At 73.2% G+C, this 56571-nt stretch carries 50 protein-coding genes and 1 riboswitch (2 of these 51 cut by a window edge); of the genes, 14 read left to right on the plus strand and 36 right to left on the minus strand.

The window, feature by feature from the left end:
- From ACLQ26_RS21825 to ACLQ26_RS21840, 4 genes are all read right to left on the minus strand, one after another.
- Positions 1 to 702, minus strand: the 5' end (the start) of a protein-coding gene (locus tag ACLQ26_RS21825) for an FAD-dependent oxidoreductase (protein ID WP_425746175.1). Its footprint begins 903 nt before the window's first position; 702 of the gene's 1605 nt are visible here — the first part of the coding sequence; the start codon lies at positions 700 to 702; its stop codon lies beyond the left edge, outside the window.
- A gap of 135 nt (positions 703 to 837) precedes the next feature.
- On the minus strand, positions 838 to 1542 hold the full coding sequence (locus tag ACLQ26_RS21830) for a UdgX family uracil-DNA binding protein (protein ID WP_425746176.1): 705 nt from the start codon (positions 1540 to 1542) through the stop codon (positions 838 to 840).
- Between the two features lie 384 nt (positions 1543 to 1926).
- A complete protein-coding gene (locus ACLQ26_RS21835; protein WP_007456791.1) occupies positions 1927 to 2049 on the minus strand; it encodes a hypothetical protein in 123 nt (40 codons plus the stop codon).
- Positions 2050 to 2156: 107 nt separating this feature from the next.
- On the minus strand, positions 2157 to 3497 hold the full coding sequence (locus tag ACLQ26_RS21840; RefSeq protein WP_425746177.1) for an aminotransferase class I/II-fold pyridoxal phosphate-dependent enzyme: 1341 nt from the start codon (positions 3495 to 3497) through the stop codon (positions 2157 to 2159).
- Between the two features lie 34 nt (positions 3498 to 3531).
- Between ACLQ26_RS21840 and ACLQ26_RS21845 the strand changes: the two genes are divergently transcribed.
- Positions 3532 to 4773, plus strand: coding sequence for a bifunctional pyridoxamine 5'-phosphate oxidase family protein/GNAT family N-acetyltransferase (locus tag ACLQ26_RS21845; RefSeq protein ID WP_425746178.1), 1242 nt, complete (start codon positions 3532 to 3534; stop codon positions 4771 to 4773).
- Positions 4773 to 5444: a leucine efflux protein LeuE gene (gene leuE, locus ACLQ26_RS21850; protein ID WP_425746179.1), complete on the plus strand. Its 672-nt coding sequence runs from the start codon at positions 4773 to 4775 to the stop codon at positions 5442 to 5444. Before ACLQ26_RS21845 ends, leuE begins: the two co-directional genes overlap by 1 nt.
- Positions 5445 to 5450: 6 nt before the next feature.
- Here the strand turns inward: leuE and ACLQ26_RS21855 are convergent, their stop codons facing one another.
- From ACLQ26_RS21855 to ACLQ26_RS21900, 10 genes are all read right to left on the minus strand, one after another.
- Positions 5451 to 6383 (minus strand): sporulation protein, encoded by a 933-nt coding sequence (locus ACLQ26_RS21855; RefSeq protein WP_425746180.1) that lies wholly within the window; start codon positions 6381 to 6383, stop codon positions 5451 to 5453.
- A gap of 113 nt (positions 6384 to 6496) precedes the next feature.
- The gene (locus ACLQ26_RS21860) at positions 6497 to 7561 is read right to left on the minus strand and encodes a hemolysin family protein (protein ID WP_425746181.1); all 1065 of its coding nucleotides are present in this window, start codon (positions 7559 to 7561) and stop codon (positions 6497 to 6499) included.
- On the minus strand, positions 7558 to 8913 hold the full coding sequence (locus ACLQ26_RS21865; protein ID WP_425746182.1) for a hemolysin family protein: 1356 nt from the start codon (positions 8911 to 8913) through the stop codon (positions 7558 to 7560). The genes ACLQ26_RS21860 and ACLQ26_RS21865 overlap by 4 nt, the downstream gene beginning before the upstream one ends.
- 161 nt (positions 8914 to 9074) lie before the next feature.
- Positions 9075 to 9446, minus strand: a complete 372-nt coding sequence (gene mnhG / locus ACLQ26_RS21870; protein ID WP_425746259.1) for a monovalent cation/H(+) antiporter subunit G — start codon at positions 9444 to 9446, stop codon at positions 9075 to 9077.
- A complete protein-coding gene (locus ACLQ26_RS21875; protein ID WP_425746183.1) occupies positions 9446 to 9709 on the minus strand; it encodes a monovalent cation/H+ antiporter complex subunit F in 264 nt (87 codons plus the stop codon). Before ACLQ26_RS21875 ends, mnhG begins: the two co-directional genes overlap by 1 nt.
- Positions 9706 to 10308 (minus strand): Na+/H+ antiporter subunit E, encoded by a 603-nt coding sequence (locus ACLQ26_RS21880; protein ID WP_425746184.1) that lies wholly within the window; start codon positions 10306 to 10308, stop codon positions 9706 to 9708. The genes ACLQ26_RS21875 and ACLQ26_RS21880 overlap by 4 nt, the downstream gene beginning before the upstream one ends.
- Positions 10305 to 11810 (minus strand): Na+/H+ antiporter subunit D, encoded by a 1506-nt coding sequence (locus tag ACLQ26_RS21885; RefSeq protein ID WP_425746185.1) that lies wholly within the window; start codon positions 11808 to 11810, stop codon positions 10305 to 10307. The genes ACLQ26_RS21880 and ACLQ26_RS21885 overlap by 4 nt, the downstream gene beginning before the upstream one ends.
- A 22-nt stretch (positions 11811 to 11832) precedes the next feature.
- Positions 11833 to 12294, minus strand: coding sequence for a Na(+)/H(+) antiporter subunit C (locus ACLQ26_RS21890; protein WP_425746260.1), 462 nt, complete (start codon positions 12292 to 12294; stop codon positions 11833 to 11835).
- 52 nt (positions 12295 to 12346) lie between these two features.
- Positions 12347 to 15181, minus strand: a complete 2835-nt coding sequence (locus ACLQ26_RS21895; RefSeq protein WP_425746186.1) for a Na+/H+ antiporter subunit A — start codon at positions 15179 to 15181, stop codon at positions 12347 to 12349.
- A gap of 200 nt (positions 15182 to 15381) precedes the next feature.
- The gene (locus ACLQ26_RS21900; RefSeq protein WP_425746187.1) at positions 15382 to 15768 is read right to left on the minus strand and encodes a hypothetical protein; all 387 of its coding nucleotides are present in this window, start codon (positions 15766 to 15768) and stop codon (positions 15382 to 15384) included.
- A 178-nt stretch (positions 15769 to 15946) separates the two neighbouring features.
- Here ACLQ26_RS21900 and ACLQ26_RS21905 point away from each other — a divergent pair, with 178 nt between their 5' ends.
- Entirely contained in the window at positions 15947 to 20689 is a 4743-nt protein-coding gene (locus ACLQ26_RS21905) for an Lhr family helicase (protein ID WP_425746188.1), read from the plus strand.
- Positions 20690 to 20768: 79 nt separating this feature from the next.
- Here the strand turns inward: ACLQ26_RS21905 and ACLQ26_RS21910 are convergent, their stop codons facing one another.
- Positions 20769 to 21371, minus strand: a complete 603-nt coding sequence (locus ACLQ26_RS21910; RefSeq protein WP_425746189.1) for a hypothetical protein — start codon at positions 21369 to 21371, stop codon at positions 20769 to 20771.
- A 124-nt stretch (positions 21372 to 21495) separates the two neighbouring features.
- Between ACLQ26_RS21910 and ACLQ26_RS21915 the strand changes: the two genes are divergently transcribed.
- Positions 21496 to 22296, plus strand: a complete 801-nt coding sequence (locus ACLQ26_RS21915; protein ID WP_425746190.1) for an SAM hydrolase/SAM-dependent halogenase family protein — start codon at positions 21496 to 21498, stop codon at positions 22294 to 22296.
- 25 nt (positions 22297 to 22321) lie between these two features.
- The gene (locus tag ACLQ26_RS21920; protein ID WP_039905669.1) at positions 22322 to 22564 is read left to right on the plus strand and encodes a CPCC family cysteine-rich protein; all 243 of its coding nucleotides are present in this window, start codon (positions 22322 to 22324) and stop codon (positions 22562 to 22564) included.
- A 24-nt stretch (positions 22565 to 22588) separates the two neighbouring features.
- On the opposite strand, the gene ACLQ26_RS21925 is transcribed toward ACLQ26_RS21920, so the two are convergent.
- Complete coding sequence (locus ACLQ26_RS21925) at positions 22589 to 23857, minus strand: hypothetical protein (protein WP_425746191.1); 1269 nt, start codon at positions 23855 to 23857, stop codon at positions 22589 to 22591.
- Between the two features lie 110 nt (positions 23858 to 23967).
- Here ACLQ26_RS21925 and ACLQ26_RS21930 point away from each other — a divergent pair, with 110 nt between their 5' ends.
- Together ACLQ26_RS21930 and ACLQ26_RS21935 are read left to right on the plus strand one after the other, a co-directional pair.
- Entirely contained in the window at positions 23968 to 24777 is an 810-nt protein-coding gene (locus tag ACLQ26_RS21930) for a DNA-formamidopyrimidine glycosylase family protein (protein WP_425746192.1), read from the plus strand.
- Between the two features lie 165 nt (positions 24778 to 24942).
- The gene (locus tag ACLQ26_RS21935) at positions 24943 to 28617 is read left to right on the plus strand and encodes a hypothetical protein (protein ID WP_425746193.1); all 3675 of its coding nucleotides are present in this window, start codon (positions 24943 to 24945) and stop codon (positions 28615 to 28617) included.
- Between the two features lie 11 nt (positions 28618 to 28628).
- Here the strand turns inward: ACLQ26_RS21935 and pspM are convergent, their stop codons facing one another.
- From pspM to ACLQ26_RS21980, 9 genes are all read right to left on the minus strand, one after another.
- Entirely contained in the window at positions 28629 to 29414 is a 786-nt protein-coding gene (gene pspM / locus ACLQ26_RS21940; RefSeq protein ID WP_363688991.1) for a phage shock envelope stress response protein PspM, read from the minus strand.
- Positions 29415 to 29437: 23 nt separating this feature from the next.
- Positions 29438 to 30307 carry a PspA/IM30 family protein gene (locus tag ACLQ26_RS21945; protein ID WP_425746194.1) on the minus strand — a complete coding sequence of 290 codons (870 nt, stop codon included), beginning with the start codon at positions 30305 to 30307 and terminating at the stop codon, positions 29438 to 29440.
- Between the two features lie 201 nt (positions 30308 to 30508).
- Complete coding sequence (locus ACLQ26_RS21950; RefSeq protein ID WP_425746195.1) at positions 30509 to 30970, minus strand: helix-turn-helix domain-containing protein; 462 nt, start codon at positions 30968 to 30970, stop codon at positions 30509 to 30511.
- 152 nt (positions 30971 to 31122) lie between these two features.
- Entirely contained in the window at positions 31123 to 31674 is a 552-nt protein-coding gene (locus tag ACLQ26_RS21955; protein ID WP_425746196.1) for a CinA family protein, read from the minus strand.
- Between the two features lie 128 nt (positions 31675 to 31802).
- Positions 31803 to 32399, minus strand: a complete 597-nt coding sequence (gene pgsA / locus ACLQ26_RS21960) for a CDP-diacylglycerol--glycerol-3-phosphate 3-phosphatidyltransferase (RefSeq protein WP_425746197.1) — start codon at positions 32397 to 32399, stop codon at positions 31803 to 31805.
- Between the two features lie 77 nt (positions 32400 to 32476).
- Complete coding sequence (rimO, locus tag ACLQ26_RS21965) at positions 32477 to 33985, minus strand: 30S ribosomal protein S12 methylthiotransferase RimO (protein WP_425746198.1); 1509 nt, start codon at positions 33983 to 33985, stop codon at positions 32477 to 32479.
- A 66-nt stretch (positions 33986 to 34051) separates the two neighbouring features.
- Positions 34052 to 34258 carry a hypothetical protein gene (locus ACLQ26_RS21970; RefSeq protein WP_425746199.1) on the minus strand — a complete coding sequence of 69 codons (207 nt, stop codon included), beginning with the start codon at positions 34256 to 34258 and terminating at the stop codon, positions 34052 to 34054.
- A gap of 369 nt (positions 34259 to 34627) precedes the next feature.
- Positions 34628 to 34789 carry a hypothetical protein gene (locus tag ACLQ26_RS21975; protein ID WP_425746200.1) on the minus strand — a complete coding sequence of 54 codons (162 nt, stop codon included), beginning with the start codon at positions 34787 to 34789 and terminating at the stop codon, positions 34628 to 34630.
- Between the two features lie 164 nt (positions 34790 to 34953).
- The gene (locus ACLQ26_RS21980; protein ID WP_425746201.1) at positions 34954 to 35877 is read right to left on the minus strand and encodes an ornithine cyclodeaminase family protein; all 924 of its coding nucleotides are present in this window, start codon (positions 35875 to 35877) and stop codon (positions 34954 to 34956) included.
- Positions 35878 to 35969: 92 nt separating this feature from the next.
- Positions 35970 to 36040, plus strand: a riboswitch (guanidine-III (ykkC-III) riboswitch).
- Between the two features lie 61 nt (positions 36041 to 36101).
- On the opposite strand from ACLQ26_RS21980, the gene ACLQ26_RS21985 reads away from it, so the two are divergent.
- Together ACLQ26_RS21985 and ACLQ26_RS21990 are read left to right on the plus strand one after the other, a co-directional pair.
- Positions 36102 to 36416 carry a DMT family transporter gene (locus tag ACLQ26_RS21985; RefSeq protein ID WP_425746202.1) on the plus strand — a complete coding sequence of 105 codons (315 nt, stop codon included), beginning with the start codon at positions 36102 to 36104 and terminating at the stop codon, positions 36414 to 36416.
- A 75-nt stretch (positions 36417 to 36491) separates the two neighbouring features.
- Positions 36492 to 36737, plus strand: coding sequence for a hypothetical protein (locus ACLQ26_RS21990; protein WP_363688977.1), 246 nt, complete (start codon positions 36492 to 36494; stop codon positions 36735 to 36737).
- Positions 36738 to 36811: 74 nt separating this feature from the next.
- Here the strand turns inward: ACLQ26_RS21990 and ACLQ26_RS21995 are convergent, their stop codons facing one another.
- Entirely contained in the window at positions 36812 to 39274 is a 2463-nt protein-coding gene (locus ACLQ26_RS21995) for a DNA translocase FtsK (RefSeq protein WP_425746203.1), read from the minus strand.
- Between the two features lie 113 nt (positions 39275 to 39387).
- Here ACLQ26_RS21995 and ACLQ26_RS22000 point away from each other — a divergent pair, with 113 nt between their 5' ends.
- Positions 39388 to 39858, plus strand: a complete 471-nt coding sequence (locus tag ACLQ26_RS22000) for a YbjN domain-containing protein (protein ID WP_425746204.1) — start codon at positions 39388 to 39390, stop codon at positions 39856 to 39858.
- A gap of 86 nt (positions 39859 to 39944) precedes the next feature.
- Positions 39945 to 41534 carry a YbjN domain-containing protein gene (locus tag ACLQ26_RS22005; RefSeq protein WP_425746261.1) on the plus strand — a complete coding sequence of 530 codons (1590 nt, stop codon included), beginning with the start codon at positions 39945 to 39947 and terminating at the stop codon, positions 41532 to 41534.
- Between the two features lie 93 nt (positions 41535 to 41627).
- Here the strand turns inward: ACLQ26_RS22005 and ACLQ26_RS22010 are convergent, their stop codons facing one another.
- The 5 genes from ACLQ26_RS22010 to ACLQ26_RS22030 form a co-directional block, all read right to left on the minus strand.
- A complete protein-coding gene (locus tag ACLQ26_RS22010; protein WP_091400429.1) occupies positions 41628 to 43316 on the minus strand; it encodes a ribonuclease J in 1689 nt (562 codons plus the stop codon).
- Between the two features lie 52 nt (positions 43317 to 43368).
- Complete coding sequence (gene dapA / locus ACLQ26_RS22015; RefSeq protein WP_425746205.1) at positions 43369 to 44295, minus strand: 4-hydroxy-tetrahydrodipicolinate synthase; 927 nt, start codon at positions 44293 to 44295, stop codon at positions 43369 to 43371.
- A gap of 47 nt (positions 44296 to 44342) precedes the next feature.
- The gene (gene thyX, locus ACLQ26_RS22020) at positions 44343 to 45083 is read right to left on the minus strand and encodes an FAD-dependent thymidylate synthase (protein ID WP_425746262.1); all 741 of its coding nucleotides are present in this window, start codon (positions 45081 to 45083) and stop codon (positions 44343 to 44345) included.
- Positions 45084 to 45692: 609 nt separating this feature from the next.
- A complete protein-coding gene (locus ACLQ26_RS22025) occupies positions 45693 to 46247 on the minus strand; it encodes a DUF2752 domain-containing protein (RefSeq protein WP_425746263.1) in 555 nt (184 codons plus the stop codon).
- Positions 46248 to 46311: 64 nt separating this feature from the next.
- On the minus strand, positions 46312 to 47541 hold the full coding sequence (locus ACLQ26_RS22030) for a winged helix-turn-helix domain-containing protein (protein WP_425746206.1): 1230 nt from the start codon (positions 47539 to 47541) through the stop codon (positions 46312 to 46314).
- A gap of 80 nt (positions 47542 to 47621) precedes the next feature.
- On the opposite strand from ACLQ26_RS22030, the gene ACLQ26_RS22035 reads away from it, so the two are divergent.
- Positions 47622 to 48173: a GNAT family N-acetyltransferase gene (locus ACLQ26_RS22035; RefSeq protein ID WP_425746207.1), complete on the plus strand. Its 552-nt coding sequence runs from the start codon at positions 47622 to 47624 to the stop codon at positions 48171 to 48173.
- Here the strand turns inward: ACLQ26_RS22035 and ACLQ26_RS22040 are convergent.
- On the minus strand, positions 48072 to 49346 hold the full coding sequence (locus ACLQ26_RS22040) for a glycosyltransferase 87 family protein (protein ID WP_425746208.1): 1275 nt from the start codon (positions 49344 to 49346) through the stop codon (positions 48072 to 48074). The two genes, ACLQ26_RS22035 and ACLQ26_RS22040, sit on opposite strands and share 102 nt — an antisense overlap.
- Before the next feature lie 35 nt (positions 49347 to 49381).
- Between ACLQ26_RS22040 and ACLQ26_RS22045 the strand changes: the two genes are divergently transcribed.
- Positions 49382 to 49963, plus strand: coding sequence for a GNAT family N-acetyltransferase (locus tag ACLQ26_RS22045; RefSeq protein WP_425746209.1), 582 nt, complete (start codon positions 49382 to 49384; stop codon positions 49961 to 49963).
- Positions 49964 to 50002: 39 nt separating this feature from the next.
- Here the strand turns inward: ACLQ26_RS22045 and ACLQ26_RS22050 are convergent, their stop codons facing one another.
- From ACLQ26_RS22050 to ACLQ26_RS22065, 4 genes are all read right to left on the minus strand, one after another.
- Positions 50003 to 50890, minus strand: a complete 888-nt coding sequence (locus ACLQ26_RS22050) for a carbohydrate ABC transporter permease (protein WP_425746210.1) — start codon at positions 50888 to 50890, stop codon at positions 50003 to 50005.
- Between the two features lies 1 nt (position 50891).
- On the minus strand, positions 50892 to 52013 hold the full coding sequence (locus ACLQ26_RS22055; RefSeq protein ID WP_425746211.1) for a carbohydrate ABC transporter permease: 1122 nt from the start codon (positions 52011 to 52013) through the stop codon (positions 50892 to 50894).
- A gap of 74 nt (positions 52014 to 52087) precedes the next feature.
- Positions 52088 to 53338, minus strand: coding sequence for a sugar ABC transporter substrate-binding protein (locus tag ACLQ26_RS22060; RefSeq protein ID WP_425746212.1), 1251 nt, complete (start codon positions 53336 to 53338; stop codon positions 52088 to 52090).
- A gap of 24 nt (positions 53339 to 53362) precedes the next feature.
- Entirely contained in the window at positions 53363 to 54340 is a 978-nt protein-coding gene (locus ACLQ26_RS22065) for a LacI family DNA-binding transcriptional regulator (protein ID WP_425746213.1), read from the minus strand.
- 156 nt (positions 54341 to 54496) lie between these two features.
- On the opposite strand from ACLQ26_RS22065, the gene ACLQ26_RS22070 reads away from it, so the two are divergent.
- Positions 54497 to 56571 carry the 5' portion of a glycogen debranching N-terminal domain-containing protein gene (locus ACLQ26_RS22070; RefSeq protein ID WP_425746214.1) on the plus strand. The gene runs 31 nt beyond the window's last position, so only the first 2075 of its 2106 coding nucleotides appear in the window; its start codon is at positions 54497 to 54499; its stop codon lies beyond the right edge, outside the window.

Here is a 56571-nt window from a genome sequence, read left to right on the forward strand (position 1 = left end):
GGTGTACGCCCAGTCACTGGTACGCCCGCCGATCGCGCCGAAGCTCTGCAGGAACGACAGCAGCCGGTCCCGGTCCTCGGTGGTGAGCCGCGCGTCAAGCGCCCCCTGGTCGGTGGCCTTGGCGAGCAGCTCCGAGACGTAGCCGTACACGTCTGCCTTGGCGGTGCGGTAGCGGATCGGCTCGGTCATCCCGGCGGACTCGTTGTAGATCCAGGCGTCGGCGTTCTGGTTGGTGAAGACCTCGATGGGTACGCCGAGTTCCCGGCAGTAGTCCATGGTGACCATCCACTGTGCGATCCGGCCCGGGCCGGCGTTGAAGTAGACGCCGTCGGAGAAGCCGGCCCGCTGGGTGTGCCCGTCGAGGTCGGTCTCGACGTCGCCGCCACGGATGGTCAGGTTCCGCCCGCCGACGCGGTGCCGCGCCTCCAGGATCGTGCAGTGGTAGCCCGCCTTGCCCAGCTCGTACGCGGTGGTGAGCCCCGCGATGCCACCGCCGAGCACGACGACGCTGGCCCCCGAGCGCCCGGTCAGGGTGAAGTCGGACCGCTCGGGTGCCCGGAACGCCGGTGTCACCGACGCGGCGGCGCTGGGTGCGAGACCCATTGCTCCCATCGTGGCGAGCATCGCACCGGCACCGCCGCTGACCCCGACCGCGCGCAGGAACCCGCGCCGGCTCACCGTTGACTGCGTCTGATCGCTCATGAACGCCTCCCCTACAAGATCGACTCACGTGAGTCTGCAGAGGACCTGTTACGTGGATCACGCAACGCCGTTTCCGGCAGGTATCGCCTCCCGGCCCGCCGGTGGTGGCGGTTTCCGACGGGCACGACATTCAGGTCAGCCGGCGAGGGCGCGGGCCGCCACGGTGAGGTCGGCGACGAGACCCTCGTACGCCTTGTCCTGGTCGTCTGCGCGCAGCACGGCGGACGGGTGGATGGTCGCCAGTAGCCGGGCCGGCGGGGCGTCGGCCCGCTCTCCGGCGCTGTCCACCGGCACCTGGGTGAAGTCCTCCGGGTGCTGGGCGGACGCCGGCCAGGGCAGCAGCTCGCCGCGCTGTCTCGTCACCCGGAAGGACGGGCCGAGCAACGCCTTCGCGGCGGTCGCGCCGAGCACCACGACGATCTCCGGGTCGAGCCGGGCGAACTCGGCGACCAGCCAGGGCCGGCAGGCGGTGATGTGCACCCGGTCCGGGGTCTGGTGGATGCGCCGCTTGCCGCGCAGCTCGAAACGAAAGTGCTTCACCGCGTTGGTCAGGTAGATCTGCGCGGGGTCGAGCCCGGCGTCGTCGACGGCCTTGCGCAACAGCCGACCGGCGGGACCGACGAACGGCAGGCCCTTCTGGTCCTCCATGTCGCCGGGCTGCTCCCCGACGAGCACCACACGGGCGCTCTCGTCGCCCCGGCCGAAGACGGTCTGGGTGGCGTCCCGGTACAGCTCGCAGCCCCGACAGCCGCCCGATGCGGTGCGCAGCTCGGCGATGGTGTCGGCGTCGGGCGGGATGAACCGCTGGGCGCCGGGAGCGTTGTCGGTCTGCTCAGCCATGCCGACTGTTATATACCCGTTCGGTATCGTCTGCCGGGTACGACCGGCCCCGGCGGTGGGCGCAGCCGGCGGCCGGAGGTAACCCTCGGTCACCTCCGTGGGGGCGGATGCGGTCGTCAGCGGTATACCTCAGAGTCATATTCATACCTCTGAGGTATACCGCTCAACAGCACATCGACACGGCGGGCAGCCACAGCGGATGGCCACGCCCTTTGCCGCAGGCCCCAGCCCCGCCTTGAACTACCCCGACACCACCGGGCAGACGTAGAGCCTCGGTCTCGTCAGGGGCCGGCGCACGCCACCGAGGCCGCTCCCTGATGCTCGTGATGGAGTGTGTGTCCCAGGCTGTAGAGCTGCGACGTGTTGCCGCCCGGCCCGGCCGCGTCAGTAGCCGTTGCCGCCCCCGCCGCCGCCGCAGGACGCGAGGGCGATCAGCACGATGATGATCACGATGATGGCGACCGCGATCGCGATCCACAGTCCCCTACGGTTTCCGTTTGCAGCCATGGTCAGGCACCTCCGGCGGCCCGCATACCCATCTCGGTCGCTCCGAATCGTCGCGATTCCCCCCTTTTGACTGGGCAACCCGACTACACAACCCGCTCGGCGGCAGGTCAGGTGGCGAAGCCCGACGGAGGGGAGGGATGGATGGCGCGGGCCAGCGCGGCGGCCAGCGGGGTCAGCTCCTCGACGGCCAGCGAGCTGACGGTGACGCGCAGGGCGGGCGGGGCGGCGATCCGGTAGAGGGCGCCGGGCGCCACCGCCCAGCCCGCATCCCGCAACGCGGTGACCGCGCTGGTCTCGTCCGGCACCGGAATCCAGACGTTGATGCCGCTGCGGCCGTGCGCGGGCAGGCCGTGCTCGGCGAGCGCCTCGAGCAGCCCCTCGCGCCGAAGCTCGTAACTCTGCGCCGCCCGCCGCACCAGCTCGTCGACAGCCGGGTCCCGCCAGAGGGCGAGCACCAGCCGTTGCAGCACGGTGGACACCCAGCCGGCACCGACCCGCGTCCGGCCGGTCACCCGGGCCACCGTGGTCTCGTCGCCGGCCAGCACCGCCAGCCGCAGGTCCGGACCGAAGGGCTTGCTCACCGACCGCACGAAGGCCCAGCTTCCGGTCACGCCGGCCAGCGGGTGCAGGGGTACGCGGGCCAGCTCGGCGGCGTGGTCGTCCTCGATGAGCAGCAGGTCCCGCCGGCCGGCGAGCAGTGCGCGCAGCTCCTCGGCGCGGGCGGCGGAGACGGCGGCGCCCGTCGGGTTCTGCGCCCTGCTGGTGACCACGAGCGCCCGCGCGCCGGCGGTCAGCGCGGCCGCCACGCCGGCCACCAGTGGACCGTCGTCGTCCAGTGGCACGCCGATCGGCCGCAGCCCGAGGGCGGCGACCAGGTCGAGCAGGTTGGCCCAGCCGGGATCCTCCACCGCCACCGCGTCGCCGGGACGAAGGTGGGCGCCGAGCAGGCGCTCGATGCCGTCCAGCGCGCCGCCGGTCAGGGTGAGATCCCCGGCGGGCACGCCGTCGGCGCTCAACCGGGCACGGGCTACCTCGGTCAGCTCCGGGAGCACGCCGGCCTGCGAGTAGCCGACCGGCGGACCGGTGTCGGCGGCCATGGCGGCCAGGTGCCTGCCGATCGGGGGCAGCAGCCGGGGATCGGGCTCACCGCGGGACAGGTCGCGGGCACCGGGCAGCGGCGCGGGGCGCAGCGCGGAGCGGCGGGCGGCCACCGGTGGGCGCGGGCGGACGCGGGTGCCGTGTCGGCCGGCGGTGGCCAGCACACCACGCTGGCGCAGCTCCTGGTAGGCGCGGGCGACAGTCGCCGGGCTGACGCCCAGCTCGGCGGCGAGTGCCCGCACCGGCGGCAGGGCGGCGCCTGGCGACAGTGCGCCGGCACGGATGCCCGACTCGATGCTTGCCGAAATCGTGGCGGCCGTCGTCCCACTGAACTGATAGTGTGCTGACACAAATAAGAGATTGTACTAGAACAAAGGGGCGTCGATGTACCCACCCACCGCCCGGACCACCCCCACCCGCTCGCGCGACCGGATGAGTTACGACCGCGAGGCGACACACGCCGTGCTCGACGAGGCGTACCACTGCGCGCTCGGCTTCACAGTCGACGGCGATCCCCGGGTGCTCCCCACCCTGCACGTCCGCATCGGTGACACCCTCTACCTGCACGGGTCCACCGGCAGTCGGCCGCTGCTCGCCGCCCGGGGCGACGGGCTGGAAGTCTGCGTCACGGTGACACTGCTCGACGGGCTGGTCTACGCCCGCTCGCAGTTCCACCACAGCGCCAACTACCGCTCGGTGGTGGCGCTCGGCACCGCCCACCTGGTCACCGACGAGCGCGAGAAGAGCGCCATGCTCACCGCGCTCGTCGAGAAGGTGGGCGCGGGGCGCAGCGCGGACAGCCGCCCGCCGAACCGCCGCGAACTGGCCGAGACCGCCGTGCTGGCGCTGCCGCTGCGGGAGGTGTCCGTCCGGTCCCGCACCGGCGGGGTCCGCGAGGACGAGGCAGACCTGCACCTGCCGCACTGGGCCGGCGTACTGCCGCTGCGGCTGACCGCCGGCCTGCCGCAACCCGCCGCCGAGGTCACCGCACCAGTGCCGGCGTACCTGCGGTCGGTGCACACGCCCTGGCACGACCCGGCCCCGCTGGGCGGCGAGCACGTCCTGCTGGAGCCGCTGGACCTGGCGCACGCCGATGACCTGCACACCGCCACCGCCGACGACGACGTGTGGCGGCACCTCAGCGTTCCGCGGCCCACCGAACCGGCCGGGACTGCCGCGGTGATCGCCTCCGCGCTGGCCGCCCAGCAACGCGGCGAGCGGGTGCCCTGGGTGCAGCGCTGCGCGGTGACCGGGGCGGTCGTCGGCACCACGTCCTACTACGAGATCGACCCGGAACGGCGGTCGGTGGGGATCGGGCACACCTTCCTCGGCCGGCCGTGGTGGCGTACCGGGATCAACACCGAGGCCAAGCTGCTGCTGCTCGGCCGGGCCTTCGACGACCTGGGCGCGGTACGGGTCGTCTGGCACACCGACATCCGCAACGCTCGCTCCCAGGCCGCCATCGAACGGCTCGGCGCGACCCGGGAGGGTGTGCTGCGGATGCACCGGCAACGCCCCGACGGCTCGTGGCGGGACACCGTGCAGTACTCGATGACGGTCGACGAGTGGCCGAACGCACAGGCCAGGCTGCGAGAAAGACTTCTGCGGACGGCACCGGTGGCGTGATGATGGCGGGCGTGCTGGGGATCACCGACATCTGGACGTACGTGCTGGGCACCGTGGCCATCATCCTGCTGCCCGGGCCGAACTCACTCTTCGTGCTCTCCACTGCCGCCAAGCGCGGTGTGGGCGTCGGCTACCGGGCCGCGGGCGGGGTGTTCGTCGGCGACGGGGTCCTGATGATCCTCTCCGCCGCCGGGGTGGCATCCCTGCTCAAGGCGTACCCGCCGCTGTTCCTGGTGATCAAGTACGCCGGTGCCGCGTACCTCGGTTATGTCGGGGTGACCATGCTGCTCGGCGCCGCGCGGCGCTGGCGCGACCGCAACGAGCCGGGCACGCCGCGGCTCATCGACGCCGCGGAGCCGGCGCAGATGCGCAGCCCGTTCCGCAAGGCGCTGGTGATCAGCCTGCTGAACCCGAAGGCGATCCTGTTCTTCATCTCGTTCTTCATCCAGTTCGTCGACCCCGACTACGCCTGGCCGGCGCTGTCGTTCCTGCTGCTCGGCCTGATCGCCCAGGTCACCAGCGCGCTCTACCTGACCGCGCTGATCTTCGCGGGCACGTTCCTGGCCACCCAGTTCCGCAGGCGTCGCCGCCTCGCCGTGGGCGGCACCACAGCCGTGGCGGCCCTCTTCCTCGCCTTCAGCCTCAAGCTCGCCACCGCCAGCGCCGGCTGACCCCGGTCAGGTCCCGTCGCCTCCACCGGAGCCGCCGCCACCGACGCCGGCGCCTCCGGCGGTGCCGCCCAGGCCGTAGCCGGGCTTGATCGGCTCGTCGGGGTGGCGGCTGACATGGGCGGACCCGCTGATGTTCGCGGACCAGTCGGCGTGCGCGGCGGCCGCGGCGTGCCTGTTGATCGCCTGACGTATCCAGCCGTCCACCGTGGCGACCCAGTCCCGCTGCCCGGCGTCCGCGTGCCAGATCCGGAACCGGCTGATGCTCTGGTGGGTGATCCCGGCCAGCGACAACCGGCGGTCCAGCCAGACGATCACCTCCAGGCCCGCCGAGTTCGTCACGAAGATCAGCTCCAGCTCGGTGATCGGGCCGGCGTAGAGCGGGCCCACCCAGTAGCCCCACCGCTGGTGCAGCGGCAGGGTGTGCTCCACCCCCGGCAGCCCGCCCTCCTGCAACCCGGCCTGGCGGATCAGGAAGCCCAGCGTGGCCAGCGCCGCCAGCACATGCTGCTGGGTGGGGATCGGGTGCACGAGGACCGGCACCATGGCCCCCTGGTCCAGATCCGGGTCGACGGACACCTCGGTCCGCAGGCCCATCCGCAGACTCAGCAACGGCACCCCGCCGAACGTGGTCAACGGCGTCTCCCACGGCAGCGGCAGCGCGAAGTCGACAGCGCGCCGACGCCCCGCCGGCACGACGAACCGCCCGGCGATGGGCACCTGGTGAAACTGCACGAGCCGCCGGGGTGCGGCCGGGTCGTCCGGCTCGACGGTGGTGACCAGGCCGAGCCGGATGTGGCGTACGAGCACGTCGTCCGGCCCGGCGGCGAGGATCACCCGCCCCGGCAGACGCAGACCCGGACGGGTGCTCGGGTTCGGCAGCGTGGTCCGCACGGACAGCCCGGTCCCACCGGACTCCCGAGACACCCCCGTCAACCGCACCGCGCGCCCCCTCGCGGACGAGGCCCCGCCGGCCCCGGACCAGCCGCGCCTACCCCGTCGAGGTCACCTCACGCCCGCCGCCCCGACCGAAAGCCGACCCGCCGACGTACGCCTCACCGCAACCGCCGCCCGCGCGGCACCGTGTCGGTCTCGTCGTCGAACTCGCCGATGACCTCCTCCAGCAGGTCCTCCAGTGCGACGAAGCCGATCGGGCGGGCCGGACCACCGCCGTTGCGGACCAGCGCGAGCTGGGACTGCCGGGCGCGCATCGCGGCCACCGCCTCGGTGACCGAGGACGTCGCCGGCAGGGTGAACGCCTGCGTCATCAGCTCCCCGGCGGTGGCGGCGCGGCCGGTGGTGACCACCCGCACCGCCTCCCGGACGTGCACCAGGCCGCAGACGTCACCAGCGGTGTCCAGGACCGCCATCCGCGACCGGCCGCTGTCCCGGCTGACCTGCTCGATCCGCTCGGCCGGGTCGTCGCGCCGGACGGTGACCATGGTGGCGAACGGTTCCATCACCTGCGCCACCGACGTGCCCTGCAACTCCAGCATGCTGGTGAGCAGTTGGTGCTGCTCGGCGCCGAGCAGGCCGTGCTCACGGGACTGCTCCAGCAGCATCCGCAGCTCGTCCGGGCCGTGCACCTGGGCCAGCTGATCCTGCTGGTTGACCCCGACGAGGCGCAGGACCGCGTTGGCAAGCGCGTTCAACGCCGACAGCACCGGCCGGGACACCCGGGCGAAGGCCCGGAACGGCAGCGCGAGCAGCGTCGCCGAGCGTTCGGCGTCGGTGATCGCCCACGACTTCGGCGCCATCTCCCCCACCACCAGGTGCAGGAAGGTCACCAGACCGAGGGCGAACACCAGGGCGACCACGTGGCTGGCCGCGTCGGGCAGCCCCACCCCGTGCAGCAACGGGCTGATCAGGTGCTCGATCGCCGGCTCGGCCAACGCGCCGAGCCCCAGGGTGCACAGTGTGATGCCCAACTGCGCCCCGGCCAGCATCAGCGACAGCTCGCGGACACCGTCCAGCGCCGCGCGGGCCGCCCGGCCGCCGCTGGCCGCAGCCTGCTCCAGCCGGTACCGCTTGCTGGCCACCAGGGCGAACTCGGCGGCCACGAAGAACCCGTTCAGCGCCAGCAGGATCCCCGAGCTGAACAGCGCGATGCCGGGGCTCACGCGGACACCCCCGGCGTGCTCAGTTGCAGCCGTACCGAGTCGGCGACGTGGCGGTCCACGGCGAGCACCTCGACCAGGGCCCGCGGTTCCTCCTCGCCGTCGTCGACCCCGACACCCTCGGGCAGCAGGCTGATCTCCAGGCGGTCGCCGACCTCCGGCACACGGCCCAGCTCACGCATGACCAACCCGGACAGCGTGTCGTACTCCGGGGCCTCGGGCAGCGCGATGCCTGTGCTGTCGGCGACCTCGTCGATCCGCCAGCGGGCCGGCACCACCCAGGAACCGTCCTCCTGCCGGGCGGGCGCGCGCTCCGGCGGGTCGTCCTCGTCCCGGATCGGGCCTACCAACTCCTCCGCGATGTCCTCAAGCGTGATGACGCCCGCGAAGCCGCCGTACTCGTCCACCACGCAGGCCATCTGCCGGTGCCCGGACCGCAGGCGGTCCAGCACCGTGGGCAGGGGCAGAGTCTCCGGTACGAGCAGCGGCGGCCCCGCCACCGCGCTCACCGGGGTGGTGGCCCGCTCCCCCGGGGGTACGCCGAGCACGTCGGCGATCCCGACGATGCCGATCAGGTCGTCGACGCCCTCCGCGCCGCGCACCGGAAAGCGGGAGTGGCCGGTGTCCAGCAGCTCGACCACGCGGCTGACCGGCTCGTGCGCCCGGACGGTGTGCACGTCGACGCGCGGCACCATGGCCTCGCCTGCGATCAGCTCACGGAAGTCGAGCCCCCGGTCGAGCAGCGTGGACATCTCGGCGTCCAGGCTGCCCTCCTCGCGGGACTCGGCGATGATCTGTTCCAGGTCGGCCGGAGTGGCGCCGCTGGGCAGCTCCTCGATCGGCTCGATGCCGACCCGGCGCAGCAGGCGTACCGACGCGCGGTCGAAGAGCCGGATCACCGGCCCGGCCACGGCCAGGTAGAGGAGGGTGGACCGGCTCAGCGCCCGGGCGAGCGGCACGGCGCGGGCGATGGCGAGGTTCTTCGGGGCCAGCTCGCCGAGGACCATCTGGACGACTGTGGCGATGACCAGGGCCAGCGCCACCGACAGCGGCAGGCTTACCGACTCGCGGAGGCCGGCCACGCCGAACAGGTCGGCGAGGCCGCCACCGAGGTACGGCTCGGCGACGTAGCCGACCAGCAGGGCGGTGACGGTGATGCCGAGTTGCGCGCCGGAGAGCACGAAGGAGAGCCGGCTGGTGACGGTGAGGGCCCGGGCGGCGGCCTGGTCGCCGTCGTCGGCGAGCTGGCGCAGCTTGCCCCGGTCCACGGCGACATAGCCGAACTCCTGCGCCACGAAGTAACCGGTGGCGGCGGTGAGCACGATGATCAAGAGAAGGCCGACGACGATCAGCACCTGTCGCTCAGGGCTCCCGTGGTCGTCGGGACGGGGATATGCCGGGCACGACCCGGCTGGCTACTGCTGCCCTCCTGGGCAGAAGAGTCGATCATGCTGTCATTTTATCGGTGCTGGCTGGGACTCCGCTGAGGGTGGGCCGAAGGCGTCGATCGTCCGGTTCACCCCGGCTGGGCGCGGCCCTCGCCGGATCCGCCGCCCGTCGGGCGCTCGGCCAGTTCGTCGGCGTCGAGCAGGCTCCGGTCGAGCCGGCCGGACCGGTACGCGGCCCGGCCGATCATCTGCGCCGCGACCGGCGCGGTGGCCAACTGGAAGACCGCCACCAGCAGGATCATGCCGAGGTCGGCCGGGGACCGCAGCCGCAGCGCGATACCGAGCAGCAGCAGGAGCACTCCCAGCACCTGGGGCTTGGTACCCGCGTGCATGCGGGACAGGGCGTCCGGAAAGCGCAGCACCCCGATCCCGGCGCACAGGGCGAGCAGAGCGCCGGCCAGCAGGCAGGCCGCGCCGAGCCAGTCGGCGACCACCCCGATCACGCCTGCTCCCGGACGGCGAAGCGGACCAGCGACACCGAGCCGACGAAGCCGAGCAGCGAGAGCACCACAAGCACGGGCAGCGTGGTGGCGTGCCGGTTGACAGCGGCCTCCGCGCCCACCGCGCTGACCATGGTGGCGAGCAGCATGTCCGCGGCGATCACCCGGTCCAGCAGCGACGGACCCCGGTAGAGCCGGACCAGCGCGAGTAACGCGGTCACCGTCAGCAGCGCGGTGAGAACGACGCCCAGGAAAGTGATCATGAGGTTCCCTTCTCGACCGTGTCGGGCTCGACGCGGCGCAGTTCGGCGGCACTGCCCACCGCCCGGACGATCCGTCGCTCGACGTCGAGGGTGCGTTCGCGGGCGCGGGCCAGGTCCCCCGGCCCGTGGGTGTCCAGCACGTGCAGGTAGAGCGTGGCCGACTCCCGGTCCACCTCGAGGATCAGCGTGCCCGGCACCAGCGAGACCGCCTCGGCGGTGAGTGCCAGGTTCAGGTCGGTGGGAACCCGCAGCGGCACGGCGATGATCGCCCCGCGCGGGCGGTAGCCGGGTTGCACGGCGATCCGGGCGATGTGCAGGCTCGCGCTGACGAGTTCGACGGCGAACCGGCCCGCGAACGCCACCAGCGCACCGGGCCGCAGCCGGCCGCCGAAGCTGACCGCCGGCAGCGGGAAGAACAGCAGGACCGCGCCGCCCACCAGCAGGCCGCCGATGATGTTGGCGGGGGTGATCGCACCCCAGAGCAGGTTCCAGACGAGCACCAGCCAGCCGAGCGCCAACGCCTGGTCCCGTCGACGCCCGAACCGGCCCCGCATCGGTGGGGCGGCGTCCGCCGGGGGCGTCGCGCGCGGGCCGGTCACGGCACGACTCCGGGCAGGACGGCCCGCATGTACGGGGTACGCGAGAGCAGGTCGGTGGCCGCGTCGGCGGTGACGTCGAAGAGCGGACCGGCCAGCACGGTGAGCGTCAACCCGAATGCGACAAGGGCGCAGGTGGCACCGACCATCAGGGTGGGCAGCCGGACGGCGGGCTCGCTGGTGGCGATCCGGGGTGCTCGCCAGAACGCGATGTTCCACACCCGGGAGGCCACGTACAGGGTGAGCAGGCTTGTCAGCGTGCCGGCCGCCACGAGCGTCGCGGGCAGCGCCCCGCCGGCTGCCACACCGGCCTGGAGCAGGCCGAGCTTTCCGAGGAACCCGGAGAACGGCGGCACGCCGGCGAGGTTCATCGCCGGCACGAAGAAGAGGACGCCGAGCAGGGGCGCCATTCGGGCCAGCCCGCCGAGACGGCGCAGGTCGGTACTGCCGGCCCGCTCCTCGACGAGGCCGGCCACCAGGAACAGCGTGGTCTGGATGGTGATGTGGTGCACCACGTAGAAGATCGCGCCGGCGAGTCCGGCGGCGGTGCTCAACGCCACCCCGAAGATCATGTAGCCGATGTGGCTGACCAGTGTGAACGAGAAGAGCCGCTTCATGTCCGACTGCGCCACCGCGCCGAGGATCCCGACCACCATGGTCAGCCCGGCGACGACCATGAGCAGACCGTCGACCTGGCCACCCGGAAACAGCAACGTCTCGGTACGGATGATCGCGTACACGCCGACCTTGGTGAGCAGCCCCGCGAACACGGCGGTGACCGGGGCCGGGGCCGTGGGATAGCTGTCCGGCAGCCAGGCCGACAGCGGGAAGACCGCCGCCTTGATCGCGAACGCGAGCAGCAGCGTCAGTTGCAGGGTCAACCGGACGTTGTCCGGCAGGTCGTCGAGGCGCTGGGCGAGTTGCGCCAGGTTGAGCGTGCCGGTGGCCGCGTACACCAGCCCCACCGCGGCCAGGAAGATCATCGAGGAGAGGATGCTGACCACCACGTACGTCGACCCGGTGCGGATCCGCGTCTCGGTGCCGCCCAGCGTGATCAGCACGAAGCTGGCCGCCAGCAGGATCTCGAAGCCGACGAACAGGTTGAACAGGTCGCCCGCCAGGAACGCGTTGGTGACGCCCGCGGTGAGCACCAGGTACGTCGGATGGAAGATGACCACCGGCGCGCTCTCGCTCGTCTCGCTGCGACCCTGGCCGATCGAGTAGAGCAGCACGCAGAGGGTGACCGCCGAGGACACCACAAGCATCAGCGCGGCCAACTGGTCGGCCACCAGCACGATGCCGACAGGCGGCGGCCAACCGCCGATCGCGAGCACCACCGGCCCGTGCCGGTACGCCTGGACCAGCAGCACCACCGCGACGGTGAACGTGACAGTCAGGCACAGCACGCTCACCGCACGCTGCACCCGGGGGCGGGTGGCCAGCAGCAGGGTCAGCGCCGCGCCGAGCAGCGGCACCACCACCGGCAGCGGCAGGAGCCTGCTCACGAGGATCTCCGCGAAGCCCCGGTCACCGCGGCCCGTCCCCTCTGCCGCGTCGCAGGCGGCGGCGGGCCGGCTCGGGATCGACCTGCTCCGGGTCGCCGTCCGGACCCTCCCCGCCGTGGTCGACGGCACCCGCCTCGTTGCGCCCGGCGCGGCGGATGATCTGCCGGTCCTCCAGGTCGTCGGGCACCTCGTCGTCGCCTGTGAGATACCAGCTCCGGTACGCCACGGCGAGCAGGAACGCGGTCAACCCGAACGTGATCACGATGGCGGTCAGCACCATCGCCTGCGGCAGCGGATCACTCATCCCGCCCACCGGCCCGGTGCCCACCACCGGCGCGCCACCGGATCGGCCGCCCAGCAGGATCAGCAGGTTGACGCCGTTGCCGAGCAGGATCACGCCCAGCAGGATGCGGGTGAGGCTGCGCTCCAGGAGCAGGATCACCCCGCATCCGACAAGCACCGCGACGGCGAGCACCAGCACCATCGTGGGTCGGGCGTCACTGGCCGTCACTGAACGACCTCCGTTCGCCGGGCGCTCATGTCCGCCCGCCCTTGTCGACGGCCAGGCCGCCGTCGGCCGTGTCGGTGGCCTCGATGTGCCGGTCCACCTCGGCGCCGAGGCTGCGCAGGATGTCCAGCAGCAGCCCGATCACGATGAGGTACACGCCGATGTCGAAGAAGAGCGCCGTGACGAGGTGGACGTCGCCGATCAGCGGCAGGGACAGGTCCAGCTTGGCGCTCTGCAGCACCGACCCACCGGCCAGCAGCGCCACCGCGCCGGTGCCCACCGCCAGGGCCAGTCCCGCGCCGAGGATCAGGCCGGCGCCCACCGGGGCGGCCTCGGTCAGCTCGTACCGGCCGCCGGCCAGGTAGCGGACCACGAGCGCGAGGCCGGCCACCAGACCGCCGGCGAACCCGCCGCCCGGCGCGTTGTGCCCGGAGAAGAGCAGGAACAGCGAGAACAGCGCCACGGTATGGAAGATCAGCCGGGTGACCACCTCCAGCACTATCGACCGCCGCTCCTCGTACAGCGTCGGGCCGCCCCGCAACCAGACCGGCCGGTCGGAGCGGACCGCCCGGTCGGCCGACTCCGGACGGCGCGGTCGCGGCCCGGTGCGGGACCTCTCGAAGATCAGGCTGGCCACCCCGGTCGCGGCCACCACAAGCACCGCCACCTCCCCCATCGTGTCCCAGGCCCGGATGTCGACGAGGGTCACGTTGACGACGTTGCGGCCGTACCCCTCGCTCACCGCCAGGTCCGGGAAGGCAGCGGAGATGTCCGGCGCGCGCCGGGCGCCGGCCGCGACGAGCGCGAGCCCGCCCGCCACCACGCCCATCGCCACGCCGAGGGCCCGGCGGGCCCATCGGCTGCGCCGCAGCGGACGGGCCGAGAAGCGCTCCGGCAGGCGACGCAGCACCAGCACGAACACCGCTATCGTCGCGGTCTCCACCAGGAACTGGGTGAGCGCGAGATCCGGTGCGCCGTGCAGGATGAACAGCATGGCCGTGCCGTAGCCGGTCATCCCCACCAGCAGCATCGCGGTCAGCCGTCGGCGGGCGCGGACCGCGAGCAGCGCGGCCACCGCGATCACCACCACGACCACCGGTTGCAGCGGGTTGTCCCACATCGGGAGCCGGGCCCGCCACGGTCCGGCGGCGAGCATCGCCCCACCGGGCAGCAGCACGACGGCGACCAGGATGATGCCGAGGTACTGCGGCAGGGAGCCCCGCTGGGTCGCGCCTGTCACCTCGATGGCCAGCCTGTCGAACCGGTCCACGACCCACTCGTACCCCTGGTTGCCGCCCACCGGTGAGCGGAGCCGGGCCAGCACCGGGGCGAGCGGCCCGCGCAGCGCGAAGAGCAGGCCGCCGCCGACCAGCGCCAGCACGGACAGACCGAGCGCCGCGGTCGGCCCGGGCCAGAGCGTCAGGTGCCCCTCGACCGCGCCGAGCAACTCGGCGTACGGGTGGAGCAGGCCGTCCAGCACGCCGGCGGCGGGGCCGGCGAGCAGCCCGACGACGGCGAGCACGGCCGGGGGGACCAGCATCGACGCGGCGATCGGCGCCGGCTGGACCGGTTCGACGCCCGGCCGGTCGGCGAACGCGCCCCAGAGGAAGCGGGCGCTGTACGCGACGGTGAGCACCGTCCCGGCGACAAGTCCGGTGAGGACCAGCGGGTCGTCGGTGAACGCCGCGAAGACCGCCTCCTTGGCGACGAACCCGACCAGAGGCGGTACGCCGGCCATCGACGCCGCCGCCAGCACCGCGACGCCGAACAACGGTCGGGACCAGCGCCGCAGCCCGGACAGCTCGCGCAGGTCGCGGGTGCCGGCGCCGTGGTCGATGACGCCGACGACCAGGAACAGCGCCGCCTTGAACAGGGCGTGCGCCAGCAGCATCGCCGTGCCGGCGAGCGCGGCGGCCGGGGTGCCCGCGCCGGTCACCGCGACCAGCAGGCCCAGCTGGCTGACCGTGCCGTACGCCAGCAGCAGCTTCAGATCGGTCTGCCGCAGCGCCGCCCAGCCGCCGACGAGCATGGTGGCCACGCCGGCGACGAGCACCACGGGCCGCCACGGGCCGACCGTGGCGAGCACCGGCGCGAGCAGGCCGACCAGGTAGACGCCCGCCTTGACCATGGCGGCGGCGTGCAGGTACGCGCTGACCGGGGTGGGCGCCGCCATCGCGACCGGCAGCCAGGAGCTGAACGGCAGCACGGCCGACTTGGACAGGGCCCCGGCCAGGATCAGCAGCACCGCCGTGACGAGGTAGCCGCCGCCGGGCAGCGGATGGGTGGCGATCTCCGACCAGCGGTAGGTGCCGGCGTGCTCACCCAGCAGGATGAACCCGACAAGCATGGCCAGCCCGCCGAGCGTGGTGACGGTGAGCGCCTGCGCAGCCGCCCATCGGCTGGACCGGCGTTCGGTGCTGTGCCCGATCAGCAGGTACGAGAAGATCGTCGTCAGCTCCCAGCCGACATAGAGCAGCAGCAGGTCGTCGGCGAAGACCAGCACCAGCATCGCGCCGGCGAAGGCGACCAGGACGGCGGCGAGCTGCGCCATCCCGGGAGCGCCCGGTTCGAAGTACCGGGCGCTGTAGACCAGCACCAGCGCGCCGACGCCGCCCACCAGCAGGGTCAGGAGCCAGGACAGCGTGGTGAGGCGCAGCGCGATGTCGAGGCCCAACTGCCCGATCCACGGGTACGTCTCGACCACCGCGCCGCCGTGGCCGACGGCCGGGGTGCGGGCCAGCGCCCAGCCGAACGCGGCGGCCGGCGCGAGCGCCAGCGGATAGCACGCGCGCGGACCCCACCACCGGACGAGCAGCGGCGCGGCGAGGGCCGCCACGAGGTGGAGGATGAGCAGTACCAGCACCCGCACTCCCGATCGAGGTGGCCGACGCCCGTACAGCGGTGGCGCCTAGCAGCGATCAGACGCCAGATCGCCGCCCACCGTGCGGTTTTGCCGGAATTCGCCAACGGTGGCGGGTTGTGTGCGGTGTGCCGGGTGCGGGTGCCCGGTGTCGGGTGCGCTGCCTGGGTGCGGTGGGCGTGGGCGGGGCGTGCGGTCGGCGGTCAGCGCAGCAGGGCGTCGCCCGCGGTCAGCGCGTCGTCGAGGTCGGAGCCATCGAGGTGCAGGTCCGCCAGCAGGTCGACGCGGCCGAGCTGACGGGCGACCTTCGCGACGACCCGCTCCGCGACGGCCAGCGACCGCATCGAGAGCAGCCGGCCACGGCTCTCCCGGCGAAGCACGAAATAGTGCACGGCGACCCGGACCTGCCCCCGGTCGGCGGCGCTGGCCTGGGCGGTGGAGACGACCAGCTCCCGCAGGCAGCGGGCGAGGCGTTCGGCGAGCTCCAGCTCGGGCCCGTGCAGACCGCCGCGGAGCGTGGCGAGGTGACTGTCGACCTTGCGGATCAGCACATCGGTGCCGGGCTCGACGTGTCGCGGCTCGCCGGTCATCCGATCCCCTCCACCCGGTTCGCGTTGCGGGTGAAGTTACTTTATGTTGCTCCGTACAAGCAAGCAGTTAAGTGAGACTTAACGTATTAATGACGCATCCATCGCTTTTTCCGTCCAGCTCGGCACGTTCCGCTGCGCGACGCTCGTGGTTGTCGTACCGGCGGGGCAGGATGGATCGGTGACCAGGGCAGAGGGGGGCGCGGGCGGGGTGCTCGACGGGTTCGGCCCGGCCACCCGAGCCTGGTTCGACGCCGCCTTCGCCGCGCCCACCGCCGCCCAGACGGGCGCCTGGCGGTCCGTCGCCGCCAGCCGCAACGCCCTCGTCGTGGCGCCCACCGGCTCCGGCAAGACACTCGCGGCCTTCCTCTGGTCGCTGGACCGGCTGGCCCGCGAGCCGGCGCCGGCAGAGGCACGGCAGCGGTGCCGGGTGCTCTACGTCAGCCCGCTCAAGGCCCTCGCCGTCGACGTGGAACGCAACCTGCACGCCCCACTTGCCGGCATCCGGCAGGCGGCGACCCGACTCGGTGTCGCGCCGCCGGACATCACCGTCGGCATGCGTACCGGAGACACACCTGCCGACGAGCGACGCGCCTTCGCCCGCACCCCACCGGACATCCTCATCACCACACCCGAGTCCCTGTTCCTGCTGCTCACCTCCGCCGCCCGGGACTCGCTGCGCGGCGTCCAGACGGTGATCGTCGACGAGGTGCACGCGGTGGCCGGCAGCAAGCGCGGTGCCCACCTCGCCCTCTCGCTGGAGCGCCTCGACGAGCTGCTGCCCACGCCGGCACAACGGATCGGGCTCTCCGCCACCGTCCGGCCGATCGACGCCTGCGCCCGGTTCCTCGGCGGCGCCCGGCCGGTCGACGTCGTGCAACCGGCCACGGCGAAGACCATCGAGGTCAGCGTGCAGGTCCCCGTGGAGGACATGACCCGCCTGGACGAGCAGGAGCAGCCGCCGGAGGATTCCCTCGGCGGTCCCGGGCCACGCCGCGCCTCGATCTGGCCGGCCGTCGAGGAGCGGGTCTTCACGCTCATCGGGCAGCACCGCTCCACAATCGTCTTCACCAACTCCCGCCGCAGTGCCGAGCGCCTGTGTGCCCGCCTCAACGAGCTGGCCGCCGAGCAGGTGGCCGCCGGGTCGGCCGGCAGCGCGGTCGCCGACGGCACGTCAGGCCACGGCACGCCGGATGACGGCTCGTTCGGCGACGGCTTGTCGGGCGACGGTTTGTCGGGCGACGGCGCGGTCGGCGTACCGCAGGGGTTGTCGGGGGGCGGCGGCCCGGCGTCCGGCGCGCAACGGTGGGGTGGCCCCGCCGGTCCGCTGCGCAACCGGCCACCGGCCGAGGTGATGGCCCAGTCCGGCGCGGCCGCCGGCGCCGCGCCGGTGATCGCCCGCGCGCACCACGGCAGCGTCTCGCGCGAGGAGCGCAAGCACATCGAGGAGGCGCTCAAGTCCGGCCAGCTCCCGGCGGTGGTGGCCACCTCCAGCCTGGAGCTGGGCATCGACATGGGCGCGGTCGACCTGGTGGTGCAGATCGAGGCCCCGCCGAGCGTCGCCGCCGGCCTGCAACGCGTCGGCCGGGCCGGGCACCAGGTGGGCGCGGTCTCCCGCGGGGTGGTCTTTCCCAAGCACCGTGGCGACCTGCTGTCCTGCGCGGTCGTCGCCGAGCGGATGACCGACGGGGCGATCGAGGAGCTGCACTACCCGCGCAATCCCCTCGACGTGCTTGCCCAGCAGATCGTCGCGATGGTGGCCCTGGAGCCGTGGCAGGTTGGCGACCTGGCCGTACTGGTCCGCCGGGCCGCGCCCTTCAACGAGCTGCCCGACTCCGCGCTGCACGCCGTACTGGACATGCTCTCCGGCCGCTACCCGTCCACCGCGTTCGCCGAGCTGCGTCCCCGGCTGGTCTGGGACCGGGCCAGTGACCTGCTCACCGGCCGCCCCGGCGCGCAGCGGCTGGCCGTGACCAGCGGCGGCACCATCCCCGACCGGGGCCTGTTCGGCGTCTTCCTGGCCGGCGCCGAGCGGGCCGCCCGGGTCGGCGAGCTGGACGAGGAGATGGTCTACGAGTCGCGGGTCGGCGACGTCTTCCTGCTCGGTTCCTCGTCCTGGCGCATCGAGGAGATCACTCCCGACCGGGTGCTGGTCTCCCCGGCACCCGGCCAGGCCGCCCGGATGCCGTTCTGGAAGGGCGACCAGCTGGGCCGCCCGGTGGAGCTGGGCCGGGCCATCGGCGCGCGGGTGCGTACCCTGCTGCGGTTGAGCGACGAGGCGGCGCTCACCGCGCTGCGCGACGGCGGGCTGGACGACTGGGCCGCCGCCAACCTGATGGCGTACCTGCGCGACCAGCGGGAGGCCACCCGCTCGCTGCCCGACGACCGCACCATCGTCGTCGAGCGGTTCCGCGACGAGCTGGGCGACTGGCGGTTGGCCGTGCACAGCGTCCTCGGCGCGCGGGTCAACGGGCCGTGGGCCCTCGCCGTGGGCCGCCGACTCGCCGAGCGGTACGGGGTGGACGCCCAGGTGATGCCCTCCGACGACGGGATCGTGGTGCGCCTGCCCGACACCGCCGACGAGCCGCCCGGCGCCGACGTGGTGGTCTTCGAGCCGGACGAGATCGCCCAACTGGTGGAGGAGTCGGTCGGCACCAGCGCGCTGTTCGCCGCTCGTTTCCGGGAGTGCGCCGCCCGCTCGCTGCTGCTGCCCCGCCGCGACCCGCGCCGCCGCCAGCCACTCTGGCAGCAGCGGCAACGCGCCGCGCAACTGCTCGACGTCGCCCGTGAGTACGCCGACTTCCCGGTCACCCTGGAGGCTGCCAGGGAGTGCCTCCAGGACGTCTTCGACCAGCCGGCGCTGGCCGGGCTGATGCGCGACCTGGCGGCCCGCAAGGTCCGGCTGGTCGAGGTGGAGACCAGCGCGCCGTCCCCGTTCGCCCGGTCGCTGCTCTTCGGCTACGTCGGCGCGTTCCTCTACGAGGGCGACGCCCCGCTCGCCGAGCGCCGGGCCGCCGCCCTCGCCCTGGACTCCACGCTCCTCGGGGAACTCCTCGGTCGGGTCGACCTGCGCGAGCTGCTGGATCCGGCGGTGCTCGCCGAGACCGATCGGCAGCTGCGCTGGTTGACCGAGCAACGCCGCCCGCGTGACGCGGAGGACGTGGTCGAGCTGCTGCGGGTGCTCGGCGACCTGAACGACGCCGAGTTGACCGAGCGGGGTGTGCCCGAGACGTGGCTGACCGAGCTGGAGGCCACCCGCCGGGTGCTCCGGGTCCGGATCGCCGGCGAGCAGCGCTGGGTGGGCATCGAGGACGCCGCCCGTCTGCGGGACGCGCTCGGCGTGGCGCTGCCGGTCGGTGTGGCCGATGCGTACCTGGCCCCGGTGGCCGACCCGCTTGGCGACCTGGTGGCCCGCTACGCCCGCACCCACGGGCCGTTCGCCGCGGCGAGCTGCGCGGCCCGCTTCGGGCTCGGCGTGTTCGTCGTCGAGCAGGCGCTGCGCCGCCTCGCCGCCACCGGCCGCGTCGTCTCCGGGGAGTTCACGCCGGACACGGCAGGCGCCCAGTGGTGCGACGCCGAGGTGCTGCGGATGCTGCGCCGCCGTTCGCTCGCCGCGCTGCGGCGGGAGATCGAGCCCGTGCCACCCCGGGCGCTTGCCACGTTCCTGCCCCGCTGGCAGCAGGTCGGCTCGTCCGCCCGAGGTGTGGAGGCGCTCGCCGCCACGGTGGAGCAGTTGCAGGGCGCGGCGGTGCCGGCGTCCGCGCTGGAACGGCTGGTGCTGCCCGGCCGGGTCGCCGACTACTCCCCCGCCCAGCTCGACGAGCTGTGCGCCAGCGGTGAGGTGCTCTGGGCCGGCTCGGGGGCGATCTCCGGTGGCGACGGCTGGGTCACCCTGGCGTACGCGGACGCCGCTCCGCTGCTGCTCCCGCCGCCCGACGAGGCGCTGGCGCGTACCCCGCTGCACGACGCTGTACTCGACGCGCTCGGTGACGGGCAGGCGCTGTTCTTCCGGGCACTAGCCGACCGGGTCGGCTCCACCGACGACGCCGCCCTGACCGGGGTGATCTGGGATCTGGTCTGGGCGGGGCACCTCACCAACGACACTCTCGCCCCGCTGCGGGCGGTGCTCGGCGCCGGTGGCGCGCACCGGTCCCGGCCCTCCGCGCCGCGCACCCGCTACCGGCGGCCCGGTCGGGTGGCGCTGCCCACCCGGGGCGGGCCACCGACTGTCGCCGGCCGCTGGTCCCGGCTGCCGGAGCGGGACCTCGACCCGACCCGGCGGGCCGCGGCGCTCGCGGACGTGCTGCTGGAGCGGCACGGGGTGGTCACCCGGGGCGCCGTCATGGCCGAGCAGGTGGTCGGTGGCTTCGCGGCGGTGTACCCGGTGCTGTCGGCGTTGGAGGAGCGCGGCGCGGCCCGCCGGGGCTACTTCGTCGAGGGCCTCGGCGCGGCGCAGTTCGCGGTGCCCGGCGCGGTGGACCGGCTCCGCGCGCTTGCCGACCCGGCCGACGGCGCGCGCGGCCGAAGCGGCGGGCTGACCACCGTGCTCGCGGCCACCGACCCCGCCAACCCGTACGGCGCGGCGCTGCCCTGGCCGGAACGGGTCGTCGACTCGGGTGACGGGACAGCACCCGCGACGGGGCACCGGGCCGGCCGCAAGGCGGGCGCCCTCGTGGTGCAGGTCGGCGGCGACCTGGTGCTGTACGTGGAACGCGGCGGCCGGACCCTGCTCTCCTTCACCGACGACACCGAGACCCTCGCGGCGGCCGGCAAGGCGCTCGCCGACGCCGTCCACTCCGGAGCATTGGGCGCGATGTCGGTGGAGCGGGCCGACGGCGAGGCGGTGCACTCGTCGCCGCTCAGTGAGGCGTTGACCGCCGCCGGCTTCCGAGCCACCCCGCGCGGCCTGCGCCTACGCGGCTGACCCACCCGCGCAGCATCGACACGACGGCCGCCACAGGACGCCACAGGCCGCCCGCCGCGGGATCACACGACCGCGGCGGTCAGTGGAGGCTGTTGAGGGCCTTCTCGTAGCGCGGGCGGTCGGCTGCCGGGGTCTTCGCCTCGAGGTAGTTGAGCACCACCGCGCCGCGCCGGTACGACTGACCACCCCACGTCTCGGCGATGTCGCCGGCGCTTGTCTCGTCCGGGAACACGTAGACGGTGACGCCGTCGGTGGCGACGATCTCGGAGCAGCCCAGCCCCAGGCCGTCCGGTCCACAGTCCACCGAGCGGTCCTTCGGGTGTGTCACGCGCAGACCGGCGGCCCGGAACGCGTCGACCACCTGCTGAGCGCCCGGGGCGCCGGGCGGACGCGGGGGCAGCACCACCGGCGGTGGGCTGGCCGGCCGGCGCTCGACCGGGCCCTGCGGCGGCACGGCGGACGGCGGGGCCGGCGGTGCTGAACCGCCCGGCGACTGGGCGACACCGGCGGGGCTGGACGGGACGGCCGACGGCGTCGGCGCGCTCGCGAGGCCGCTCGCCGCAGGCGCGGTGACCGGGGAGGCCGACGGCGCCGCGCTGGGCTTGTCGTCACTGCCGCAGGCAGCGGTGAGGGCGACGGCGACCAGTAGGACCCCGACGGCGGGCAGGCTCCGATGTGTCACCAGGGCAGTCTGCCCGGCGACGCCGGCCGCCGGCAGTGGCCGGTCGGTCACCGCGCTGTCCCATATCCGCCACCGGCGATCGACCGCACGGCGACCGGGGCGCGTCGACGGTTAACCTGCCGGCATGGCTGTCACGCCCTGGGTCTCGTTGACCACCGACTACGGCCTCACCGACGGTTTCGTGGCCGCCTGCCACGGGGTGATCGCCCGGATCGCGCCGACCGTCCGGGTCATCGACGTGACCCATCTGGTGCCGCCTGCGGACGTCCGGCGGGGTGCCGCCGTGCTGGCGCAGACGGTGCCGTACCTGCCGTCGGGCGTTCACGTGGCGGTTGTCGACCCAGGGGTGGGCACCGCCCGGCGGGGCGTCGCGCTGGCCACCCCGGGTGGGTTGCTGGTCGGCCCGGACAACGGGCTGCTGCCGGACGCGGCCGACGCGCTCGGCGGGGTGACCGCGGCTGTGGAACTGACCGAGCCGACCTGGCTGGCGGCCCGGGTGTCCGGCACGTTCCACGGCCGGGACGTCTTCGCCCCGGTGGCGGCCCGCCTGGCCCTCGGCGTACCGCTTGCCGAGGCAGGCCCGGCAGTCGACCCGGATGGGCTGGTCCGGCTGCCGTCGCCGGTCGTGGCCCGCGACGCCGAGGGCTTCACCGCCGAGGTGCTGACAGTCGACCACTTCGGGAACGTCCAACTGGCCGCACCGGCCGAGGCGCTCGGCCCGCTCCCGGCCACCGTCCGGGTCGGCCCGCCGGGACCCGCGCCGGCCCGCGCGGCAGTGCGCGGGCGGACGTTCGGCGACGCGCCGGAGGGCGGCCTGGTGGTGTACGTCGACTCGGCCGATCTGGTGGCGGTGGCGGTGAACGGCGGCCGGGCGGTGGACGTCCTCGGGGTGTGCCCGGGCGACCTCCTGCGGGTGGCCGGGTGACATTCGACTATGGAATGCTGCCCCGGTGGGTGAACACGTAGTTCCCGTGGGCTGTCCCTGTTGCGCCTCTCGGACCGGCGGCGGGACCTGCCCGGTCTGCTTCTGGACCGACGACGGTCAGAGCGACGCCGACGCCGACGCGGTGCGCGGTGGCGCCAACGGTGACCTGAGCCTGTCGCACGCCCGGCTCAACTACGCCGTGTACGGAGCGAGCCACCCGCGTTACCAGGACATGGTGCGCCCCGCCCGCCCCGACGAGCGCCCCTGAGGGCACCCGCCGAGGCGAGTGCGCTCAGCAGACCGGCACGACGCCGCCGTAGACGGCGGAGATGTACGCGTGGCTGACGTACTGCCCGGTGGCGAGGCGGTTCCACCTGGTGGTGGTGCGGTACGGGCCGGCGACCGACTGACCGGTGACCCAGCACTGGATCGGCACGTTCGCGAAGCGGGCGGCGAGTCCACGGGCCGCGTACGACGTGCTGGGCCCGCTGCGGATGTTGAGCGGCCCGTCGCCGACGACGCCGCGCGGCCCGCCGCCGGTCCACAGGTAGGCGACGTCCACCCAGGCGTTTGTGGTGAGTCGTAGGCCGTCGATGAAGGTGCCGTCGGCGAGATCGACGCCGGCCGGGTTGAGCACCTTACGCCCGAACTGGTCCCGCCCGCCGTTGTAGCCGGACTGGTAGGCGGCCTGCGCCTCCGGCCGGCCCTGCGGCAGGTTCTTCCAGTTCTCCCGCACGGCGGACGGGTTCCAGTAGTCGTCGCGGGTGTTCCACGGCCCGACGTCCCAGACCGGGGCGTACTCGCAGCGGGCGCCAGTGGTGGTGCAGACCCGCACGGTGTAGTCACCCGTGTTGAGCGGGGAGAGGCCCCGGCGCGACGGTAGCGCCGCGAAGTGGTCGCGCGGCTGGATGGTGCGGCCGTTGGCGGTCAGTTCGCCGACCAGGCCGATGCGGGTGGCGTACACCCGGTAGGTGAGGCCGGGCGTGGCGGCGGAGACGGCTGCCGTCGCGTCGGCGGTGAGCTGGACGGCGCGTACCGTCGCGGTCGCGCCGCCGGCCCGCGCGGTCAGCACCACCCGGGTCTGCACCTGGCTGACCGGCCGGTCGAAGACCGCGCCGGCGGTCGCGGCCCGCCATTCGGTCCAGCCGCTGACCCGCCAGCCGCGGACCTGCGCCTCCACGCTGGCGCCGGCGGGGACGTCGGCGCTGATCTCGGCGCGGACCCGGGTGGCCGGTCGGGTGAGGGTGCGCGGTGCGGTCAGCAGCATGCCCTCGGCGACCGCGCTGTGCGGGCTGCGCGGGCTGCTTCCGGCCACGCGGGCCTCGCGCAGCCGCAGACCGGCGGGGGTACGTCGGACGTTGACGTCGTCGCGGTTGACGATCGAGAGGTCGGCGCTCCACAGTTCCCCGCCGGGTGCGGCGGCGGTCAGGGTGAGCGAGCCGCCGATTGCGGATGCGGTGGTCGGGGAACCGCCGATCGTGGGCACCGCGCCTGCGGCGAGCAGGAGGACGAGGGTGGCGGTGAGGGTAGCGGATGGGATACGACAATGAGGTCGCGTCATGGGCATTCTCCTCAGAACCCCCCTGACCCTTCCATGTCTGTAGATCACCGGGAACCTGACTACAAATAGCGATACATGCGAATCTTGCTCGAAAGAGAGAGGATGGCAGGGTGCCCGAAGGTGACACCGTCTGGAACACGGCCCGCGTGCTGCACCGCGCGCTCGCCGACGCACGGCTCACCGGGTGCGACTTCCGGGTGCCGCAGCTGGCCACCACCGACCTGACCGGGTGGACCGTCCGTGAGTCGGCCAGCCGGGGCAAGCACCTGCTGCTCCGCCTCGCCGCCCCGGACGAGGCGCGGTGGACGCTGCACTCGCACCTGCGGATGGACGGTGCCTGGCGGGCGTACGCACCGGGGGAACGGTGGAGCGGCAGGCCCGCGCACCTGATCCGGGTGGTGCTGCGCACCCCCGGCGCGGTGGCGGTCGGCTACCACCTGCACGAGCTGGCCCTGGTGCCGACCGCCGAGGAGGACGCCCTGGTGGGTCACCTCGGCCCGGACCTGCTCGGCCCGGACTGGGACCCGGCCGAGGCGGTCCACCGGCTCGCCGCGCACCCGGAGCAGACCATCGGCGAGGCCCTGCTCGACCAGCGCAACCTCGCCGGGGTGGGCAACCTCTACAAGTGCGAGGTGCTGTTCCTGCGGGGCGTGTCACCGTGGACGCCCGTCGGCGCGGTGCCCGACCTGCCCGGCACTGTGGCGCTCGCGCAGCGGCTGCTCGCCGCAAACCGGGGCCGCTGGACGCAGAGCACCACCGGTTCGCTGCACCGAGGTCAGACCAGCTACGTGTACGGCCGCCGCGCCCAGCCGTGCCGCCGCTGCGGCGCCGCCATCCGCAAGGAGGAGCTGGGCGAACGGGTCACCTACTGGTGCCCGGTCTGCCAGCCGGAGCAACCGGGAACTCCGCCGCCCGCCTGACGATGCCTCCGTCGACCCCTGTCGGCCCAGAAACGGACGATTGGGTAATTCCTATCCGGCCTCCGACGTCGCATGCTGCGGTTGAGTGCTCACCGCCCGTCAGCAGAGTGCCGGGGGCCGCCACGCCGGGGTGGCGATCCTCCTGCCCCAACCTCGGGGAGAGTCATGGCGATCTTCCGCAGACTCCGCTCCACCTTCTTCTACCGGCCCACTCCCGACGGCCTCGGCCGGACGGTGTCCGTCCCGTCCGCGCGTACCGCCGAGGAGGCCGCCCCCGCGGCGAGCCTGGACCCGGCCGCCGTGCCGCGCTGTTTCGGGCCGGTGCCGAACGTCGCGTACAGTCCCCGCCCGACGCGCGCCCCCGACGGCCGGCTGGTGCCGGGCACCGGGCTGCGGAAATTCGTCGACGCGCTGCCGACCCCGGGCCGGGCGGGCGGCGCCGACCTCGTCGGGCGGTTGCCGGTGGCGGTTCCCGACACGATCAGCTACCCGGGCTGCGACTACTACGAGATCGGGCTCCAGGAGTACGCGCAACGCCTGCACCGGGACCTGCCGGCCACCCGGCTGCGCGGCTACCGGCAGCTCAATCTGGGCACCGACGCGTCCGGCCACAACACGGTGGCGCCCCCGGAGCGGCCCTGGCACCTCGGCCCGATGATCCACGCCCGGCGGGGCCGGCCGGTCCGGGTGAAGTTCATCAACCAGCTCCCCACCGGCCGGGCCGGCGAACTGTTCCTGCCTGTCGACGAGACCGTCGAGGGGGCCGGCATCGGCCCGCTGGACGGCCCTGCGCCGTACCCGCAGAACCGGGCTGTGCTGCACCTGGCCGGGGCGCAGACCGGCTGGACCAGCGCGGGTAACCCCGGGCAGTGGATCACCCCGGCCGGGGAGATCACCCCGTACCCGACCGGGACGGGCCTGACGCCCGTGCCGGACATGCCGCCGCCCGGGGCCGGCGCCACCACCCTCTACTTCCCCAACGAGCAGAGCGGCCGACTGCTGTGGTTCCACGACAACACCCTCGGCCTGGCCCGGCTCACCGTCTATGGCGGGCAACTCGCGCCCTACCTGCTCACCGACCCGGTCGAGGACCAGCTCGTCGCCGACGGGGTGCTGCCGGCCGAGCAGCTGCCCCTGGTGATCGAGGACAAGACGTTCGTGCCGGACGACACCCAGCTCGCCGCCGAGGACCCGACGTGGGACCGGGAGCGGTGGGGCGCCCGGGGCAGCCTGTGGCACCCCCACGTCTACCAGCCCCGGCAGAACCCGTACCGGTCCGGTGGGCGCAACCCGACCGGCCGCTGGGACTACGGCCCCTGGTCGCGCACTCCCGCCCCGGACGGCGGCCGGATCGACGGCGGACCCACAGTGGACGGCTGGCCGTTGGCGGACCGGATCGCCGGCGGGCCGCCGCCGACCGGGCCGGGGCCGGTGCCGAACCCGCACCACGACCCCGTCGGCGCGCCCGCCGAGCCGCCGCTGCGCCCCGGGGTGCCCCACCCGTCCGCGGTGCCCGCGACGTACGGCGACACGCCGCTTGTCAACGGCGTCGCGTACCCGTACCTGGAGGTGCGCCCACGCGTGTACCGGTTCCGCATCCTCAACGCCTGCCTGGATCGCAGTCTCAACCTCCAGCTCTACCGGGCCTGCTCGGACGCGCCGATGTGGACCGAGGGCGGCGCTCTGGCCGACGCGGACGCTGGCGAGGTGCCGATGGTGCCCGCCGTACGGGCGCCGGACCGGCCCGCCTTCTGGCCGAGCGACGGGCGCGACGGCGGTGTGCCGGACCCACGGGCCGCCGGGCCGCAGTTCGTGCAGATCGGCAACGAGGCCGGGCTACTGCCCGCCCCGGTGGTGCTGCCGAACCGGCCGATCGGGTACCGCTACGACCGGCTCGACCCGACAGTGCTGAACGTGTACGGGCACACGCTGCTGCTCGCCCCGGGTGAGCGCGCCGACGTGCTCGTGGACTTCTCCACGGTGGCCCCGGGCAGCACGCTGATCCTGTACAACGACGCCCCGGCCCCGCTGCCCGGCTTCGATCCGCGCTACGACCAGCACACCGACGCACCGGACCGGACGGCCGAGGGCGGCCCGCCGCCCACCGAACCCGGGTACGGCCCGAACACCCGTACCCTGCTCCAGTTCCGGATCAGCGGCACGCCCGACCCGGCGTACGACCTGGCCCGGCTGCGGGAGCGCCTACCCGGGGCGTACGCGGCGAGCCAGCGCCCGCCGATCGTGCCGCAGCCGGCGTACGACGTGGCGTTCGGCAGCCGGACGGCGGCCGAGACGACTGTGTCGGCGCACGCCGACACGGTGACGTTCACGCCGCTGGGCGGCGCCGGCCCGGTGACCCTGCCGCTCGAGGTCAAGGCCGCACAGCAGATCTTCGAACCCGGTCACGGGCGGCTGGCCGGGCGGCTCGGGGTCGCCCACCCGCACGCCGGGCCGCTCACTCCGGCGACCCTGCCACTGGGACCGACCGACCCGGTCACCGAGGTCCTGTACGCCGCGGACCCGGCGGTACCGGTCGGCGCGCCGAGCGACGGCACCCAGCTCTGGCGGATCAGCGGCAACGTCCGGCAGACCGAGGCGCTGCACTTCGGCGGCTGCGACGTGCAGCTCGTCAACCGGGTCGGCTGGGACGGCACGCAGCGCCCCCCGCACGGGACGGAGCTGGGCTGGAAGCAGATCGTCCGGGTCAACCCCCGCGAGGACGTGGTCGTGGCGCTGCGCCCGGTCGCCCCGGCCCTGCCGTTCAAGTTGGGCGACAGCGTCCGGTTGCTCGACCCCGGCCGTCCAGCCGGTGCGCGGACCGGGTCGACCCCGGTCAGCCCGACCGACGGGCGACCCGCCGTGGTGGTCAACCAGATGGTCAACCTCGGTTGGGAGTACCGCTGGCACAGCCAGCTCGCCGGCCACCGCGACCTGGGCATGAGCCGCCCGCTGGTGCTGCGGGTGACGCCGCGGGCGCCCACCGGGCTGACCGCCACGCCGGTGCCCGGGTCGGCCACCGCGCTGCCGGCGATCGCCCTGACCTGGACCGGCAACGGTGGACGCCCGCCCGCGACCAGTCACCTGCTGCAACGGGCCACCGAAGCGACCTTCGGCGGCGACGTCACCACGATCACCGTCGCGGCCGCCGCCACCCGCTACACCGACGCGACTGTCACCCCCGGCGTGACCTACCACTACCGGATCCGGGTGGAGAACGACGTCAGCTACTCGTCCTGGTCGAACAGCGTGCCCGCCTCGGTGCACCTCGCCGCGCCGGGCGGGCTGATCGCGGCGATCCCGCCCGCCGCGCCGCTGCGGGTGGCCCTACGCTGGACGAACCGCTCCTTCGCCACGGGCATCGACGTGCAGCGGGCCACCAACCCGACCTTCACCAGCGGCCCGGGCACCACGGCGATCGGGGTCGGTGACAACCACCTGGACTCCACTGCCGCCGCGGACACCACGTACTACTACCGGGTCCGCACCACGTACCTGGGTGCCGCCTCGGCCTGGTCGACGGTGGCCGCGGCGAGCACCCCTCCCGCGCCGGGCACCCCGAGCGAGGTGACAGCCGCCGCGAGCACGCCGGGGCCGGACACCGCCACTGTGGTGCTGGGCTGGACGGCTCACACGCCCGCCGGCCCGGGGTCCGGGTTCATCGTCCAGCGGGCGCTGGACCCGGTGTTCGGCCAGGAGGTGGCGACGTTCACGGTGACCGGTCGCGGCTTCACCAACACGGGGCTGGCCCGGGGCGTCACCTACCACTACCGGATCCGGTCGTTCAACGTCGTGGGCAGCTCGCCGTACACCGGCCCGATCCCGGTCACGACCCCACCGTGACGGGCGGGGCGTCAGCGGGTGGGCGCGCGCAGGCCGGCGCTGCCGGCACGCAGCTCGGCGAGGGCCGAGGCGACCCCGTGCAGCAGGTCGGTCGCCTCGGTCAGCCGGTCGGCGGCCGGGTGGGTGGGTTCCGGGCGGGCGTCCTCGGCGAGGTAGCCGGCGGCGGCGACCACCAGCCGCTCGTAGGCCGCCACACCGCCCTCCAGCTGAGCGGTCAACGTGCGGTGAGCGTCGGCCAGCGGCGTCCGGGCGTCCGGCGGAGCGAGCCGCAGGGCCCGTTCCACGCTTGCCACCCGCTCGGCGAGGTCGCGCAACGACCGGTCGGCGGCAGCGGCCTCGAGCACGGCCGGCTCGGCCAACCCGGTGAGCCGGGGCGCCATCCCGGCCAGGGTGAGCGACGCCCGGTCCAGTCGGGCCCACTGCTGCCCGGCGGTGGTGCCGCGCAGCGCGACACGGCTGCGGACCCGGCGTACCTCGGCGAGCACCCCGGAGCCGACCGGCAGTCGCTCGACGGCCGCCACCAGCCGAGCCCGGGACCTGGCGGCGGCCTCGGCCGGATCCAGCGCCGGAGGCGCCGGGCGGGCGGCCAGCGCCCGCAGGTCGATCCAGCGCCAGGCGGCCAACGCCACCGCGCTGCCCGCGGCGCCGGCCCAGGCCGCGTCCGGCAGACCGAGGCCGGCGTACGGAGTCAGCACCGCCGCTGCGCCGCCGAGCCCACCGGCCAGTACGCTCCACCGCCGGGCGGACCGGCGCAGCCGGCCCAGCCGACGGAAGTACCGCGTCCGCTCGTCTGCCACCGTGACCTCCTCGGACCGGTCGTTCAGCCGGCGGCGGTCGGGTCGCCGGTGCCCCGTTCGCGGGCCATGCTGGCGCGCAGCTCGTCCAGCCGGGCGGCGGCGGTCGGGTCGCTGCCCGGACCCGCCTCACCCTGTGGCACCGCCGGGCGCTGGGCCGTGCCGCCGAGCTGCTCCCCCGCCATGCTGGACCGGATCTGCTCGAGCCGGGCCGAGCCCGCCGAGTCGATGGTCGCCTTCTGGATCTCCAGCATCCGACCCTCGACGGAGTTGCCTGCCAGTTCCGCGCGGCCCATCGCGTTGGCGTACCGCCGCTCGATGCGGTCACGCACCTCGTCCAGGGACGGGGTGTTGGTGGGCGCGGTCAGCGACGACATCGACTCCAGTGAGCGGGCCACCGTCTCCTGCATCTTGGCCTGCTCCAGCTGGCTGAGCAGCTTGGTGCGCTCGGCGAGCTTCTGCTGGAGGATCATCGAGTTGTTCTCGACGGCACGGCGGGCCTGCGCGGCGGCGCCGAGAGCCTGGTCGTGCAGGGTCTTCAGGTCCTCGGTGGCCTGCTCGGCCGAGACGAGCTGAGTGGCCAGGGCCTGGGCGGACTGCTCGAACCGCACCGCCTCGGCCTCGTCGCCCTTGGCGCGGGCCTGGTCGGACAGCACCAGGGCCTGCCGGGCGTTGCCCTGCAACCGCTCGACCTCGGTCATCTGCCGGGAGAGCTTCATCTCCAGCTGACGCTGGTTGCCGATCACCGCCGCAGCCTGCTGGACCAGCGCCTGGTGCTGCCGCTGGGCATCCTCGATGGCCTGCTGGATCTGCACCTTGGGATCGGCATGCTCGTCGATCTTGGCACCGAAGAGTGCCATCAGGTAGTTCCAGCCCTTGACGAACGGGTTCGCCATCTCCGCGGTATCCCCTCAGTAGCGTCGCTCCACCGCGATCGGACCGGGTTGAGCCGACCGACCGCGGACCGGCCGGTCTCCATCGTCCCAGCCGAACGCCAACTGGGCATCCGTACCGGGTGCTCGACGGGCGCCGTCGGCTCCTGCGGGCCACCCTACGCGGCCGGGGCCACCTCGCCCATGGTCAACCGGAAGGACGGCTCAGGCGGCGCAGACCACGTCCCGGTCGCGCTCGGTGGGGCGGACGCGGCTGCTGCGCAGGGTCGCGCGCAGCGGCGAGTCCTGTCGGACCGACACGGCGACCTTGCCGTCGGAGGTGACCTGACGGACGCCCCGGTTGGCGCCCTTGCGCACGGTGGCCGTCGCGCCGACGGGCGCGGCCTCGGCCGGCTCGTCCTGCATGCCGACGAGCACCCCGGCGGGCATCTGTTCGGCGAGCGCCACGGTGTCGCTCACCTCGCGCAGCAACTCGGACAGGCGGGCGCCGAGCGCGTCGCAGATCGCGGCGAGCAGCTCGCTGGACGGCTCCTTGTGCCCCCGCTCGATCTCGGAGAGGTAGCCGAGGCTGACGTTGGCGGCTGTGGACACCTCACGCAGTGTGCGCTGCTGTCCCTGCCGGCGCGCCCGCAGTGCGTCACCGATCACCCGGCGTAGCAGGACCATCGCACCTCCCCCTGAGGGATACCTCTCGCCCGGCGTCGGGCAGCCGGCCGCGGCGGACCGCGCCGGCCCCGAGCGTCGGAGCCTTCCCGCAACCGTACCCGCTGCGGGGCCCGGCGACATCCCGCCCCGCCCGTCGGTTCGCCCGGGGCGGCTCATCGGCGCCCCGCGCCGGCGGTTCCCAGGCCGTCGCGAGCGGCCTCGTCGGCGGCGTGGATCCGTTCGGTGAGCAGCCGTAACGCCTCGATGACGGCGGCCGAGCGCACGTGGTCCCGCCCGCCGTCCAGGTCGAGCTGCCGGACCTCGCCGCCCGTCGGACCGGCGACCGCGACGTAGACGAGGCCGACGGGCTTGCCGTCCTGCGGCTCCGGACCGGCGACCCCGGTGGTCGCGAGCCCCCAGTCCGCGCCGCAGCGCTGCCGACCGCCCTCGGCGAGCGCCAACGCCACGTCCGGGTCGACCGGGCCGCGCTCGGCCAGCAGATCGGCCGGTACGCCGGCAAGCGTGGCCTTCAGCTCGGTGGCGTAGACGACCAGCCCACCCCGGTAGATCCCACTGACCCCGGCGATCTCCACGATCGACGCCGAGAGCAGGCCACCGGTGAGCGACTCGACAGTGGCCAGGGTCTCGTGCCGCTGCACCAGGCTGTGCACCACGCCCGCCGCCGCACTGCCCTCCGCGTTCTCTTCCCGCTCTTCCCGCGCCATGAGCTCGTCCTTCCCCGCCCGAGGAGCCCCAACCCTCCCGGCCGAAACCGTCGATCATGAATTGTCGCCCCGACACGCCAGCCCGGACGGCAACAACGTCATGATCGCCGGGGTGGGTGGGGGTGGGGTCAGTCCCGGCGGGGACTGCGAAGGCGCAGGGCCTGGGCGATGTAGTCGAAGCCCGTCGCCACCGTGACCAGGACGGCGGCACCCATGATCCAGGGGCCGACGGCGACGAGGGCGGCCGGCATCGGCCACAGGTACCAGGCGATGGCAAGGATCTGCAAGGCAGTCTTGATCTTGCCGCCGCGGCTGGCCGCGATCACCCCGTGCCGGATCACCCAGAACCGCAGCCCGGTGATGCCCAGCTCACGGGCGAGGATCAGCGCCGTCACCCACCAGGGCAGCCGGTCGTAGAAGGACAGCAGCACCAGGGCCGCGCCGGTGAGCGCCTTGTCGGCGATCGGGTCGGCGACCTTGCCGACCGAGGTGACCAGCCCGAACCGGCGGGCAATCCAGCCGTCCACCAGGTCGGTCGCCGAGGCCACCGCGAAGATCAGGCAGGCAGCCATCCGCCAGCCCGTGTGGGTCATCCCCGACACGATCACCGACGCGGCGAAGACCGGCACCAGCACCAACCGCAGGGCGGTGAGCGCGTTGGCCGCGTTGAGCACGGGCACCCGCGCGACCACCCGGGCCGGCGTCGACTCCGTCGCCCCGGTCACCGTCTCGCTCCGCTCGGGTCGCCATGGCGTCTCCGGCACCGCACCAACTGGCTCCCCCGCTCCGTCCGGGCCCGCCGTCACCGTGCCGCGCCGGGCGCCGCCGAGATCATCTCATCCGGCACCGCGAGCAGATCCACCCCTTCGGTGCCGGTCACGGTGGCCCGCACCAGGTCACCCGGGCGCAACGCGGCCAGGTCGACGCCGCCGTCGGCAGGTGCGACAAGGGTGGTGGAACCGTCCACCTCCGGCGCCTGGTGGGCCGCCCGGCCCTCCACCACGCCGTCGACGATCGCGTCGACGAGCACCTCGACTGTCGAGCCGAGCCGGTCCTCGGCGCGCTGCGAGCAGAGCTCGTCGGCGAGGGCGCTGAGCCGGTCGTAGCGCCGTTTGATTGTCGCGGCGGAGACCTTGCCGGGCAGGCCGGCCGCCTCGGTCCCGTCCTCGTCGCTGTAGTCGAACATGCCTATCGCGTCCAGCCGCGCCTCGGTCAGGAACCGGGTCAGCTCGTCGATGTCGGCGCGGGTCTCACCGGGGAAGCCCACGATGAAGTTGCTCCGCGCGCCCGCCTCCGGGGCCAGCGCGCGGGCACTGGCCAGCAGCTCCAGGAACCGGTCGGTGGAGCCGAAACGCCGCATCCGGCGCAGCACCGGCTCGCTGGAGTGCTGGAACGACAGGTCGAAGTACGGGGCCACCCCCGGCGTGCCGGCGATCGCCTCGACCAGGCCGGGCCGGGTCTCGGCCGGCTGGAGATAGCTCACCCGCACCCGCACGATGCCGGAAACTGCGGCGAGCTGCGGCAGCAGCTTCTCCAACGCGCGCGGGTCGCCGAGGTCCTTGCCGTACGAGGTGGAGTTCTCGCTCACCAGCACCAGCTCCCGTACGCCGGTCTTGGCCAGCCACTCCGCCTCGGCGAGCAGCTCGTCAGGCGTACGCGAGACGAACGCCCCACGGAACGCGGGAATGGCACAGAACGCGCAGCGCCTGTCACAGCCGCTGGCGAGCTTCAGCGAGGCGACCGGGCCGGTGTCCAGCCGACGGCGCAGCACCTGACGCAGGTGCGCCGGGGTGTGCTCGTCGGTGTCGACGGGAGTGCGGGTCACGGTGCCGTGCCCGGGCAGGGACACGGTGGCCGACTGGCGCTGCACCGGGGTGAGCGGCAGCAGCTCGCGGCGGTCGCGGGGGGTGTGCGCGGTGATCTGCTCCCCGGCGACGACGGCGTTCAGCCGGGCGGCGATGTCCGGGTAGTCGTCGAAGCTCAGCACCGCCTGCGCCTCGGGCAGGCTGTCGGCCAGCTCCCGGCCGTACCGCTCGGCCATGCAGCCGGCGGCGACCACCTTGGCGCCGGTGCCGGCGGCGGCGAGCAGGGTCTGGATGGAGTCCTGCTTGGCCTTCTCCACGAAGCCGCAGGTGTTGACGACAACCACGTCGGCACCCTCGCCGTCGGTGGTCACCTGCCAGCCGTCGGCGTGCAGCCGGGCGGCCAGCTCCTCCGAGTCGACCTCGTTGCGGGCGCAGCCCAGGGTGAGCAGGGCGACGCGACGGCCCTCGGCGTGGTCGGAAGGAGAAGGAGAGGTGACAGACACCATCCGAGGGTACCGGGCCGCCCGGGGAAGCCCGCGCACGCGGGCTTGTCGTGCGGCCGGCCGCGCCCGTCATCCCGCTCCGCCCTGCTGCGGCGCGGGCTCGCTGGGCAGCCATTCGGTGACCTGCAACACCATGACGATCGTCCGACCGCCCTCAGCGAACGACACCATCCCTCGGAGCGACGCCCGGTACCGGGTGAGCCCGCCCGGGTAACTGACGCTGACCTGCCGCCACCTTCCTCCGTACGTCGACCAGAGCCGCTCGCGGTCGGCCACACCTAAGTTGATCAGCGAGGACGCCGTCCGGGTGAGGCCGAGCGCGCTGGCGTACGCCAGGTTGCGGTCCCCGGCCGCGACGGCGGCGGGCGGGAGGTCGCCGACGGCCTCGTGTCCGGCGAGCCAGGCGCGCAGCCCCAGCCAACGGGCGGCGGCAACACGCCCAGTCGACCGCGCGCTCGGCCACCCGGTCGTAGACCTGACGCTCGTACCGGTTGAGGTCGTCGGGGGCGCGGCCGGTGAGGTGCACCGTGGTGTTTCGGGGATCGGGTTCGGCCTGACGCAGCTTCAGATAGCCATCCGCGGCGAGGTCGAGCAGCGTGGACTCGGCGGCGTCCGCCGTCTGCCGCCACCGGTTGGCCAGCAGGTTCACCACGGCCGGTGGCTCCGGACCGGGGAATCCCCCGGCGGCGGACCCGGGGGCATGGCGGCGGGTCGGGTGGTCAGCACTGTGGTCCCGTAGGCCACCGCCCAGAAGGCCAGGCTCGCCACCGGCAGGCCGATCTCGATGAGTGGGTCGGAGAGATGCATTGCGGCGAGGTTCATCGCGCCTCATGTTCGGGTCGCTCCGCCGGCCCCGTCGCGGCGGTCGCCCCATCATGATCGATTAGCGGTGCCGCCGCGGCCGCCCGGTCGCACAGGCGACGGTCCGCTGTTCGGCCAGACCCGTCCGCGCCAACATCCCGTGTACCGGCCTAAAGCGTCGGGGCACCCACCCGGGTCAGCGCGTCGAGCAGGAAGACCTCGGTGCCAGCCAGACCGGTGGAACAGAAGACGGAGATCTGGTCCGCCGTGGTCCGGCCAGGGACCGTCCCCGCCAGGATGCCACCCAGGTCACGCAACCGATCGGCGTACGGGGGCATGGCGGCCAGCATCGGCGGCTGGTAGTCCGCCGCCTGGGCCGGCGAGTCGGTGACCAGCAGATCGGCAGTGTCCAGCAGATCGATGCCGAACTCACTACGCTCGTGCTGCTTGAAGCCGACCGCGTTGACGTGCGTGCCGGGGCTCAGGTCGGCGGCGCAGAGGACCGGGGTCGGACTGGTGGTGGCGAGCACCACCAGGTCCCGCCCGGCGACCGCCGCGCCCGGGTCGGCGGCCGCGCGGGCCGGCACGCCCAGTTCGCTGCGGACCCGGGCGGCGAAGGCGTCCCGCCGGGCGGCCGAGCGGCTGTGCACCACCACCTCACGCAGCGGGCGGACGGCCGAGGCGGCCCAGACCTGGGTCCACGCCTGCCGGCCGGAGCCGATCACCGCGAGGGTCGCCGCGTCCGGCCGGGCCAGCGCGTCGACGGCGACGCCTCCCAACCCTCCGGTACGCCGGGAGCCCAGCTCCTCGCCGACCGCGACCGCCCGGATCGCCCCGGTACGGGCGTCGTGCAACACGACCAGCTGCTCGCCCTGCGGGTGGCCGAACGTGTCGTACGAGCGGAAGCCGTACCACTCGCCGACCAGGTGCCCGGCGGTGAGCACCATCCGCCCACCGGCCAACGGGGCGGCGGCCCGGGGTGGGGCGACCAGCCGCCCGTCGTACGCGGCCAGCAGGGCGTCGCGCATGGCGTCGACAGTGGTGGCGGCGTCCAGGACGGCGGCGACCTCGGGGTCGGCGTAGAGCATGGTCATGCTGGCGATACTGCAAGTTGAAGTCAGGTAGAGGTCAACCGACCGTGGCGGTGGTCACCGCCCCGCCGCCGAGGTCGGTGCTAGCGTCGGCACCGGTGGCCGGATGCTCGTGGCCGCTCCGGACGAGTGGTGGGCGTACCCGGTCAGGCCAAGACGCCCCGCGTGACGTGCAGACTCGACTCGTCCCGGCGCGGCAGCCCCGGGCACTTCCGGTGAGGTGAACGATGGCCTGGCTCGTACTGGTGATCTCTGGACTGCTCGAGACGGCCTGGGCGATCGCCCTGGACCGCAGCGCCGGCTTCAGTCGGCTGGTTCCGTCCCTGGTGTTCGTGCTGGCCCTGGTGCTGAGCATGGGCGGGCTGGCGTACGCGCTGCGCGACATCCCGGTCGGCACCGGGTACGCGGTCTGGGTCGGCATCGGCGCGGTGGGCACCGCGCTGGTCGGGATGCTGGCGCTCGGCGAGTCGACGAGCCTGCCCCGGATCCTCTGCCTGTTGCTGGTGGTCGCCGGCGTGGTCGGGCTGAAGATCTTCCACTGAAGAGGGACGCGTGACAGGCGCCCACAGTGGGTAGTGATCGGTCCGTCACCACAGGCTCTCACACCGGAGGAAGACATGGCCGACGTCCCCGGCACCGCCCGCCAGCGCACAAGCGCCGCCCGGATCCTCACCATCGTGGGCTTCGTGTTCGCGGTGCTCGCGCTGCTGCTCAACCCGATCATCTTCGGTGTGCTCGGCGTGATCGCCGGCGTCGTCGGCGCCGTCCTGGGCGACAAGCCACTGGGCTGGTACGCCGCCGTGGCCAGCGTCGTCGCCGCGATCATCAGCCTGGTGATCATCGGCGCGCTGATCAACAACTGAGCGCTCTTCTTCCACGGGCCCGCCGGCTTCCGGCGGGCCCGTCGCGTACTCCGCGTCGGTCGTGCCCCGCCCGGTCAGTCCACGTCGCCGCGCAGGCCGGACAGGACGTCGTCCAACTCGTCCGGCTTAACCAGCACGTCACGCGCCTTCGACCCCTCCGACGGCCCGACCACACCACGGGTCTCCATGAGGTCCATGAGACGGCCCGCCTTCGCGAAACCGACCCGCAGCTTGCGCTGGAGCATCGAGGTGGAGCCGAACTGTGAGGTGACCACCAGCTCCACCGCCTGCACCAGCAGGTCGAGGTCGTCGCCGATGTCCTCGTCGATCTTCTTCTTGTTGTCCTGCGCGGGGGCCAGCACGTCCTTGCGGAACTCAGGCTCCCGCTGGTCCTTGCAGAACTTCACCACGTCGGCGATCTCGCGCTCGGTCACCCAGGCGCCCTGGATCCGGACCGGCTTCGAGGCGCCCATCGGCAGGAAGAGACCGTCGCCGCGGCCGAGCAGCTTCTCCGCGCCGGGCTGGTCCAGGATGACCCGCGAGTCCGCGAGGGACGAGGTGGCGAACGCCAGCCGAGACGGCACGTTCGCCTTGATCAGGCCGGTCACCACGTCGACCGAGGGGCGCTGGGTGGCCAGTACCAGGTGGATGCCGGCGGCACGGGCGAGCTGGGTGATCCGGACGACCGAGTCCTCCACGTCGCGCGGCGCCACCATCATGAGGTCCGCCAGCTCGTCCACGATCACCAGCAGGTACGGGTACGGGCGCATCTCCCGTTCGCTGCCCGGCGGCGCCTTGATCTCGCCGTTGCGGACCTTGCGGTTGAAGTCGTCGATGTGCCGGACCCCGTTGGCGGCGAGGTCGTCGTAGCGCATGTCCATCTCGCGCACGACCCAGTCCAGCGAGTCGGCCGCCTTCTTGGCGTTTGTGACGATCGGGGTGACCAGGTGCGGGATGCCCTCGTAGCCGGTCATCTCGACCCGCTTCGGGTCGATCAGCAGCAGCCGCACCTCGTCCGGGGTGGCCCGGGTGAGGACGGACACCAGCAGGGTGTTGAGGCAGCTCGATTTACCGGCGCCGGTGGCCCCTGCTATGAGGATGTGCGGCATCTTCGCGAGGTTGGCCACCACGTAGCCGCCCTCGATGTCCTTGCCGAGCGCCACCACCATCGGGTGGTGGTCGCTCGTCGCCGCCCGCGAGCGCAGCACGTCGCCGAGCGCCACGTTCTCCGGGTCGGTGTTCGGGATCTCCACGCCGACCGCGCTCTTGCCCGGGATCGGGCTGAGGATCCGCACGTCAGGTGACTTCACGGCGTACGCGATGTTGCGGGAGAGCTGGGTGATCCGCTCGACCTTGACCCCGTGCCCCAGCTCCACCTCGTAGCGGGTGACCGTCGGGCCACGGGTGAAGCCGGTGACGGCGGCGTCCACGTCGAACTGGTCGAAGACGCCTGTCAGCGCGGCGATCACCTCGTCGTTGGCCTTGCTGCGGGTCTTCGCGGCCGCGCCGGCGCTGAGCATGTTCGCCGGCGGCAGGGTGTAGTCGCCGGACATGCCTGTCAACGCGAGCTGCTCGGCGCGGGTGGGGGCGGGCGAGTGCTCCGGCGGCTCGGCCGGCTTGCGGCTGGCCGGCACCTTCGCCGGGGCCTTGCGCGGCAGGACCATCGTCTCCTGGAGGTCGGCGCCCTCCAGGTCGTCGAAGTCGTCCGGGTCCAGTGGTGGGGGCATCCGCTTCGCCGGCCGCTTGCGGGCCGGTCGGTTGAGGACCGTCTCGTCGGTCTCTTCGCCGACGACCGCCTCCGGTGTCGCCACCAGGCTTCCGGCGAGCAGGCCCAGCCGCTCGGGGATCTTGTTGATCGGCGTCGCGGTCACCACGAGCAGGCCGAAGAGCAGCAGCAGGATCAGCAACGGTACGGCCACCCACGCGGTGACGGCCCGCTCCAGCAACCCGCCCACACCGGCGCCGACCAGGCCACCGGCGTAGTCACGCTGCACCGTGTCCGTCGGGTCCTGACCGATCTGGAGCAGCGCGGCGGTCGACACCAGCAGCGAGCCCCACCCGATCAACCCGCGACCCCGGTGCTCCGGATCGGCCGGCTGGCGCATCAGCCGCCAGGCGCCGATCATCAGCAGCACCGGCACCACCACGGAGATCGCGCCCAGGAACAGCCGGATCGTGTCGGCCAGACGCGCGCCCACCGGGCCCGCTCCGGAGAACCAGAGCGCGACGGCGCTGAGCAGGGCCAGCCCGAACAGCAGCAACCCGCCGCCGTCGCGACGGTGCTCGGGGTCGAGGTCGCGGGCGGAGGCTGCCTGTCGACCGGCGGCCCGCACCGCCCAACCCATCCCGTGGGCCAGCCCCATCCACAGTGCGCCGACCGCGCGGCCAACGTAGACGGCAGGCCCCGGACGGGCGGGTGAGGTGCGTCGGCGTACGGGTGCCCGGGTCTTCTTCGCCGGTTGACGGGCACGGCTGTTGGTGCCACCGCGCGGCGACGCGCCGCGTCGCCGGCTCGCCTGAGAGGTACGGCCCGCCATAGAGTCACGGTAACGGTGGGGGCGGGCAGATCCCCGCTTTTCCGGGTCGTGTCCGCGCGTCGCAACACGGACCCCGCCGCCGGTCGTGATATCCGCCTCAGAAGGGATGCCCGATGGCGTCGCCGAGACTCGAGGACGATCCGCTGGCCGGGCACCCCGACAGGTTGCGCCCGCTGACCGGCGAGCTGGTCGCCGCGGTGCTCGCCGCGCGTGGCCGGCGGGTCGGCCGCGCCGTGGACGGTGACCTCGTGGGCCGCTTCGACGACAACCTGATCTGGTTCCTGCGTCTCGGCGCCGCCGGCGAGGTGCTCCAGGTCCGCACGATGGTCGCGCCCGCCTTCGGGATCGAGCAGGTGCCCGCCCTGTACGCCTTCTGCAACGCGTGGAACCACGACCGGCTCTGGCCGAAGGCGTTCGTGCACGTCGACGACGGCGGTCAGGCCCGGATCTACGGTGAGGTGATCACCGACCTGGAACGCGGGGTCACACCGCACCAGCTCGACCAACTGCTCGACTGTGGCATCACGGCCGGCTGCCAGCTCGCCGTCGCCGTCGGCCGGCTGCCCGGCGCGGTGTCGGCGTGACCGGCCGCGAGGAGGCGACGGGCAGCCGCACCGACCGGGTCGAGGCACCCTCCGACGGCCGGACCGCAGGTCACCGGGTCGCCGCGCTGGTGGCCGCACTCGCCGACGCCCGGGACCTGCCGGACGGGTCCGGTCGGCTGGTCGCCCTCGAACGCGTCGCCGAGCGGGCCGACGCCGCCGAGGACGTCCGGTCCGGGTTGGACGCCCGGTTCGCCCTGATCGAGGCGTACCTGCTGCACGGCGAGCGGTGGCGGCTGATCGAACCGCTGCGACGTTGCCTGGCCGCCGCCGACAGGTGGCCCGGGCTGCTCACCGACGCCGAGGCCGAGCTGCTGCCGCGCTACCAGCGGTACGCGGTGGAGGCGCTGCTCGGCACTCCCCGGGTCGGGCTGGACCAGACCCGACTTCTGCTTGACGACCTGGCCCACCGGGTGGGGGCCGACGCGCCGACGGTCGCCGAGCTGCGCTGCCGGATCGCCGACCACCTCGGCGACGAGCCCACCGCCCGCCACTTCTTCCAGGGGTGGGCGGGCACGCGTTCCGGGCCGGCCGGTGGGTGCCCGGGCTGCGCCCCGGCCCGGCGCGCGGAGCTGCTCGCCGGCTGGGGTGAGTGGCAGGCCGCCCGCACCGAGCTGGAGGCGTCCGGCACCGAGGCTCAGGAGTGCACCGACCAGCCCGAGCGGGCGCTTGTCGCCGGGCTGCTGCCGCTGTTGCGGGTCGGTGAGCCCGAGCAGGCCGCGGCGGCGCACGTGCGGGCGTACCTGCGGCACCGGCGCGAGCGTTCCGCCTTCCCGTACCTCTCCACGCACCTGCGGTTCTGCGCGCTCGGCGGGCACCTGGACCGCGGGCTGGCCGTCCTGACCGAGCAGTTGCCCCGACTGGACCGGCCCACCGACGACCTCGCCGCGATGGAGTTCGCCGCCGCCGGGGCGCTGGTCTGCGCGCTGGCCGACGAGGCGGGCCTGGGTGACCGGACGGTGCACCGCCCGGCGTACGGCGAGCGCCCGGCCGCCGAGCTGGACGTGACCACCCTCGGTTCGCTGCTGCTCGGCATCTCCACCGACCTGGCGGGCAGCTTCGACGCCCGCAACGGCACCGGTCACCAGTCCGGTCGGATGGCGGCCTGGCTGGCCGAGCGCCCATCCGCGGCGACAGTGCCGCTGCCCGCGCCCGCCGAGGACAACCCCGACGACGAGCCCGGCGCGGTCGAGCCGGGCGCCGCGAACGCCGGCACCGAGCCCGGCGCCGAGGCGGACGCTGCCTCCGAGCGGGAGGTCATGGCACTCACCACCGACATGATCACGTCGACGTTGGACCGGCGCGGCGACAGGTACCTGGTCGACGACGGCGGCACCGTGGTCGGTCGGTGGGGTGCTGCGGTGATCCAGTTCCGTCGGGCCGGCGAACGCGGCGAGGTGCTGCACACCCGGGCGATGGCCGCCCGCCGGCTGCCGACGGCGCGCCGCGCCGAGGCGTACGCCTTCTGCAACGCCTGGAACCACGACCGGCTGCTGCCCAAGGCGTACGCCCACGACCTCGACACGGAGATCGTGCTCGCCGGGGACGTGGCGACCGACCTGACCCACGGGGTGGCACCGGCGCAACTGCTGGTGCTTGTGGACGCCGCGATCGCCACCGGGGTCGCGTACGCCGAAGCGGTGGCCGACCTGCCCTGACCGCGAAGCGGCCCGACCTGCCCTGACCGCCCGGTGGTGGACACGGCGACGCCGGTCCACCCGAGCGGGTGGACCGGCGTCAGCGCGACGTGCTCAGACCTCGACGACTGTGGGCACGATCATCGGCCGACGACGGTACTTGTCGTTGACCCACCGCCCCACGGTCCGCCGGACGATCTGCTGAAGCTGGTGCGGGTCGGTGATGCCGTCCGCCGCGGCCCGGTTGAGCGCCTCGGTGACCAGCGGGACCACCGGGTTGAACGCCTCCGGGTCCTCGGAGAAGCCCTTCGCGGACAACGTCGGGCCGGCGACGACCTTGCCGGTGACCGAGTCGACGACCACTGTGGTGGCGATGAAACCGCCGTCGCCGAGGATCCGCCGCTCGGTGAGCAGCGACTCGCTGACGTCGCCGACGGCGAGACCGTCGACGTAGACGTACCGGCTCTTCACGTGCCCCACCACGCTGGCGCGGCCCTCGACGAGGTCGACGACGTCGCCGTCCTCGCAGAGCACCACCCGGTCGGCGGCGACCCCGGACTCGATGCCGAGTCGGGCGTGGGCGCGCAGGTGCCGCCACTCCCCGTGTACGGGCATCAGGTTGCTGGGCCGGACCACGTTGAGCAGGTAGAGCAGTTCGCCGGCCGGGGCGTGTCCGGAGACGTGCACCTTCGCGACGTCCTTGTGGACGACCACCGCGCCGGCCCGGGCGAGCCGGTTGATGACCCGGTACACCGAGGTCTCGTTGCCCGGCACCAGCGAGGACGCGAGGACGACTGTGTCACCGGGGGCGATGGTGATGTGCCGGTGGTCGCCGCTGGCCATCCGGCCCAGGGCGCTCATCGGCTCACCCTGGGAACCGGTGGACATCAGCACGATCTCATCCGGCGGCAGCGTGGTCGCCTCGTCGATGCTGATGACCAGGCCGGCCGGGATGTTGAGCAGGCCGAGGTCCCGGGCGATGCCCATGTTGCGGACCATCGACCGGCCGATCAGCGCGACCTTGCGGCCGTGCTCGGCGGCGGAGTCGAACACCTGCTGCACCCGGTGCACGTGTGAGGCGAACGAGGCCACGATGATCCGGCCCTTGGCCTTCGCGAAGATCGAGTCGAGCACCGGCCCGATCTCCCGCTCCGGGGTGACGAAGCCGGGGATCTCCGCGTTTGTGGAGTCGGACAGCAGCAGGTCGACGCCCTCGGCACCGAGCCGGGCGAAACCGGCGAGGTCGGTGATCCGGCCGTCCAGCGGAAGCTGGTCCATCTTGAAGTCGCCGGTGTGCAGCACCAGGCCGGCGGGGGTACGGATGGCCACCGCGAGCGCGTCCGGGATGGAGTGGTTGACAGCGAAGAACTCGCACTCGAACGGGCCGAGCCGCTCCCGGCCGCCCTCCCGCACGGTGAGCGTGTACGGCTGGATCCGCCGCTCGGCCAGCTTCGCCTCGACCAGAGCGAGGGTGAACTGTGAGCCGACCAGCGGGATGTCGGGCTTGTGGGCGAGCAGGTACGGCACCGCGCCGATGTGGTCCTCGTGACCGTGGGTCAGCACGATCGCCTGGACGTCGGCCAGCCGGTCCAGGATCGGACCGAAGTCGGGCAGGATCAGATCCACACCCGGCTGCTCGACGTCGGGGAACAGAACCCCGCAGTCGACGATCAGCAACTTGCCGTCGTATTCGAAGACGGTCATGTTCCGACCGATGGCGCCGAGCCCGCCGAGCGGGATGATCCGCAGGCCACCTTCCGGCAGCGGCGGGGGTAGCTCCGCCTCGATGTGCGCCTCGGTCACGCGTCCACCTCATTCTGCGACGCCGTCACTCGGCGCCCATCGTGTCGTTCGATCATTCGGGCAGCTCCAGGCCCGCTGCCGCGAAGTCCGCGCGCAGCTGGGCGATCTCGTCGTCGGTGGCGTCCACGAGCGGGGGTCGCACCGGGCCGGCCGGCAGGCCAAGCGACGCCAGGCCCGCCTTCACCAGGATGGTGCCCTGCGTGCGGAAGATGCCGGTGAACAGCGGCAGCAGCCGCCGGTGCAGGGCAAGCGCGGCCGGCATGTCCCCCGCGTCGTACGCCTCGATCATTTCTGCGGTCAGCGCCCCGGTGAAGTGCGTCGAGGTGCCGACCACGCCCACGCATCCGACGGCCAGCGCCGGCAGGGTGAGCGCGTCCTCGCCGCTGTAGAAGGCGAGGCCGGTCCGGCTGGTCACCCAACTGGTGGCGGTCAGGTCGCCCTTGGCGTCCTTGACCGCGACGATCCGGCCATGGTCGGCGAGCCGGACCAGCGTCTCGGTGTCGATCGGCACGCCGGAGCGGTGCGGGATGTCGTACAGCATCACCGGCAGTCCGCTGGCGTCGGCGACGGCGGTGAAGTGTCGCAGCAGACCGCTCTGCGGCGGCTTGTTGTAGTACGGGGTGACCACGAGCAGCCCGTGCGCGCCGGCCTTCTCGGCGGCGGCGGCCAGCTCGATGGTGTGCCGGGTGTCGTTGGTGCCGACCCCGGCGACGACCCTGGCCCGGTCTCCGACGGCCTCCACCACCGCCCGGATCAGGCGTTCCTTCTCCGCGTCGGTGGTGGTCGGCGACTCGCCGGTGGTGCCGTTGACCACCAGCGCGTCGTTGCCCTGCTCGTCGACCAGGTGGCTCGCCAGCCGGGCGGCACCGTCGAGGTCGAGCGTGCCGTCAGGGGTGAACGGGCTCACCATGGCCGTGAGCACCCGGCCGAAGGGGCGGGACACCGGTCGGGCCGCGGTGTCGGGGTGGTCGTGCGTCATACCCTCCAACCTAGCGGACGACCAGCCGGAGCCCGCCGGGGAAGGGCTCAGGACGCCTCGTGCGGGCTGGCCGCCACCTCGGTGCCGTCCGGCAGCGTGGAGATCACGAAGTCGGCGAAGACGTTCGGCGCCACCGTCTGGAGCTGGCGCAGGCACTCCACGGCCAGCTCACGGATCTCCACGTCGGCGTGCTCGGTGGCCCGCATCGCGATGAAGTGCCGCCACGCCCGGTAGTTGCCGGTGACCACGATCCGGGTCTCGGTCGCGTTCGGCAGCACCGCGCGGGCGGCCTGTCGGGCCTGCTTGCGGCGCAACGTCGGGTTCGGCTCGTCGGAGAAGCGCTGCTCAAGGCCCTCCAACAACTCGGTGTACGCCCGAACGCTCGCCTCGGCGGCCTCGACGAACTTCTTGTGCAGCTCGGGGTCGTCGGCGATGACCGCCGGCTCGACCATGGCCGCGTCCCGCTCGGGGACGTAGCGCTGCGAGAGCTGGGAGTACGAGAAGTGCCGGTGCCGGATCAGCTCGTGGGTGAAGGAGCGGGAGACCCCGGTGAAGTAGAAGGTCACCGAGCCGTGCTCCAGCACGCTCAGGTGGCCGACGTCGAGGATGTGCGCGAGGTAGCCGGCGTTGGTGGCGGTGGCCGGGTTCGGCTTCTTCCACGACTGGTAGCAGGCCCGTCCGGCGAACTCGGCGAGCGCCTGGCCACCCTCGGCGTCGGTCGACCACGGCACGTCGTCCGGGGCCGCGAACTGGGTCCACGCGATCAACTTGACCTGGGGCTGCACCATCTCCGGCATTCCTGGGACTGTAGTGGCCGACGGCTGCGCGCCCAACTCGGGCGCGCCCCGTGCAATGTCGATCACTCGCGCGTCATGACCGGGCCCCGGGACCAAGGGTCCTGGCCGCGTCCTTTGGAGCTGATGTCGTCCGCGACATCAGCTTCCGACCGACGCGCAACCCGAGTGACCACCCCCGCCGGACCGGCAGAACCAATCGACCCGAGCCCATCCGAGCCCCCCCCCCCCCCCCGACGGGCCCAAGCCACCCAACCGGCCGCATTAACCCGGGCCACCCCACCGGCCCGAGCCACCCCACCGGCCCGAGCCACCCCACCGGCCCGAGCCACCAGGCCAGACCGGCCCACAGCCGCCCGAGTCGACTCGGCCCGAGCGGGCGCGCGGGCAGCTCGTCCCCGGGTGGAGCAGGAGCAGATACGTGATGTCGTGGACGACATCAGCTCCAAAGGGCCTGAACAGCAGGTCCCGACCACGCACCGGATCCCCGCTCCGACGCCGGTCCGAGGCGAGGCGAGGCGGTCCGAACCGACGCGGTCCGAACCGACGCGGGGCGAGGCGAGGCGACGCGGGGCGAGGCGACGCGGGGCGGGGCGGGGCGGCTCAGACGTAGAGCGAGGTGAACGGCGCCCAGGGCAGGTTGCGCAGCACCGAGAACGCCAGCCACACGCCCAGGAACCCGACGATGACCTTCGAGCTGATCCGCAGCTCGGGCAGCCGCCAGCCGAACGCCTGGTTGGCCGCCCAGGCGACGAAGAGGTACGCCAGGAAGGGCAGCGCGAAGACGAAGAGGAAGTGGTGGCGGGCCGCGGCCGGCAGGTCGGCGTGCAGCACGTACCAGAGCGCACGGGTGCCACCGCAGCCTGGGCAGTCCAGCCCGGTGGTCAACTTGAGCAGGCAGGTCGGCGCGGCATCCGGGTCGGCGTGGGCCGGGTTGCTCAGCAGCGCGTAGGCCATGCCGAGGCCGACGCACCCGACCGCGGCGAGCGGCACCGCCCAGCGCGGCGAACGCTCGTAGAGCCGCAGCACGACACGGGTGAGCCGGTCGGGCTCGGGCGCCGGGTAGCCGTAACCACCCGCCGGACTCGCCGGCCAACCGGTCGGCGCAACGCCCGCCACGCCAACGGGGGCCGCGGTGCCGACCGCGTCGTCGGGCACCGTGTGAACCGCGCCGGCGGTGGGCTGCGGCTGGTCGACCGGTCCGGGAACGCTCGTCACGCGCTCACGGTACACCGGACACGCCGGCCAACGCGGCGGTGAGCGGACCGGCCAGATCACCGGACGCGGGGGGCGCCACCGCGTCCAGCCCGAGCCAGCCGGCGAGCCGGTACAGCTCGGCGGCGAGGGCGACCGCCGTCTCCCCCGGGTCGGCGCCGGGCTCGATCCAGGCGGCCGGCACCAGCAGCACTCCGGCCTTGCGGTCGGCCTTCAGGTCGACGCGGGCGGTGAACCGGTCGCCCTGCAGAAACGGCAGCACGTAGTAGCCGTACACCCGCTGCGGTGCCGGGACGTAGATCTCGATCCGGTAGCTGAAGTCGAACAGTCGCTCGGTGCGAGCACGTTCCCAGATCAGCGGGTCGAAGGGGCTGACAAGCGTGTTGCCGCGAATCCACCGGGGCAGCCGGGCGGACGCGTGCAGCCAGGCCGGCTGCCGCCAGCCCGCCACGGTGACCGGCACCAGTTCGCCGGCCTCGGCCAGCTCCGCGACGGCCTGCCGGGCGCCGGCCAGCGGCAGCCGGAAGTAGTCGCGCAGCTCCGGCTCGGCGGCCACCCCGAGCGACCGTGCCGCCAGGGCCACCAGAGCGCGGTACGCCTCGGCGTCGGTAGGGGTGGGCGCGGCCAACGCGGCCGGCGGGAGCACCCGCTCGGGCAGGTCGTAGCGGCGGGCGAAGGAGGTGCTGCGCTCGGCGGCGGTCACCTCGCCGGCCCAGAAAAGGAACTCCAGTGCCCGCTTCACCGCCGACCAGTTCCACCCCCAGTTGCCGGTCTCCCGGGGGGCGTCGTGCTCGATCTCGGTGGCGGTCAACGGGCCCCGCGCCGCCACCTCGTCACGGACCCAGGCGACAAGCTCCGGCTGCTCCTGGGCGATGCGCCGCATGCCGCCCCAGGACTCGCTGTGCGCTCGGGCCATCCGCCAGCGCAGCAGCGGGTGCAGCCCCACGGGCACCAGTGACGCCTCGTGACCCCAGTACTCGAACAGCTCGCGGGGGCGGCGGTAGGCGGCCTGGTCGAGCAGCGCTGTGGGGTACGGACCGAGCCGACTGTAGAGCGGCAGGTAGTGCGCGCGCTGCAGCACGTTCACCGAGTCCATCTGGATCAACCCGACCCGGTCGAGGACCCGGCGCAGGTGTCGACGCGTGGGCACCCCGACCGGCGGTGGGTCGGCGAAGCCCTGGGCGGCGAGCGCCACCCGGCGGGCCTGGGCGAGCGAGAGTGATTCCGGTGCGGCCATCGTCGGCGACGATAAATCATCGGTACGACGTCGGTGCGGGAAGCTGGACTCCGACCGCCACGGGGGCATAGAACGGTGCAATGCTGACCATCCGCCGGGAGGAGCCGGACGACGCCGAGGCCGTCGCCCGGGTGCACGTGCACGGCTGGCAGTCGGGGTACGCCGGTGTCATGCCGGACGAGGTGCTCGGGCGACTCAACGTGGGGGCCTGGGCGCAGCGCCGCCGTGACGTGGGCACCGCCGACCCGGAGCACCCGTTCAGCACCCTGCTCGGTGAGGTGGACGGGCTGGTCGTCGGCTTCACCACGTTCGGGCCGTACCGCCGCAACCAGGACCGCGACGACCTGGACCCGACTGTCGGCGAGGTGCTGGCGCTCTACGTCGAGCCGGCGTTCTGGGGTGACGGGACGGCCGCCGCGCTGCTCGCCGCCGCCCGCGCCGGGCTCAGCGAACGGGGCTGGACCGGCTACCGGCTGTGGGTGCTGGCGGACAACCGACGGGCCCGCCGGTTCTACGAGCGGGCGGGGCTGTCAGCGGACGGTGAGCGGTCGACCTACCAGGTGCCGCTCGCCGGCGGGCGCGGGCCGGTCGGACTGGTCGAGCTGCGGTACGCCGGCCGCCTCGACGACTGACCCGTCCGGTGCCAGCCACCGGCGGATCGGCAGGAAGGCCAGCAGAGCCAGGCTGATCCAGACGTAAGCGTTGCTGCCGAGAAAGCCGTCGACGCCTGTGAAGTCCTTCTCCCAGAACCAGACGGTTCGGCTGATCAGCAGCACGTACCCGATGGTCGCGGCGGTCAGCAGGACGCGGCGACGACGACCGGCCGGCGCGGCCATCGCGTTGTCGACGAGCAGGATCAGCCCGGGCAGCAGCCAGACCAGGTGGTGGACCCAGGTGACCGGGCTGACCAGGCACATCACCGCGCCGGTGAGCGCCAGGCCGGTCGCCTCGTCGCCGGCCGCGACGGCGGCTCGGGACCGCCAGGCCCAGAGCGCCAGGGCGCCGAGCACGAGCAGCAGCCAGAGCAGGGTGCTCGGATGTTGCGGGTCGAGCCGGGCGACCACTCCGCGCAGCGACTGGTTGGAGACGAACGCCAGCTCGCCGACCCGCCCGGTGTTCCACAGCGCCTCGGTCCAGAACTCCCGGGAGGCGTCCGGAAAGAGCGCGCCGGCCAGCAGCGACACCCCGGCGGCCGCGCCGCTCGCGGTGAGCGCTGCCCGCCACCGCCCGGTGACCAGCAGATAGACGATGAAGATGCCCGGGGTCAGCTTGATCGCGGTGGCCAGGCCGATGCCCACCCCGGCCCACCGGTTGCCGGCCGGCAACAGCCGCAGCAGGTCCACCGCCACCAGGAAGAGCAGCAGCGTGTTGACCTGGCCGAAGTTCACCGTCTCCCGCATCGGCTCGAACGCGGCGGCCAGGCAGAGCGCGACGGCGAGCGCGAACCAGCGGGTCCAGCCGGCCCGGCGGGCGATCGGGTCGACCAGCCACCAGATCAACACCGTAGTGGTGGCCACGCTGGCGAGGACGCTCACCACGATCGCGGCCGACCACGGCAGGTACGCCATCGGCAGCATGACAAGCGCCGCGAACGGCGGGTACGTGAAGCCGTACTGGGTGCCCGGTTTGAGGTAGTCGTAGATCTCCCCGCCGTCGTGCACCCACCAGGTCAACGCGCCGTAGTAGACCTTCAGGTCGAAGAAACCGTGCCGGACGGCCGCGACGGCGAGGAACGCGGTGACCGCCGCGGCGAGCACCACCACCCCGACGACCTGCGCGGTCGTTCTGTTGGCACCCTGCGCCACCGTCGCCTCCCTCGCCCTGCGTAGGCTTCCGTCCCATGGCTCTCGGGTACGTCCGCCCGGCGCGTCCCGAGGACGCCGGCGAGATCGCACGCATCCAGCTCGCGACCTGGCGGGTCGCGTACCGCCGGATCCTGCCTCGGCACGTGCTCGACAACCTGGACGAGGCGTTCCTCGCCCGGCGGTGGAGCGCCGCGGTGCTGGAGCCGCCCTCCGGCGCGCACCGGGTGCTTGTCGCCGTCGAACAGGCCGAGCAATCGTATCTGGTGGGGTTCGCCGCCTCCGGTCCGGCCGACAGCGAGGCGCTCGCCCCGGGTGAGCCGGCCGACGCGCTCGGCCCGGACGTGGCGGCAGTGACCGACCTGCTTGTGGAGCCGCGCTGGGGTCGGCGGGGGCACGGCAGTCGCCTGCTCGCCGCGACCGTCGACCTGTGGCGGGAAGACGGCTTGAGTCGGGCGGTGGCCTGGGCGTTCGACGGTGACGAGGCGACCCGGAAGTTCCTCACCAGCACCGGCTGGGAGCCCGACGGCGCGGCCCGGGCGCTTGACGTCGACGACATGCTGGTGCCCCAGGTGCGCCTGCACGTGGCCGTCCCGCCCGAGAAGGTCCCGACCGAGTGAACCGGTGCGGCGGCCCGGGGGCCGCCGCACCGGCGCCGGTCAGCCCTTGTCCGAGCCGTCGTTGGCGTCGCGGACGAAGTAGCGCTGGAACACCACGAAGATGATCCCCACCGGGATGGTGGCGAGCAGCGCCGCACCCAGCTTGAGCGGGTACTGGGTGCCGCTGCCCAGCGAGCCGCTGACCAGGTCGGCGAGGCCACGCGGCAGGGTGAACAGGTCGGGGTCCTGCACCGACACGAGGCTGTGCGGGAACTCGTTCCAGGAGCCCTGGAACGACAGGACGGTGAGGGTGATCAGCGCCGGTTTCGCCATCGGCAGCACCACCGACCAGAAGGTGCGGAAGATGCTCGCCCCGTCGATGCGGGCGGCCTCCTCGACACTCACCGGGATCGACTCGAAGAACTGCTTCATGATGAACACGCCCGCCGCGTCGGCAAGCAGCGGCACCACCAGACCGGCGTAGCTGTTGTAGATGCCTAGTTGGTTGAGCACCAGGAACTTCGGGATCAGCAGCACCACGCCGGGCACCGCCATGACCGCGATGACGGCTGCGAACAGCCCGCCGCGCCCGGCGAACCGCAGCCGGGCAAGGGCGTAGCCGGCGAGCGAGTCGAAGAACACCCGGCCGAGGGTCACCAGCACCGTCACCAGCAGCGAGTTGCCCAGCCACAGCGGGAAATTGGTGCCCGCGAAGATCCGCTCGAAGCCCGCCAGGGTGAGCGGGTCCGGGATCGGGGAGAGCGGGTTCGCCGCGGCGTCGGGCTCGGTCTTGAACGAGTTGGCGATCTGGATGACGAACGGATAGAGGAACACCAACCCGAAGAAGACGAGCGTGGCGTACCCCAGGAAGCGGGTGGCCAGGGTGCGGGCCGCGCGCTGGTCGCCGCGCGCGGGCGCCGCCGCCGGGCCGTCGGTGAGCACGGCCATGTCAGGACCTCTCCGGTACGCGTCGACGCCGCCAGCCGCGCCGCGGCCGGTCGGTGTCCCGCTCGGCCAGCGCCCGGCGCTGGATCAGCGTGAGCACGATGATGATGAGGAACAGCACGAAGGAGATCGCCGCGCCGGAGCCGTAGTCGAAGTCCCGGAACGCGGTCCGGTACGACAGGTAGGCCGGGGTGACGGTGGTCTTGGCCGGGTCGCCCTGGCTCATGACGTACACCTGGTCGAAGACCTGCCACGAGCCGATCATGCCGAGGGTGAGCACCAGGAAGGTGGTCGGCCTGATCATCGGCAGGGTGACGTAGCGGAAGCGCTGCCAGCGGGAGGCGCCGTCGAGGGTGCTGGCCTCGTCCAGCGTGACCGGCACGTTCTGCAGCCCGGCAAGGAACATCAGCATGAAGGTGCCGGAGGTGGTCCAGACGACCAACGTGATGATCGAGATCATCGCGACGCTGGGGCCGGCCAGCCAGTCCCACCAGGTCAGCCCGAACGGGCCACCGTCGGTGAGCGCCGCCGGGGGTGAGTCGACGCCGACCGCGCCGAAGAGCAGGTGCAGTACGCCTCTGGAGTCGGCGAACCACTCCGGGCCGTCGATCCCGAGGAGGCCGAGCAGCGCGTTCACCGCGCCGGAGTTGGCGAAGAGGAACAGGAACACCACGCTGATCGCGACCGAGCTGGTGACCGAGGGGAAGTAGAACGCGCTACGGAAGAAGCTCTTGCCCTTGAGCATCCGGTTGTTGACCACAAGCGCCAACCCGAGCGCCAGCACGGTCTGTGCCGGCACCACTATCGCCACGTAGTAGATGTTGTTGCGGATGCTCGTCATGAAGTCGCGGCGGGCGAGCCCGTCCTCGGTGAACAACTGCGTGTAGTTGTGCGCTCCGACGAACGGGACGTCGCCGGTGAACGGGCTGCCCTGCCCGTTCCAGTCGGTCAGGCTGACCCAGAGCGCCATCAGGATCGGCAGCAGCAGGAACAGCCCCAGGATGACGATCACCGGCGTGACGAAGAGCCACCCGGCGAGGTTCTCGTTGCCGCGGACGCCACCACGGTGTCGCCTGGGCGTCGTCCCGGGCGCGGTGGCCACGGCGGTCAGTGTCTCGGTTGCCATCTCCCCTCCCTCCTTGTCTCGGGCCGAAGGCGCGGAAGGGGGCCCCGCTGGTCGTCGGGGCCCCCGCCGCCACCTCAGCTGCCGCCGAGCGCCGCCTTGGCGTTCTTGTCGAAGTTCTGCAGCACGGTCTTCGGGTCGCCGTTGGTCAGGCCCTGCAGACCGGTGTCCAGGTCCTTGAGGACGCTGTCCATCTTCGGGGCGTTCACCGGGCCCTGGGCGTACGCGACGCCGTCGACGAACACCTTGTCCGCCGGGAAGGCGGCGGTGTACTGGTCGCGCACCGACTGCCGGGACGGCATGACACCGAACGCCTTCGCGAAGGTCATCTGCTGCTCGCCGCTCGTCATCGCCTCGACGAACTTGATCGCCTGATCCTTGTACTTCGACTTCGCCGCGACGCCCCAGCACTGGGTGAAGGAGAGCGTGCCCTGACCCTTCGGGCCGGCCGGCAGTGCGACCACCTTGTACTTCACGTTCGGGAAGTCGTTCTGCAGGGCGCCCTTGATCCAGTTGCCCTCGATGGTCATCACGGCCTTGCCCTTGCCGAACGCCTCACCGGACCAGCCCGCGTCGAGTTGCTTCGGGTACTTGGCCAGACCGGAGGTGAGCAGGGTCTTGACGTACTGGAGGGCGGCCAGGTTCTCCGGGGTGTCGGCGGTCGGCTGCTTGCCGTCCTTGCTCAGCAGCCAGCCGCCGTTCTGCACCAGGAAGGCGCCGATCCGGTCCCGGGTGTCGCCGAGCGCCAGGGCGACCTGCCCCTTCGCCTTGATCTTCTGGGCGGTCGCGGTGAGCTGGTCCCAGGTGGTCGGCACGTCGGCGTCGGTCAGTCCGGCCTTCGCCCACAGGTCCGTGTTGATCTGCAGTGCCAGGGTGGAGAAGTCCTTGGGCGCGCAGTAGAGCTTGCCGTCGTAGGTGAACGTGGTGCGCAGGCTCTCGTAGAAGTCGCCCGAGTTGCTGATCTTGTCGCCGTACGGCTCCAGGGCGCCGACGCTGGCGTAGTCGGCGAACCGGGACGCGTCCACGTAGAAGACGTCCGGCGGCGTGCCGCCGGCCAGGCCCTGGCCGAGCTGCTGGGTGAGGTCCTGCGCCGGGGTGACAGTGGCGGTGTTGCCGGAACTCGTGGCCCACTTCGCGGCGGCGTCCTGCACTGCCTTGGTCTCGGCCTCGCCGGAGGATCCGATCAGGATCTGCAGGCTTGCCGGGCCGCTGGACTGCTTGGCGTCGCCGGACGAGTCGTCGAAGCCGCTGCCGCAGGCCGCGGACCCGAGAAGGGCGATGGCGGCGACGCCGGCCACCGCGGCCCGGGTGAGGGTTCTGGGTGCCATGTTCTCTCCTGGTGGGGGATGGGACTACGCGGTGTGCCGCAGCGCCAGCGAGGGCTGGAGCAGCACGTGGGTGGGGGTCTCGTGATTGCCGTCGAGGACCCCGGTGAGCAGGTCCACGCAGCGGGCGGCGGCCTCGCCCAGCGGTTGGCTGACGCTTGCCAGCCCCACCGCGGCGGCGACCGGCGTGTCGTCGAAGCCGATCACCGACACTGGCGGGTCGGTGCCCCGGATCGCCTGGAGCGCGCCGAGGGCGAGCGAGTCGCTGGCACAGAGCACGGCGGTCGGCGCAGCGGTGGCGAGCAGGTCACGTGTCAGCCGTTCGCCCTCGGCGATGCCGTCCTCGGTCTCGCGGTGCAGCCCGGTCGGGTCGACACCGGCGGCGCGCAGGGCGTCGTGCCAGCCGGCCCGCCTGTCGTCGCCGACACCGGATCCGAGCGGCCAACCGATGAAAGCGATCCGTCGGTGCCCGGCGGCCAGCAGGTGCCGGGTGGCCGCGCCGGTGCCGGCGGCGCCGTCCACGTCGACCCAGGGGTGCGCGTCGAGCGCGTCCCAGGGGCGGCCGAAGGTCACGAACGGCACGTCCCGGTCGGCGAGCCAGGCGGTACGCGGGTCGCCGTACTTGGTGCCGACGAGCACGAACGCGTCGAGCTCGTACGTGCCGAGCAGGTCGTCGTAGGTGGCGATCTCCCGCTCGTCGTCGGTGGCGGTGTAGAGCAGCACCCGGTAGCCGGCGGCGTCGGCGGTCTCGGTGAGGCCGTGCAGGAAGCGGTCGAGCACCGAGCCGTTGATGCCGTCCCGGGTGGGTTCGATGCGGGCGGCGATGAGACGGGACCGGCCGGTGCGCATCTGCCGAGCGGCCTGGTTGGCCCGGTAGCCGAGCGCGCTGATCGCCTCTTCGACCCGTTCGCGGGTCTCCTGCCGCACGATGTGCGGGGCGTTGAGCACGTTCGACACCGTCTGCCGGCTCACTCGGGCGCGCCGGGCCACCGTCGCGATGGTCACCTTTTCTGGCACTTAATCCCTCTCGCCGTCTTGAACGATCCAATTCGGATAGTGCAGGATTAGATCGTTCAAGTTTCTGGAATGTTTCGCACTTTGCACCGCCCGGGGCGCGTTGTCAAGATGTCCGCCCCGCACCCCGAGATCTGGAGCCGCACCGTGATCGAACGCCAGCTGCAACCCCTTCTGCACGAGTTGGTGGGGGTGGTGCTCGCCCCGACCAGTGCGCTGGGGGACGCGACCGGGCAGATCCGCCCGACCGGCGTCCAGGGCGTCTTCCACGCCGACACCCGGGTGCTCTCCCGGGCCGAGCTGCGGGTCGACGACCAGGAGCTGGAGGGGCTGACACGCGGTGCGGACGGCCCGCACGGCACTCGCTTCGTGGGCCTGGCGCGCTGGCTCGGCGATCCCACGCCCGACCCCACCGTCCGCGTCGACCGAGTCCGTCACGCGACGCGCGACGGCCTCACCGAGGAGCTGCGGATCGTCTCCACCGCCACGGTCGGCGTACGGGCCACCGTGAGCGTCGACCTCGGCTGCGACCTGGCCCCCATCGAGGTGGTCAAGTCCGGTGGGGCCGCCGCGCCGCTGGCGGCCAAGACCGGTCAGCCGGGCGTGCTCACCTGGTCGGCCGACGGGATCAGCGTCACTGTCACCGCGCCGGACGCCGACGTGCTCGCCGCCGACGAACGGGCCGCCGCGCCCCGGCTGGCCTGGCCGATCGACCTGCCCCCCGGAGGCGAGACGGTGCTGCGCTGGCAGGTGAGGGTCGAGGACCCGCGTGCCGTGGTGGTCGGCCCGACCGGGGAGCCGGAGTGGGCCCGACCCGAGGTGACCGCGGACGACAGGCGGCTCGTCCGCCTTCTCGACCGCAGCCTGGACGACCTGCGCGGGCTACGCCTGGCCGAGACCGGCGCGCCCGCAGACGTCTTCCTCGGCGCCGGCGTGCCCTGGTTTCTCACCCTGTTCGGCAGGGACAGCCTCTGGGCGGCCCGGATGATGCTGCCGCTCGGCACCGACCTGGCGGCCGGGACCCTGCGTGTGCTCGCCCGCCGACAGGGCACCCGCGTCGACCCGGCCACCGGGGAATCCCCCGGCAAGATCCTGCACGAGCTGCGCGGGCACGAGGTCGCGCTGCCCGGGAACGGGCTGCGCCTCCCGCCTGCCTACTACGGCACCGTCGACGCCACCATGCTCTGGGTCAACCTGCTGCACGACGCGTGGCGGTGGGGCCTGCCGGCCGACCAGATCGTGCCGCTGCTGCCGCACCTGGAGGCCGCGCTGCGCTGGCTCGGCGAGCACGCCGACCCGGACGGCGACGGCCTCGTCGAGTACATCGACACCACCGGCCACGGGCTGTCCAATCAGGGCTGGAAGGATTCCGGCGACGCCGTCCGGTTCCGCGACGGCTCGCTGGCCACCGCGCCGATCGTGCTGGCCGAGGTGCAGGGGTACGCCCACGAGGCGGCGGTGAACGGCGCCGCCCTGCTGGACGCCTTCGGCCGCCCCGGCGGCGACCGCTGGCGCGACCACGCCGCCACGCTGGCCCGCCGGTTCCGGGAGAGCTTCTGGGTCGACGGCCGGTACGGCCCGCAGCCCGCCCTGGCCCTCGACCGGGACAAGCGTCCCGTCGACTCGCTGACCAGCAACATCGGTCACCTGCTCGGCACCGGCCTGCTCACCGTGGACGAGGAGGCGCAGGTCGCCCGCCTGCTCACCACCGACACCATGGCCGCCGGTTTCGGGCTACGCACCATGTCCAGCGACGACGCCGGCTTCAGCCCGCTGTCGTACCACTGCGGTTCGATCTGGACCCACGACACAGCGATCGTGCTCGCCGGACTGGCCCGCGGCGGGCACCGCGACGCCGCGCTCGGCCTGGCCGAAGGGCTGCTCAGCGCTGCCGAGGCGTTCGACTACCGCATGCCGGAGCTGTACGGCGGCGACGACCGGGCACTGCTCGACCGCCCGGTGCCGTACCCGGCGGCGTGCCGACCCCAGGCGTGGGCCGCGGCGGGCGCGGTGCTGCTGCTCCAGGCCGCGACGGGCCTCTACCCCGACGTGCCGGGCGGCACGGTCCGGCTGGCACCCCTGGCGGGAGCGGAGTTCGGTGCCGTGGCTGTCGACGGCCTCCGCGTGGCCGACACCCCCGTGCACGTCACTGTCGACCGCACCGGCGAAGCCACGGTCACCGGCCTCCCCACCCCGCTGACCCCGACCCTCCCCACCCAACG

Source organism: Micromonospora sp. DT43 (genome assembly GCF_049841645.1).
Classification (GTDB): Bacteria; Actinomycetota; Actinomycetes; order Mycobacteriales; family Micromonosporaceae; genus Micromonospora.

What these genes read in the sequence shown, in the direction of transcription:
- ACLQ26_RS21835 (WP_007456791.1), bottom strand. Translation starts at nt 2,049, where the DNA reads ATGGCTGCAAACGGAAACCGTAGGGGACTGTGGATCGCGATCGCGGTC.
- ACLQ26_RS21890 (WP_425746260.1), bottom strand. Translation starts at nt 12,294, where the DNA reads ATGGTGCTGGTGCTCGCCGTCGCGGTGCTTGTCGGATGCGGGGTGATC.
- ACLQ26_RS21945 (WP_425746194.1), bottom strand. Translation starts at nt 30,307, where the DNA reads ATGGCGAACCCGTTCGTCAAGGGCTGGAACTACCTGATGGCACTCTTC.
- ACLQ26_RS22045 (WP_425746209.1), top strand. Translation starts at nt 49,382, where the DNA reads ATGGCTCTCGGGTACGTCCGCCCGGCGCGTCCCGAGGACGCCGGCGAG.
- ACLQ26_RS22060 (WP_425746212.1), bottom strand. Translation starts at nt 53,338, where the DNA reads ATGGCACCCAGAACCCTCACCCGGGCCGCGGTGGCCGGCGTCGCCGCC.
- rimO (WP_425746198.1), bottom strand. Translation starts at nt 33,985, where the DNA reads ATGGTGTCTGTCACCTCTCCTTCTCCTTCCGACCACGCCGAGGGCCGT.
- ACLQ26_RS21915 (WP_425746190.1), top strand. Translation starts at nt 21,496, where the DNA reads ATGGCTGTCACGCCCTGGGTCTCGTTGACCACCGACTACGGCCTCACC.
- ACLQ26_RS21955 (WP_425746196.1), bottom strand. Translation starts at nt 31,674, where the DNA reads ATGGCGCGGGAAGAGCGGGAAGAGAACGCGGAGGGCAGTGCGGCGGCG.
- ACLQ26_RS21990 (WP_363688977.1), top strand. Translation starts at nt 36,492, where the DNA reads ATGGCCGACGTCCCCGGCACCGCCCGCCAGCGCACAAGCGCCGCCCGG.
- thyX (WP_425746262.1), bottom strand. Translation starts at nt 45,083, where the DNA reads ATGGTGCAGCCCCAGGTCAAGTTGATCGCGTGGACCCAGTTCGCGGCC.
- dapA (WP_425746205.1), bottom strand. Translation starts at nt 44,295, where the DNA reads ATGACGCACGACCACCCCGACACCGCGGCCCGACCGGTGTCCCGCCCC.
- ACLQ26_RS22050 (WP_425746210.1), bottom strand. Translation starts at nt 50,890, where the DNA reads ATGGCCGTGCTCACCGACGGCCCGGCGGCGGCGCCCGCGCGCGGCGAC.
- leuE (WP_425746179.1), top strand. Translation starts at nt 4,773, where the DNA reads ATGATGGCGGGCGTGCTGGGGATCACCGACATCTGGACGTACGTGCTG.
- ACLQ26_RS21975 (WP_425746200.1), bottom strand. Translation starts at nt 34,789, where the DNA reads ATGCATCTCTCCGACCCACTCATCGAGATCGGCCTGCCGGTGGCGAGC.
- ACLQ26_RS21925 (WP_425746191.1), bottom strand. Translation starts at nt 23,857, where the DNA reads ATGACGCGACCTCATTGTCGTATCCCATCCGCTACCCTCACCGCCACC.
- ACLQ26_RS21935 (WP_425746193.1), top strand. Translation starts at nt 24,943, where the DNA reads ATGGCGATCTTCCGCAGACTCCGCTCCACCTTCTTCTACCGGCCCACT.
- ACLQ26_RS22000 (WP_425746204.1), top strand. Translation starts at nt 39,388, where the DNA reads ATGGCGTCGCCGAGACTCGAGGACGATCCGCTGGCCGGGCACCCCGAC.
- ACLQ26_RS22035 (WP_425746207.1), top strand. Translation starts at nt 47,622, where the DNA reads ATGCTGACCATCCGCCGGGAGGAGCCGGACGACGCCGAGGCCGTCGCC.
- ACLQ26_RS21900 (WP_425746187.1), bottom strand. Translation starts at nt 15,768, where the DNA reads ATGACCGGCGAGCCGCGACACGTCGAGCCCGGCACCGATGTGCTGATC.
- ACLQ26_RS21980 (WP_425746201.1), bottom strand. Translation starts at nt 35,877, where the DNA reads ATGACCATGCTCTACGCCGACCCCGAGGTCGCCGCCGTCCTGGACGCC.
- ACLQ26_RS21845 (WP_425746178.1), top strand. Translation starts at nt 3,532, where the DNA reads ATGTACCCACCCACCGCCCGGACCACCCCCACCCGCTCGCGCGACCGG.
- ACLQ26_RS21950 (WP_425746195.1), bottom strand. Translation starts at nt 30,970, where the DNA reads ATGGTCCTGCTACGCCGGGTGATCGGTGACGCACTGCGGGCGCGCCGG.
- ACLQ26_RS22030 (WP_425746206.1), bottom strand. Translation starts at nt 47,541, where the DNA reads ATGGCCGCACCGGAATCACTCTCGCTCGCCCAGGCCCGCCGGGTGGCG.
- ACLQ26_RS21985 (WP_425746202.1), top strand. Translation starts at nt 36,102, where the DNA reads ATGGCCTGGCTCGTACTGGTGATCTCTGGACTGCTCGAGACGGCCTGG.
- ACLQ26_RS22055 (WP_425746211.1), bottom strand. Translation starts at nt 52,013, where the DNA reads ATGGCAACCGAGACACTGACCGCCGTGGCCACCGCGCCCGGGACGACG.
- ACLQ26_RS21995 (WP_425746203.1), bottom strand. Translation starts at nt 39,274, where the DNA reads ATGGCGGGCCGTACCTCTCAGGCGAGCCGGCGACGCGGCGCGTCGCCG.
- ACLQ26_RS21830 (WP_425746176.1), bottom strand. Translation starts at nt 1,542, where the DNA reads ATGGCTGAGCAGACCGACAACGCTCCCGGCGCCCAGCGGTTCATCCCG.
- ACLQ26_RS21875 (WP_425746183.1), bottom strand. Translation starts at nt 9,709, where the DNA reads ATGATCACTTTCCTGGGCGTCGTTCTCACCGCGCTGCTGACGGTGACC.